The sequence below is a fragment of the Lysinibacillus sp. CTST325 genome (assembly GCF_054665055.1).
In genome coordinates this window covers 807,401-865,071 of the sequence record NZ_BAAFHO010000001.1, presented here as the reverse complement: position 1 = coordinate 865,071, position 57,671 = coordinate 807,401, and the positions used below count along the sequence as shown (strand labels likewise).

Annotated in this window: 55 protein-coding genes and 1 riboswitch (2 of these 56 running past the window's edge); of the genes, 39 read left to right on the top strand and 16 right to left on the bottom strand. The window is 38.2% G+C overall.

Annotation, left to right across the window (positions count from 1 at the left end; genetic code table 11):
- From ACYQ73_RS04310 to ACYQ73_RS04225, 18 genes are all read left to right on the top strand, one after another.
- Positions 1–430, top strand: the 3' portion of a protein-coding gene (locus tag ACYQ73_RS04310) for a protein phosphatase 2C domain-containing protein (protein ID WP_460011298.1). It extends 395 nt beyond the left edge of the window; the window shows 430 of its 825 coding nt (coding positions 396–825); its start codon lies beyond the left edge, outside the window; its stop codon occupies positions 428–430.
- A 49-nt stretch (positions 431–479) separates the two neighbouring features.
- A complete protein-coding gene (locus tag ACYQ73_RS04305; RefSeq protein WP_460011297.1) occupies positions 480–815 on the top strand; it encodes a hypothetical protein in 336 nt (111 codons plus the stop codon).
- 263 nt (positions 816–1,078) lie between these two features.
- A complete protein-coding gene (locus tag ACYQ73_RS04300; RefSeq protein WP_460011296.1) occupies positions 1,079–1,639 on the top strand; it encodes a hypothetical protein in 561 nt (186 codons plus the stop codon).
- Between the two features lie 219 nt (positions 1,640–1,858).
- On the top strand, positions 1,859–2,626 hold the full coding sequence (gene fadH / locus ACYQ73_RS04295; protein WP_460011295.1) for a 2,4-dienoyl-CoA reductase: 768 nt from the start codon (positions 1,859–1,861) through the stop codon (positions 2,624–2,626).
- A 115-nt stretch (positions 2,627–2,741) separates the two neighbouring features.
- Complete coding sequence (locus ACYQ73_RS04290) at positions 2,742–2,981, top strand: short-chain dehydrogenase (RefSeq protein ID WP_323645396.1); 240 nt, start codon at positions 2,742–2,744, stop codon at positions 2,979–2,981.
- 251 nt (positions 2,982–3,232) lie between these two features.
- Positions 3,233–3,673, top strand: a complete 441-nt coding sequence (gene cbpB / locus ACYQ73_RS04285) for a cyclic-di-AMP-binding protein CbpB (RefSeq protein WP_100543286.1) — start codon at positions 3,233–3,235, stop codon at positions 3,671–3,673.
- A gap of 68 nt (positions 3,674–3,741) precedes the next feature.
- The gene (locus ACYQ73_RS04280; protein WP_460011516.1) at positions 3,742–4,629 is read left to right on the top strand and encodes a LysR family transcriptional regulator; all 888 of its coding nucleotides are present in this window, start codon (positions 3,742–3,744) and stop codon (positions 4,627–4,629) included.
- A gap of 543 nt (positions 4,630–5,172) precedes the next feature.
- On the top strand, positions 5,173–7,569 hold the full coding sequence (locus ACYQ73_RS04275) for a DUF7408 domain-containing protein (RefSeq protein ID WP_460011294.1): 2,397 nt from the start codon (positions 5,173–5,175) through the stop codon (positions 7,567–7,569).
- A complete protein-coding gene (locus ACYQ73_RS04270; RefSeq protein ID WP_460011293.1) occupies positions 7,569–8,504 on the top strand; it encodes an ABC transporter ATP-binding protein in 936 nt (311 codons plus the stop codon). Before ACYQ73_RS04275 ends, ACYQ73_RS04270 begins: the two co-directional genes overlap by 1 nt.
- Positions 8,501–9,346 (top strand): ABC transporter permease, encoded by an 846-nt coding sequence (locus ACYQ73_RS04265; RefSeq protein WP_460011292.1) that lies wholly within the window; start codon positions 8,501–8,503, stop codon positions 9,344–9,346. Before ACYQ73_RS04270 ends, ACYQ73_RS04265 begins: the two co-directional genes overlap by 4 nt.
- A 12-nt stretch (positions 9,347–9,358) precedes the next feature.
- The gene (locus ACYQ73_RS04260) at positions 9,359–10,816 is read left to right on the top strand and encodes a hypothetical protein (protein ID WP_460011291.1); all 1,458 of its coding nucleotides are present in this window, start codon (positions 9,359–9,361) and stop codon (positions 10,814–10,816) included.
- Between the two features lie 11 nt (positions 10,817–10,827).
- Entirely contained in the window at positions 10,828–11,823 is a 996-nt protein-coding gene (locus ACYQ73_RS04255) for an AAA family ATPase (protein WP_460011290.1), read from the top strand.
- Positions 11,820–12,695 carry a DUF58 domain-containing protein gene (locus ACYQ73_RS04250; RefSeq protein WP_460011289.1) on the top strand — a complete coding sequence of 292 codons (876 nt, stop codon included), beginning with the start codon at positions 11,820–11,822 and terminating at the stop codon, positions 12,693–12,695. Before ACYQ73_RS04255 ends, ACYQ73_RS04250 begins: the two co-directional genes overlap by 4 nt.
- Positions 12,696–12,706: 11 nt before the next feature.
- Complete coding sequence (locus ACYQ73_RS04245) at positions 12,707–14,452, top strand: vWA domain-containing protein (protein WP_460011288.1); 1,746 nt, start codon at positions 12,707–12,709, stop codon at positions 14,450–14,452.
- The gene (locus tag ACYQ73_RS04240) at positions 14,436–17,033 is read left to right on the top strand and encodes a VWA domain-containing protein (protein ID WP_460011287.1); all 2,598 of its coding nucleotides are present in this window, start codon (positions 14,436–14,438) and stop codon (positions 17,031–17,033) included. The genes ACYQ73_RS04245 and ACYQ73_RS04240 overlap by 17 nt, the downstream gene beginning before the upstream one ends.
- A 374-nt stretch (positions 17,034–17,407) precedes the next feature.
- On the top strand, positions 17,408–17,830 hold the full coding sequence (locus ACYQ73_RS04235) for a MarR family winged helix-turn-helix transcriptional regulator (RefSeq protein ID WP_460011286.1): 423 nt from the start codon (positions 17,408–17,410) through the stop codon (positions 17,828–17,830).
- Positions 17,831–18,060: 230 nt separating this feature from the next.
- Positions 18,061–18,366 (top strand): hypothetical protein, encoded by a 306-nt coding sequence (locus ACYQ73_RS04230; protein WP_460011285.1) that lies wholly within the window; start codon positions 18,061–18,063, stop codon positions 18,364–18,366.
- Positions 18,367–18,382: 16 nt separating this feature from the next.
- Complete coding sequence (locus ACYQ73_RS04225) at positions 18,383–18,862, top strand: EVE domain-containing protein (protein WP_460011284.1); 480 nt, start codon at positions 18,383–18,385, stop codon at positions 18,860–18,862.
- 80 nt (positions 18,863–18,942) lie between these two features.
- On the opposite strand, the gene thiW is transcribed toward ACYQ73_RS04225, so the two are convergent.
- The 8 genes from thiW to ACYQ73_RS04185 all read right to left on the bottom strand — a co-directional run bounded on the left by thiW (position 18,943) and on the right by ACYQ73_RS04185 (position 25,680).
- Positions 18,943–19,443: an energy coupling factor transporter S component ThiW gene (gene thiW / locus ACYQ73_RS04220; RefSeq protein WP_460011283.1), complete on the bottom strand. Its 501-nt coding sequence runs from the start codon at positions 19,441–19,443 to the stop codon at positions 18,943–18,945.
- A 147-nt stretch (positions 19,444–19,590) separates the two neighbouring features.
- Positions 19,591–19,698, bottom strand: a riboswitch (TPP riboswitch).
- Positions 19,699–19,700: 2 nt separating this feature from the next.
- Entirely contained in the window at positions 19,701–19,844 is a 144-nt protein-coding gene (locus tag ACYQ73_RS04215; protein WP_460011282.1) for a hypothetical protein, read from the bottom strand.
- A gap of 152 nt (positions 19,845–19,996) precedes the next feature.
- Positions 19,997–21,193 carry an MFS transporter gene (locus ACYQ73_RS04210; protein WP_460011281.1) on the bottom strand — a complete coding sequence of 399 codons (1,197 nt, stop codon included), beginning with the start codon at positions 21,191–21,193 and terminating at the stop codon, positions 19,997–19,999.
- Positions 21,194–21,347: 154 nt separating this feature from the next.
- Positions 21,348–22,421, bottom strand: a complete 1,074-nt coding sequence (locus ACYQ73_RS04205) for an ABC transporter substrate-binding protein (protein WP_460011280.1) — start codon at positions 22,419–22,421, stop codon at positions 21,348–21,350.
- On the bottom strand, positions 22,418–23,215 hold the full coding sequence (locus tag ACYQ73_RS04200; RefSeq protein WP_460011279.1) for an ABC transporter permease: 798 nt from the start codon (positions 23,213–23,215) through the stop codon (positions 22,418–22,420). Before ACYQ73_RS04200 ends, ACYQ73_RS04205 begins: the two co-directional genes overlap by 4 nt.
- Positions 23,212–24,024 carry an ABC transporter permease gene (locus tag ACYQ73_RS04195; protein ID WP_460011278.1) on the bottom strand — a complete coding sequence of 271 codons (813 nt, stop codon included), beginning with the start codon at positions 24,022–24,024 and terminating at the stop codon, positions 23,212–23,214. Before ACYQ73_RS04195 ends, ACYQ73_RS04200 begins: the two co-directional genes overlap by 4 nt.
- Positions 24,014–25,120, bottom strand: a complete 1,107-nt coding sequence (locus ACYQ73_RS04190) for an ABC transporter ATP-binding protein (RefSeq protein WP_460011277.1) — start codon at positions 25,118–25,120, stop codon at positions 24,014–24,016. The genes ACYQ73_RS04195 and ACYQ73_RS04190 overlap by 11 nt, the downstream gene beginning before the upstream one ends.
- A 17-nt stretch (positions 25,121–25,137) precedes the next feature.
- The gene (locus ACYQ73_RS04185; RefSeq protein WP_460011276.1) at positions 25,138–25,680 is read right to left on the bottom strand and encodes a helix-turn-helix domain-containing protein; all 543 of its coding nucleotides are present in this window, start codon (positions 25,678–25,680) and stop codon (positions 25,138–25,140) included.
- Positions 25,681–26,086: 406 nt separating this feature from the next.
- Between ACYQ73_RS04185 and ACYQ73_RS04180 the strand changes: the two genes are divergently transcribed.
- The 5 genes from ACYQ73_RS04180 to ACYQ73_RS04160 all read left to right on the top strand — a co-directional run bounded on the left by ACYQ73_RS04180 (position 26,087) and on the right by ACYQ73_RS04160 (position 28,780).
- The gene (locus tag ACYQ73_RS04180; RefSeq protein WP_248718040.1) at positions 26,087–26,629 is read left to right on the top strand and encodes a peroxiredoxin; all 543 of its coding nucleotides are present in this window, start codon (positions 26,087–26,089) and stop codon (positions 26,627–26,629) included.
- 16 nt (positions 26,630–26,645) lie between these two features.
- A complete protein-coding gene (locus tag ACYQ73_RS04175; RefSeq protein WP_460011275.1) occupies positions 26,646–26,789 on the top strand; it encodes a hypothetical protein in 144 nt (47 codons plus the stop codon).
- Positions 26,790–26,918: 129 nt separating this feature from the next.
- Complete coding sequence (locus ACYQ73_RS04170) at positions 26,919–27,371, top strand: TlpA family protein disulfide reductase (protein ID WP_053483465.1); 453 nt, start codon at positions 26,919–26,921, stop codon at positions 27,369–27,371.
- A gap of 261 nt (positions 27,372–27,632) precedes the next feature.
- Positions 27,633–28,295, top strand: coding sequence for a potassium channel family protein (locus ACYQ73_RS04165; RefSeq protein ID WP_460011515.1), 663 nt, complete (start codon positions 27,633–27,635; stop codon positions 28,293–28,295).
- Positions 28,296–28,300: 5 nt separating this feature from the next.
- A complete protein-coding gene (locus ACYQ73_RS04160) occupies positions 28,301–28,780 on the top strand; it encodes a hypothetical protein (RefSeq protein WP_460011274.1) in 480 nt (159 codons plus the stop codon).
- 230 nt (positions 28,781–29,010) lie between these two features.
- Here ACYQ73_RS04160 and ACYQ73_RS04155 read toward each other — a convergent pair whose 3' ends face one another.
- Entirely contained in the window at positions 29,011–30,273 is a 1,263-nt protein-coding gene (locus ACYQ73_RS04155; RefSeq protein WP_460011273.1) for a dicarboxylate/amino acid:cation symporter, read from the bottom strand.
- A gap of 437 nt (positions 30,274–30,710) precedes the next feature.
- Between ACYQ73_RS04155 and ACYQ73_RS04150 the strand changes: the two genes are divergently transcribed.
- From ACYQ73_RS04150 to mprF, 3 genes are all read left to right on the top strand, one after another.
- Positions 30,711–32,312, top strand: a complete 1,602-nt coding sequence (locus ACYQ73_RS04150; RefSeq protein ID WP_460011272.1) for an ATP-binding protein — start codon at positions 30,711–30,713, stop codon at positions 32,310–32,312.
- Entirely contained in the window at positions 32,313–33,017 is a 705-nt protein-coding gene (locus ACYQ73_RS04145) for a response regulator (protein ID WP_460011271.1), read from the top strand.
- Positions 33,018–33,396: 379 nt separating this feature from the next.
- The gene (mprF, locus tag ACYQ73_RS04140; RefSeq protein WP_460011270.1) at positions 33,397–35,883 is read left to right on the top strand and encodes a bifunctional lysylphosphatidylglycerol flippase/synthetase MprF; all 2,487 of its coding nucleotides are present in this window, start codon (positions 33,397–33,399) and stop codon (positions 35,881–35,883) included.
- 25 nt (positions 35,884–35,908) lie between these two features.
- Here the strand turns inward: mprF and ACYQ73_RS04135 are convergent, their stop codons facing one another.
- Positions 35,909–36,319, bottom strand: a complete 411-nt coding sequence (locus tag ACYQ73_RS04135) for a hypothetical protein (protein ID WP_460011269.1) — start codon at positions 36,317–36,319, stop codon at positions 35,909–35,911.
- 241 nt (positions 36,320–36,560) lie between these two features.
- Here ACYQ73_RS04135 and ACYQ73_RS04130 point away from each other — a divergent pair, with 241 nt between their 5' ends.
- From ACYQ73_RS04130 to ACYQ73_RS04120, 3 genes are all read left to right on the top strand, one after another.
- On the top strand, positions 36,561–37,526 hold the full coding sequence (locus ACYQ73_RS04130) for a S66 family peptidase (RefSeq protein WP_460011268.1): 966 nt from the start codon (positions 36,561–36,563) through the stop codon (positions 37,524–37,526).
- 78 nt (positions 37,527–37,604) lie between these two features.
- Positions 37,605–38,102, top strand: a complete 498-nt coding sequence (locus ACYQ73_RS04125) for an N-acetyltransferase family protein (protein WP_460011267.1) — start codon at positions 37,605–37,607, stop codon at positions 38,100–38,102.
- A gap of 18 nt (positions 38,103–38,120) precedes the next feature.
- Entirely contained in the window at positions 38,121–39,116 is a 996-nt protein-coding gene (locus ACYQ73_RS04120; protein ID WP_460011266.1) for a S66 family peptidase, read from the top strand.
- 41 nt (positions 39,117–39,157) lie between these two features.
- Here the strand turns inward: ACYQ73_RS04120 and ACYQ73_RS04115 are convergent, their stop codons facing one another.
- Positions 39,158–39,718 carry a GNAT family N-acetyltransferase gene (locus ACYQ73_RS04115; protein WP_460011265.1) on the bottom strand — a complete coding sequence of 187 codons (561 nt, stop codon included), beginning with the start codon at positions 39,716–39,718 and terminating at the stop codon, positions 39,158–39,160.
- 1,036 nt (positions 39,719–40,754) lie between these two features.
- Between ACYQ73_RS04115 and ACYQ73_RS04110 the strand changes: the two genes are divergently transcribed.
- A complete protein-coding gene (locus ACYQ73_RS04110) occupies positions 40,755–40,991 on the top strand; it encodes a hypothetical protein (RefSeq protein ID WP_460011264.1) in 237 nt (78 codons plus the stop codon).
- Between the two features lie 64 nt (positions 40,992–41,055).
- On the opposite strand, the gene ACYQ73_RS04105 is transcribed toward ACYQ73_RS04110, so the two are convergent.
- Positions 41,056–44,145: an efflux RND transporter permease subunit gene (locus ACYQ73_RS04105; RefSeq protein WP_460011263.1), complete on the bottom strand. Its 3,090-nt coding sequence runs from the start codon at positions 44,143–44,145 to the stop codon at positions 41,056–41,058.
- A 99-nt stretch (positions 44,146–44,244) separates the two neighbouring features.
- Here ACYQ73_RS04105 and ACYQ73_RS04100 point away from each other — a divergent pair, with 99 nt between their 5' ends.
- Positions 44,245–45,078 (top strand): TetR/AcrR family transcriptional regulator, encoded by an 834-nt coding sequence (locus ACYQ73_RS04100; RefSeq protein ID WP_460011262.1) that lies wholly within the window; start codon positions 44,245–44,247, stop codon positions 45,076–45,078.
- 417 nt (positions 45,079–45,495) lie between these two features.
- Here ACYQ73_RS04100 and rnjA read toward each other — a convergent pair whose 3' ends face one another.
- The gene (gene rnjA / locus ACYQ73_RS04095; RefSeq protein WP_460011261.1) at positions 45,496–47,163 is read right to left on the bottom strand and encodes a ribonuclease J1; all 1,668 of its coding nucleotides are present in this window, start codon (positions 47,161–47,163) and stop codon (positions 45,496–45,498) included.
- A 5-nt stretch (positions 47,164–47,168) separates the two neighbouring features.
- Positions 47,169–47,378 (bottom strand): DNA-dependent RNA polymerase subunit epsilon, encoded by a 210-nt coding sequence (locus tag ACYQ73_RS04090; RefSeq protein WP_142507617.1) that lies wholly within the window; start codon positions 47,376–47,378, stop codon positions 47,169–47,171.
- A gap of 449 nt (positions 47,379–47,827) precedes the next feature.
- Between ACYQ73_RS04090 and ACYQ73_RS04085 the strand changes: the two genes are divergently transcribed.
- The gene (locus ACYQ73_RS04085) at positions 47,828–48,598 is read left to right on the top strand and encodes a Cof-type HAD-IIB family hydrolase (RefSeq protein ID WP_460011260.1); all 771 of its coding nucleotides are present in this window, start codon (positions 47,828–47,830) and stop codon (positions 48,596–48,598) included.
- Positions 48,599–48,661: 63 nt separating this feature from the next.
- Here the strand turns inward: ACYQ73_RS04085 and ACYQ73_RS04080 are convergent, their stop codons facing one another.
- Positions 48,662–49,438 (bottom strand): DeoR/GlpR family DNA-binding transcription regulator, encoded by a 777-nt coding sequence (locus ACYQ73_RS04080; RefSeq protein WP_460011259.1) that lies wholly within the window; start codon positions 49,436–49,438, stop codon positions 48,662–48,664.
- A gap of 146 nt (positions 49,439–49,584) precedes the next feature.
- On the opposite strand from ACYQ73_RS04080, the gene ACYQ73_RS04075 reads away from it, so the two are divergent.
- From ACYQ73_RS04075 to phnX, 5 genes are read left to right on the top strand one after another with little or no spacing between them, the layout of a single operon-like run.
- On the top strand, positions 49,585–50,337 hold the full coding sequence (locus ACYQ73_RS04075; RefSeq protein ID WP_460011258.1) for an ABC transporter ATP-binding protein: 753 nt from the start codon (positions 49,585–49,587) through the stop codon (positions 50,335–50,337).
- Positions 50,330–51,994, top strand: coding sequence for an ABC transporter permease subunit (locus ACYQ73_RS04070; RefSeq protein WP_460011257.1), 1,665 nt, complete (start codon positions 50,330–50,332; stop codon positions 51,992–51,994). Before ACYQ73_RS04075 ends, ACYQ73_RS04070 begins: the two co-directional genes overlap by 8 nt.
- Positions 51,957–52,940 carry an extracellular solute-binding protein gene (locus ACYQ73_RS04065; protein WP_460011256.1) on the top strand — a complete coding sequence of 328 codons (984 nt, stop codon included), beginning with the start codon at positions 51,957–51,959 and terminating at the stop codon, positions 52,938–52,940. Before ACYQ73_RS04070 ends, ACYQ73_RS04065 begins: the two co-directional genes overlap by 38 nt.
- A gap of 15 nt (positions 52,941–52,955) precedes the next feature.
- Positions 52,956–54,056, top strand: a complete 1,101-nt coding sequence (locus ACYQ73_RS04060; RefSeq protein ID WP_460011255.1) for a 2-aminoethylphosphonate--pyruvate transaminase — start codon at positions 52,956–52,958, stop codon at positions 54,054–54,056.
- Entirely contained in the window at positions 54,046–54,852 is an 807-nt protein-coding gene (gene phnX, locus ACYQ73_RS04055) for a phosphonoacetaldehyde hydrolase (RefSeq protein ID WP_460011254.1), read from the top strand. The genes ACYQ73_RS04060 and phnX overlap by 11 nt, the downstream gene beginning before the upstream one ends.
- A gap of 102 nt (positions 54,853–54,954) precedes the next feature.
- On the opposite strand, the gene def is transcribed toward phnX, so the two are convergent.
- Positions 54,955–55,512 carry a peptide deformylase gene (gene def, locus ACYQ73_RS04050; protein WP_460011253.1) on the bottom strand — a complete coding sequence of 186 codons (558 nt, stop codon included), beginning with the start codon at positions 55,510–55,512 and terminating at the stop codon, positions 54,955–54,957.
- 394 nt (positions 55,513–55,906) lie between these two features.
- Between def and pdhA the strand changes: the two genes are divergently transcribed.
- Together pdhA and ACYQ73_RS04040 are read left to right on the top strand one after the other, a co-directional pair.
- Entirely contained in the window at positions 55,907–57,022 is a 1,116-nt protein-coding gene (gene pdhA, locus ACYQ73_RS04045; RefSeq protein ID WP_142507608.1) for a pyruvate dehydrogenase (acetyl-transferring) E1 component subunit alpha, read from the top strand.
- Between the two features lie 3 nt (positions 57,023–57,025).
- A protein-coding gene (locus ACYQ73_RS04040; RefSeq protein WP_079559704.1) for an alpha-ketoacid dehydrogenase subunit beta crosses the window boundary here: on the top strand, positions 57,026–57,671 show its 5' portion. The gene runs 332 nt beyond the window's last position; 646 of the gene's 978 nt are visible here — the first part of the coding sequence; the start codon lies at positions 57,026–57,028; its stop codon lies beyond the right edge, outside the window.

The following is a 57,671-nucleotide window of genomic DNA, read 5'->3' as shown; positions in this document are numbered from 1 at the left end:
CGTCGTAAGAAAAGATAAATATGTATGGTGGTTTTCAGTTGGAGACTGTGTTCTTTTTTTATTTCATCAGGAATTGGCTGCATTAGGTCAGTTTCAATTAAATCAAAGGCAATTTTACGAATGGATAGGACAAGTCAATACTTTTGAACAGGACGTCCCTTGCTACAGTGTTGGAATTAAAGAATTAAGAAAAGGAGAAAATCGCCTTTTTCTAACCACAGATGGCTTACTTGAATGTCCTCATGAACCATATTCAAACCCTATTAACATTTATAATTCATTTTTTAACGCTAAGGATCAAGAGAGCATTTGGTCAATGTTAAATAATATCAAAAAAAATGGTGTCAGAGATAGCACCACTATCGTTTTTTGGAAAGTTAATATTGCAAAGGAAGCCACTAAAGCAAGTAATCAAGAAGCGAGTTCTTAATCTCCGCGCGCGAATACCCGCGGAAGAGAGGTGGATACTCGCGCGCGCCATGGAAATACCCGCGGAAGGGAAGCAAATACCCACGGAAGAGAAGCGAATCCCCCCGCGCCAGAGAAATATTCGCGGAAGAGAAGTAAATACCCACGGAAGAGAAGCGAATCCCCCCGCGCCATGGAAATACCCGCGGAAGAGAGGCAAATACCCGCGGAAGAGAGGCAAATACCCGCGGAAGAGAGGCAAATACCCGCGGAAGAGAGGCAAATACCCGCGGAAGAGAGGCAAATACCCGCGGAAGGGAGGTAAATCCCCACGGAAGGGAGGTAAATCCCTGCGGAAGGGAAGCGAATCCCCACGCGCCATGGAAATACCCGCGGAAGAGAGGTAAATACCCGCGGAAGAGAGGTAAATCCCCGCGGAAGAGAGGTAAATCCCCGCGGAAGGGAGGTAAATACCCGCGGAAGAGAGGTAAATCCCCGCGGAAGAGAGGTAAATCCCCGCGGAAGGGAAGGAAATACCCGCGGAAGAGAGGTAAATCCCCGCGGAGGAGAGGCAAATCCCCGCGGAAGGGAAGCAAATACCCACGGAAGAGAAGCGAATCCCCCCGCGCCAGAGAAATATTCGCGGAAGAGAAGTGGATACTCGCGCGCCATGGAAATCCTCGCGAAAGGGAAGCAAATACCCGCGGAAGGGAAGCGAATCCCCACGCACCATGGAAATACCCGCGGAAGAGAGGTAAATCCCCGCGGAAGAGAGGTAAATCCCCGCGAAAGAGAGGTAAATACCCGCGGAAGAGAGGTAAATCCCCGCGAAAGAGAGGTAAATCCCCGCGGAAGAGAGGTAAATCCCCGCGGAAGGGAAGCAAATCCCCGCGGAAGAGAGGCAAATCCCCGCGGAAGGGAAGGAAATACCCGCGGAAGAGAGGTAAATACCCGCGGAGGAGAGGCAAATACCCGCGGAAGGGAAGCAAATACCTGCGGAGGAGAGGCAAATACCCGCGGAAGGGAAGCAAATACCCACGGAAGAGAAGAGAATCCCCCCGCGCCAGAGAAATCCCCGCGGAAGAGAAGCGAACCCCCGCGCCCGCCAGAGAAATCCCCGCGGAAGAGAAACAAATCCCCCCCCGCGCCAGAGAAATATTCGTGGAAGAGAAGTGGATACTCGCGCGCCATGGAAATACCCGCGGAAGAGAAGCGAACCCCCGCGCGCTAGAGAAATACCCGCGGAAGAGAAGAGAATCCCCCCGCGCGCCACAGAAATCCCCACGGAAGAGAAGAGAATCCCCCCGCGCCAGTAAAATACCCCCACAACTTAAGAATCCCTGCTAACAGGACCGATCCATGTCGTTTTGCAGAATTAATATGACATATACGAGAAAATATAGTAATATTTATATGAATCACCATTCATTTTTTAAAAGGGGGAAATCGTATGTTGCAGGGGAAAACAATTATTATTACAGGTGGATCAAATGGCATGGGGCTTTATATGGCAAAGCAATTCGTTGCTGAAGGGGCAAATGTTGTCATTACAGGTCGTAATGAGGAGCGATTAGCAGAGGCGAAAGCTTTTATTTTAGAGGTTGGAAAAACGATTGAAACATTCCAAATGGATGTTCGAGTGCCTGAACATGCAGAGGCAATGCTAGCATTTGCTGTTGAAAAGTTTGGACAAGTTGATGGGCTTGTGAATAATGCGGCTGGTAATTTTATAGTGCGTGCAGAGGATTTATCATCAAATGGTTGGAAGACTGTTATTGATATTGTTTTAAATGGGACATTCTTTTGTTCTTCGGCAGTTGGTAAGTACTGGATTCAAAATAATATTAAGGGATCTATTCTTAATATGGTTGCAACTTACGCATGGAATGCAGGTGCTGGTGTTATTCATTCTGCAGCAGCTAAAGCAGGTGTATTGTCATTAACTCGAACGTTGGCTGTTGAATGGGGGAAACAATATGGCATTCGAGTAAATGCGATTGCTCCTGGTCCAATTGAGCGTACGGGTGGTGCGGAAAAGCTTTGGGAATCAGAGGCTGCAGCTGCTCGTACGCTAGACTCTGTTCCGTTAGGCCGGACAGGTACTCCTGAAGAAATTGCAGATTTAGCTACATTTATAATGTCTAATAAAGCAAGTTACATGAACGGTGAATGTGTGACACTTGATGGCGGGCAATGGCTTAATCAGTATCCATTCTAAATTTTTTCTGTGTAGCGACAGCGGCAATTAGGCTGAGGCATAATTGATAACAAAAACTTTGCATAATGGAGAGCTGGGTTGACGCATACTAAGGGGAAAGAAAGGAGTTTTGCCTATGGGTATGTGGTTAATACCGGCTCTTATTGCCATTACGATTATTTCTGCCATTTCGCTTGTGTCGACGCTGAAAATTGCTAAAATGACGTCTCAACGGAAATCAGAAAATGATACGCCGATTTCTGAAACCGTTGAAGAGTATTCGACTATGCTCAACCCAGTTGTTTGGGTATATATCATTTTTTTACTCTTTTTAGGAATAATGATTTTTTATTACTGGAGTAAGGCTGGATATTAAGTAAATAATATCTTCATTCAGTTCATATTTTATAAATGAGGCTGGATGAAGATATTTCTTCATTGCCCTCAAATAAAACTCTCGTATATATGGACTTTCAATACTTAGTTTTGTTCAAAATGCTAAAATAATTCGTTACTTTATAAAAAACTCTTCTCGGCCTTGTCGTAGTCATAAAAGGAATAGTTATGATATGATAAAAGGGAAGCATCCTGTTCTGCAAAGCGAGGACAGAAAAGGAGAAGAAGTTCATGATTTCAACTAACAGCAAAGATTTATTAGCAATGCCAATTAGTGATTTTATTATTTCATCTGAAAAGGTTGCGCATGTACAAAGTGGAAATAGTGCGGAACATGCACTCTTAGTACTTACACGTACAGGGTATTCATCGATACCTGTTTTAGATTTGAAATATCGACTTCAAGGTTTACTAAGTATGAAAATGATTACTGAATCCATTCTTGGACTAGAACATATTGAATATGAAAAGCTACCCGATATTAAAGTAGATACAATAATGGAGAAAGATATCGCTGTATTAAAGTTGACGGATACTTTTCAGCGAGCGCTCGACTTAGTTATTAATCACGCCTTTTTATGTGTTGTGGACGAAGAAGGAACATTTGCGGGAATTTTAACGAGACGTGTTATATTAAAGCAATTGAAAAAATATATTTATCAAAAAGAGTAGTAGTTTAAGAGGGAACTCAGATGAAAATCATGAGGCCCTCTTTGCTTGTATCGGAGGTTTACTGATTGATGGCAACAGAGGCTGAAATTTTAAAAGTACTAGCAGAGGAACGTAATATGCGTAAAGCAGCAGAACGTTTGTTTTTATCTCAGCCAGCACTTTCACAACGGTTGCAGACTATTGAAAAGGACTGGGGTGCGCAGTTATTTATTCGTTCGCAAAAAGGACTTACGGCGACACCTGCGGGAGAACTTATTATTGCCTATGCAACTGAAATGCTCAGCAAAAAAGAAGAGATATTTGAAACGATCCAATCATTAACGACAAAAGTAAACGGGACATTGAAAATCGCCTGTGCATCGATTGTCGGCCAAAACTGGCTTCCGATAATATTAAAGGATTTTGTATCGAAATATCCTGATGCAAAAATCTCTCTTATGACTGGCTGGAGCTCTGAAATTGTAAAAGCGCTTTATGAGGGTGAGGCTCATATAGGGATTGTGCGTGGGCAGGTTGATTGGAAAGGGGAAAAAATTCACCTATTTCGTGACACCCTTTATTTAGTAGATAAAGAGCTAAAAACTATAGAAGATGTCCTGACGACAGACCGACCTTTTATTCAATATAAAAGTGATTCCAATTACTATCAGGAAATTCAACAATGGTGGCAGCAGCATTTCGCTTCAAATCCAAGAAAGCAAATTTTAGTGGATCAGATTGAAATTTGTAAGCAAATGGCATTGAACGGCATTGGTTATGCTATTTTACCTTCAATCACTTTAAGTGACAATGATGGCATTAATAAAATAGCATTAACGAATAATGAAAAAGAATTTGGTATAACGCGTGATACTTGGTTAATTGGCTATGAATCTTCATTTGAGTTACGACAAGTAGAGGCTTTTGTAGAGGTAGTGCAAGACCATGCACGATGTTTGTTTGATTATACGAAATAAAAATAATATCAAGGCAGTCTCAAGTGATTCACTTGGGATTGCCTTTTTTTACTCTCCTTAATAGCCTGATTGGTGAAAGACAATCAAGATTCCAGCTGATTAAAGTTGCACTTAATGAGCAATTTTTAGTCTATAGACAAAAGTTAAGACTCTATTTATTAAAACATGAGCCCTGCATATAGTTAATTGGAGTGGAGACTGCGCAACTCCTTGGGGATCAGCAATTAGAGGAACGAAGGCTAAAACCATCACGTCCTGTGATAAACGCCTTCGTGACCAACCTCGTGTTGGCCCGAGACCCTGGAGCGAGCAGCGCGAGTGAAGCGGCTCATCGGACGCCCCCAGGAAGCTTTGCTCTGTGCGAAAGCGAAGCGACAGCAACAAAGCGCCCAGTAGGAACGGAAATCAACCACACATTTTGATGATTAGTTAATTCTTAAGAGTTTATGAATATTCATGAAGATGTCGTAAGAAATGGAACAAAATGCAATTTTAAACGTATAATTATGTAGCCAGCAATTTACATAAAAAGGGGTTGAGTTTTTGAAAAAAAAGAATATTACGGCATTCATACTGCTTTTCATGCTTGTTATCAGCCTTATTTTACCTATGGAGAAGGCAAGTGCAGCAGCTACATTGGATGTCCAAGCTAAGGCAGGGATTGCAGGTAAAGCAAAATATCAATCAGTTGTGCCAATTCAAATAACAGTAAAAAATAATGGTACAGATTTTTCTGGAGATATGGTCATCGATGCTTCCGGTTCCTATCAAGCTGCGTCAGCTAAAGTGCTTCCAATAGATATAGCGGCGGGAGAAGAAAAAACATTTGATATTTATCTAGAAGGTATCGATAACTATAATAACTCGAATGCAGATTCTTTCGCGTTTTTTGAAGGAGGTATAGAAAAAGGAAAAAAGGTTGCTTATAAAGGAACAAAGCAGCTACAAGGTAACCTTTTAGATCCTTCATCGGTTTTTATTTATACATTAACGGATAAAAGTGATCGTTTATCAGCATTTTTCAAGCTATCCCAATTAGCTCCTCAAAATAATGTTGAAGTTTTCAATTTAAAGCAAATCAAGGATTATAAACTGCCAGAGGATACACAAGGATTTGCAATGGCGAATGTTATCGTCATCGATGAAATTGCTATTGCTGATTTATCGCAAAAGCAACAAGAGTCCTTGCTAAATTGGGTACAGAATGGTGGAACATTATTAGTAGGAGCTGCTGATCAAGTAAATGCAACAGCAGGTATTTTCAAGGATTATTTACCATTAGCATTATCCGAGCAAATGACATCCGTTTCTGCAGATAGCCTATCAAAATTATCAGGCGGAGGAACTTTTAAACAACCTATTTCTATTTATGGGGCAACTGAAAAGCAAGGAAGTACTCCTGTATTAACAGATAACAATAAGATTTTAGCGGCTAAGAAAAAAGTAGGCAGTGGAGAAATTATTCAAACAGCCTTTTCTTTAGGAGATCAACCACTTGCATCTATGGATGGCTACCCAGCACTAGTGGCAAAATTGATAAATATTCAAAAGATGTCACAACAAGGGATGATGGTAAATGGACAGTCACCAGTGGATCAGATTTCATATGACCTGCGTAACATAAATGAACTATTCCCTTCGTTTGAAGTATCTGTTAGCTATATGCTAATAGTTATTATTTTATATATTTTAATTATCGGACCTATTTTATATTTCATTTTAAAGAAAATAGACAAACGTGAGCATGCATGGTGGATCATTCCTGCGATATCAATTGTGTTATCTATTGCTCTATTTATTTTTGGTGCAAAAGATCGAATTGGGCAACCGCAAATTCAACAATCTGCATTTTATAAAATAAATGAAGATAGTAGTGTAAATGGTTATTATGTAGAGTCCATTTTAACGAATCGTAGTGGCGATTTTGTTGTTAATGCAGATAAGAATACAAGTGCAATCGCGCTGCGAAATTCTAATGATTTCGCAGGGGTAAGGGAGGATTTACACGAAATATCCTATATTAAGGAAAATGCCAATGGTTCAACGTTAACATTACGTGATTTAAGCTATTGGTCTGTGCAATCGTTTGCAGGGAAGTCAGCGGCACAAAATATTGGGAAGATGGATATCGATATTACGTTAAATAATGAAAAGCTAACTGGGACAATTAAGAACAATTTCCCGTTTGCCATAAAGGACGTTACTCTAATCTCTGGCATTAAAGAAGTTAAACTTGGCGACATCGAAGCGAACGGTACACTTAAAGTCGACACAGAGCTAAAAGCAACGGTTCTTCAAAAACCATCTGATTTTACTAATTACAATTTTAATAATTATCCAACGAAGAAGGAAGACGTGAATCCTTCACGTATCGAGCGTATGAAATCTATGGCATTACCGCTTGTAGAAAGTGATAAAAAACCTGTCATTACAGCATGGGCAGACCAAGCAATTGCTGGGGTTGAGCTAGAAACAAGTGCTAGTATGTCACCGATTTCCTATTTTGTTCAGCCATTTGAAGGCAAAGTAGAGTTATCAGGACCATTTACGATGAAACGTAACAACTTTACGTATTCAGTAAACCAACTGTCTCCTAATTCGTATGCTGAAAAAGTAGATGAACAATTAAATAGTTGGCGCTTGTCTGATGGTTCCTACGAAGTATCCATCGCGATGCCAGATAAGTTTATGAATTCAGTTCAAACATTAAACGAATTGACAGTTTCAAATAAGGATATTGACCGCATGCAGCTATCGATTTGGAATAACGAAACGAAAAATTATGAGCCATTGGTAGATGCGAAACAGGTGTTTACAGGTAACATAAAAAAATACTTCAATAATAATGATGAATTGCTGATTGAGATTAAATTCGGACCAGATCAAACAGGTGAGGAAACAAGATTACCAGATGTAGAGCTGAAGGGAGTGGCGAAATAATGATTGAAATTCGTGATTTAACGAAAAGATACGGCTCCTTCACAGCACTAGATCATTTGAATTTATCTTTGGAGGAAGGGGTTGTCTTTGGTTTTGTAGGTGCCAATGGGGCAGGTAAATCGACTACATTCTCGATTTTAGCAACCTTGCTATCTCCAACTTCAGGTGATGCCATTATTAATGGGAAAAGCGTTATTAAGGAACCAAAGGAAGTTCGAAAACAAATTGGGTATATGCCAGATTTCTTTGGCGTTTATGATCAACTAAAAGTAGACGAATACTTAGACTTTTACGGTGCCAGCTACGGCATTGGGGCAGCTGAACGAAAAGTACTTATTCCACAGCTACTAGAGCTCGTAAATTTAACAAATAAACATCATGAATATGTTGATTTATTGTCACGTGGGATGAAGCAGCGTCTATGTTTGGCACGTGCACTTATCCACGATCCGAAAGTATTAATTTTGGATGAACCTGCTTCAGGCTTGGATCCACGTGCCCGGGTAGAAATGCGAGATATTTTACGGAATTTAAAATCTATGGGAAAAACGATTTTAATCTCCTCACATATTTTGCCTGAGCTTGCAGAAATGTGTGATGAAATCGGTGTGATTGATAATGGTAAGCTTATCGCTCATGGCAATGTGGCTTCCATTCAAGCGCAGCTGCAGGGGGAGAAGCGTATCGTAGTAAAAGTAACGGATCGTTTAAACGAGGTACGTGCGTTTTTGGAGGAGGATCCACTGATCTCTTCTATAGATGTAATGGATAATCGCTTAGAGATAGCCTTTAATTACCGAGGAACAGATGACGATCAGGTAGCACTATTGAAAAAGGCAATACTTGCGAATTTACCTATTTATGCATTAAGCGAAGAGGAAAAAGATTTAGAGGATGTCTTTATGGCTATTACGAAGGGAGCGGACAATCAATGATGGAACGATTTTATAATCCAGTATTCGTAAAAGAATTGAAGTTACGCTTCCGTTCTTTTAAAAGCTTTTCAGGGTTAATGTTTTATTTAGCGGTTATTAGTATTTTTATCGTAGGATTTTTGCTTATAACAACGGGATTCACAGGCAAGGGTTTCTTTAGACCAGACACAAGCTTTATGATGTTCGCAGTCTTAACAATATTACAAATGGCGCTTGTTCTTTTCATTACACCGAGCTTAACTGCCGGTGCAATTAGTAGTGAAAGGGAAAAGCAAACATTAAATATTTTACTAACAACGACACAAAGCTCTACTCAAATCATTATTGGAAAATTATTATCCTCGGTAGCATTTTTAGTATTAATGCTTATCGCAGGGTTACCATTGTATAGTTTAGTGTTTTTATTTGGAGGCGTATCACCGTCTCAATTAATCTCGATATTTTTATTTTATTTATTAACAGTTGTAGCCATTGGTAGTATTGGTGTTATGTTTTCAACCATTACAAAGCGAACAATTGTTGCGATGATTTCAACGTATGGTTCGATCATTTTTTTAGGTGGCATTACAGCGTTTTTCTTCTTCTTATCAATGGCCTTCCATCAAATGGGGAATGCCACAGGTACTGGTACTTCTTATATGACTTACTTCTGGGCTTCTATTAACCCAGGTGCATTAATGCTTACGCTTACTTCATCATCTATGGGCGATGCTTTAGTGCAAGTTTCAGGAGTGAAATTACCTGTATGGATTAGTTATTTAATAGCTTATTCATTGATCATTGTTGTTTGTTTAACAATTGCGATTAAAAAATTACGTGCCAATATGAAAAGTAATCGATAAGGAGGAAATCTTATGGAGCGTCGTAAGCAATTACGAAAATATATTCAACGTGCAAAGACGAGTTTAACAGTAGAAAGAAGCATTCCAATTGCACAGTACGGCTTGTTTTTGGCGTTGCTTTCGAGTGCTGCCCTCTTCCTCGTTTCAAGGCTCTTTGTTTGGCCGTATTATCGTCAAACAGCTCTTGCTATCTTTATCGTTGTCATACTAGCAACAGTCCTGTTTATGTGGTGGAAGCGTATAAAAGAAAAGGAAGCATTGCATACACTGGATGATTATTTTTCTCACAATGAGCTTGTGACAGCCTTATCGTTCAAGGACGATAAGGACCCACTCGTTCAATCTCTACTAACGAAAGCGATCGAGAACGTTGAAAAGGCATTTGCTGATTTTAAGGCTCGAAAGAAAAATTTGTTTCGTCCAAAAGCATTGATTGGCTTATTTGGAACAGCTGTCGTACTGGCCATTCTTTATATGTTCCCAGCAGCTTCACAAATTGAAGCAATTGAGGTCGAAAAAGAAAAAGCTGTCATTGAAGACGTAAAGAAGGAAGTTGCTCAATTAGAGAAAAAAGCAGAAACAAAAGAAGTGAAAGAGCAATTAAAAGAATTGCAAAATACGTTAAAAAAGACAGAAACAGCTGAAGAGGCATTACGCGAAGTTGTGAAAAAGCAAAAGGAGCTTGCTTTAAAGGAGCAACAATTAAAGGCAAAGCAAACGGCTAGTAAGGAGGGCGCTTCTGATGACAAAGGCTTATCGAAAGAAGAAGTGGAGCAATTGAAGGAGCTCGCCCAAATGCAGCAGGAGCTAACGCAAAATGCAAATGCTACTCAGACAGCTATGAGCAAGCTTGGGAAACCTGCAAGCAATACTCTACAAAATGCAATTGCAAGTGCCAATAGTGCCAATAGTGCCAATAGTGCCAATAACAATCAGCAAAACAATCCTAATACCAATCCGTCAGCGAATTCACAGCAAAGTAATCAACAAAGTCAAACAGGACAACAAGGCCAAACTAATTCTCAAAATGGATCCCAACAGGCTAGTGGTAAAGGTCAGGCACAAGGATCGAATCAGAGCAATCAACAAGGACAAGGACAAGGTCAAGGACAAGGTCAAGGTCAAGGACAAGGTCAAGGTCAAGGACAGGGTCAAGGACAAGGTCAGGGAAATGGCAATGGTCCAGGTCATGGTGCAGGCAAAGGACAGGGCGGTCGTGATTTATTAACGACCCCGAATAGAATGGGTGGCTCTAGTCAGACTTCAGTTGATGGTGGAGCATTAGGAGATGGATCACATGTATCAGAGCAACAAGGAAATGGTCCGATTACTAAAGGTTCTATCCGCCCATATGAGGAAGTTATAGGTTCCTATAAAGGTAGCTATTTAGAAAGCTCAGAGCGTTTACAATTACCGAAAGATTTACAAAATGTCGTGCAATCTTATTTCACGTCAATTGAGTCTAAGTAGGAGGAAAAGGAATGGCATTTACAGAGCAACAATATGTTGAAATGAGTACGAAATTACAACAAGTGAAGGAAGAAATTCATCGCTTTATCGTTGGCCAAGAGGAAGCCATTGATTATACATTATACGCAGTCCTTGCCGATGGACATGCATTATTAGAGGGCCTACCGGGTTTAGGGAAAACGATGTTAATCCGTACAATTTCTGAAGTACTAGATTTATCATTTTCACGAATTCAATTTACACCAGATTTAATGCCAGCGGATATTACAGGGACAAGCATGATTGAGCGCACAGCTGATGGCAAGCAACAGTTTACATTCCAGCCGGGTCCGATTTTTAGCCAAATGGTATTAGCGGATGAGATTAACCGCGCAACACCAAAAACACAAAGTGCATTGCTTGAAGCAATGGGTGAAAAAACTGTAACAATTTTGGGAGATACAAAGAAGATGGCAAGACCATTCTTCGTGTTAGCAACACAAAACCCGATTGAGATGGAGGGAACATACCCGTTACCAGAAGCACAAATGGACCGTTTTCTATGTAAAATTCTTGTGCCGTATCCTGAGAAAAGTGAACTAATGGAAATTATGAAGCGTACAACAGGCGCTAAGGAAATTGGTTTACAAAAGATCATGGATACAGAAACACTGATTGAAGCGCAGCAAATGGTCAAAGAAGTACTCGTTGCTGATGAAATGCTCGAATTTGCGACAGACCTTGTTGTGGCTACACATCCTGAGAGAGTAGATGCCATTGATGAGGTCAAGCAATATGCCATGTATGGTAGCGGCCCTCGAGGTTTACAAAGTTTAATCAAATTAGCGAAGGCAAGGGCGCTTATGAATGGACGTTTCCACGTTTCTGTAGCAGATATTAAATCTGTAGCTAAGCCAGTGTTACGCCATCGTATGCTGTTGAATTATGAAGGGGAGGCTTCAGGCAAAACAGCAGACGATGTAATTGATGTCATTTTAGAAAAAGTACAGCAAGGTGTTAGCAGGTGACACAAAAATTATTATTGCCCGAGGATTGGTTAGCGAAAATCAATCGCTTCCAAGTGGCAACGGCCTCCAAATTACGTGGGCAGCACAAGGGCTCGCACCGTTCGCAACGCTTCGGGGCATCGCTCGATTTTTCGGATTTTCGTGAATATCATTTAGGTGATGATGTACGTCAGGTGGATTGGAACGTCTTTGCGAGAACTGATAAATACTTCATTAAACGTTTTTTAGATGAACAAGAAATGCGCGTACACATTTTGCTAGATACAACTAAATCTATGGGTGATCAAGCAAAATGGACTTTTGCCCGGCAAATTGTTGCCTCGCTTGGTCTAATGGTGCTCGGCCGCGATGATCGCTTATCATTTTCTTTTTTACAGGATGATGTGAAGCCACCGTTTCGTCGTAAAGGTGCTATGTATCGTCGCGCCTTTTTACAGGTAGTCACCGAGATTGAGCAAGCAACTTATACAAATAGTTTCGCACAAGGAGCTTTCAAAGCGTTGCCTAAAGATAGTACCGTACTATTTATTGTCACAGACGGACTTGAGCCAATCGAGGAATGGGAGCAACTTTTAAAAAGGTTACCACGCTTTGCAGGAGATGTCCGTATTTTGCAAATAGTTACGCAAGAAGAAATAGCACCCGAATATACGGGTGATGTGCGCTTACTTGATTGTGAAACGGGCAGAGATGTAAATGTTACGATGTCTTCTAAAGTTCTGGACACATATAGGGCAAGACGTTTATTACATGAAGAGGAATTTGAAGCAATTTGTCGGCGCTTCGGTGTTCGACAATTACAGCTTAAAGTAGAGGATGGATTACAGCATGCCATCTTCCAACAATTATTAAAAGCACATTGGATTAGGTGAGGTGAGCCGTATTGGGCTTTAGTCAAATACTTTTTAGCTGGACGGCCATCATCCCGGTCATTGTCCTTCTATATTATTTTTTTCGAAAAAAATATACCGATCAAACCGTATCCTCCACACTTTTCTGGTCGGAAATTATGCAAGAAACACGTGTGTCACCATACTTAAAACATTTACAAAAAAATGCTCTGCTCTATTTACAACTGCTAGCACTTCTTTTACTCGTACTGGCATTAATGAATCCATATGTTAAAAAGTCAACGATTGTTGGTGCGCAGACGATTTTCATAGTAGACACGTCTGCAACGATGTTAGCAGGGAAAGAGCAGTCAACATTTGATACACAAAAAAAAGAAATGCTGTCATTGGTCAATGAGCTTGATGGAAGACCTGTGACAATCATTACAACAGGCAATACGCCAAAAGCTATATTACAGCAGGAAACAAATACTAAAGATATTGAAAAAGCTATTCAACAGTTACAAGTAACATATGAGACAGCTCAAATGAATAAAGCTTTAGATGTGGCACAGGCTTTTGTCGGTAATACACCAACATCTATTTATGTCTTTACAGATTCGCTCGATAAAAAGCAATTACCGATGGAAAAAGATACGGTAAAGTGGATCGTAAAAGGATCCGCAAAGGATTTAACAAATATCGCGATAACACGTTTTGCTGCTACTACAGATGGACAATCTGCTATGGCGCTTGTTCAGTTACAAAATGATACGGACCAAGAGCAAAATGTAACACTTTCGATAGAAAATGTTAAAGGTAAAGAGATCGTTACAGAAAGTATTGCATTACCTCCAAATGAAGCCGTAACAAAAACTTTCAAAGACTTACCGTTAGAAGATACTATGACTGCCAAGATAGATGCTAAGGATGATTACGCTGTTGATAATTCACAAACTGTATTGCTACAAACAGCTACTTCAAAAGTAGTTGTCGATCAAAGTATGCATCAACTCATTCAAAAAGGTTTGCAAACGATTAATAGTAGCGTGAAGATTGTTCCATCTTCACAACTGGCTGACAATTTGGATGCCACTGTTGTAACCAATCAGACGGCGCTTCTCGAAAAGATGGACAAGCCGATTGTATTATTTGGACGGGATGACGTTGAGAAGGTTGAAGCTACTGGAGAAATCAGTATAACAAGTGATGCATTGTTTGCATTTAGTGAGCTAAAAGATATTTACGTCAGTGCGTTATATCCTGGATTCGATGACTATAAAACGATTGCATCAGTGGGTGACCAGCCATTTATTCAGCGTTCACCAGAAGGGGATATTGTTGTATTAGCTGATATTGCAGATACAGATTGGCCGTTACATCCTTCATTCCCATTATTTTTATGGAGTGCTGAACAGGAGCTTTCAGCATCAATTGGTTCACTTGGTATTTTCACACCAAATGAGCAACGTGCAGTTGCTTTAACACAGGGTGATTGGAGTATATATTCGCAGGAAGATGAGTTTTTATCGTCCATTACGAATGGTCTATTAGCAGCACCAATGAAGCCAGGAATTTATACAGCTCGCTCGAATGATGAAGACAAGCGCTTCATCGTACAGCTTCAAGCGCAAGAGCGTGTGATTGAAAAAGGGACAAGCTATACACTTGGAGAGCTTCCGGATAATGGTAAGGAGGAAATATCGAAAACTTCGTTCGTACCTTGGCTTATCCTTATGATCTTAGTATTACTTGTTTTAGAGTGGGAGGTGCAACGACGTCGTGGATTTACGAATTGATATGCCATTAGCATTGTTGCTGTTACTTCCATTGCTTATGTATTTTGGATGGACCTATTGGTGTGAGCGTCAGCGCCTAAAAAAAAGCCATATCGTCGTACTGGGTATTCGTATTGTGGCGATATGCTGTTCGGTTTTTGCACTTGCAGGGCCCTATATTTTATTGCCCGTAAAGGAAGAACAAGTATTATTCTTAGTTGACCGTTCCGCTTCAATGAATGGTACAGATGATGAGATGGCCAATTTTATAGCGGAAAGTTTACCGTCGAAAAAAGATGAACAGCTTGCAGGGATATATTCTTTTTCATCGACATTACAAACGGAAGCCATTTTATCGAAATCTTTAAAGGAAGTACCGAAGTTTACAACCATAAAAGCAACAGATCAAACAAATATTGAACAGAGTCTACAGCTCGCTTCAGGTATTGTAGACCCGAAAAAAGCAACACGACTTGTGCTCTTAACGGATGGCAATGAAACAAGAGGAGATGCCTTAGAATTTGCATCGAAGTTTAAAGGGTCAAATATAAGTGTTGATGTAATGCCATTTAACCAACCTGTTGCTAAGGATGTATCCATGAAAAGCTTTGTCACACCACAAGTTGCTTATGTAGGTGAGCAACAGCAGCTAGTTGCCGAAATAAATGCAACTGTAGAAGAACAAGGTGAGCTATTACTATACGAAAACGATAAGCTTATTCACCGTGAAGCAGTGGAACTTACAGAAGGTTCAAATGTATTTACGTTTAAACATTCAGCAACGGCAGAAGGGCTTGTAAAATATGAGGCATACGTGCAGGTTGAACAGGATGCCATTTTTGAAAATAATAAATTAACAAGCGTCACGATGGTGCAAAGCGAACCACATTTACTAATTGTTAATGGCTATGATACGGCATCACCAATTGCAGCAGCACTCGGCAAACAATCAATTGCCTATGATGTTGTAGATGCTAAAAGTCTACCAAATGAACTTTCTAGTTATTTACAATACAATGCCATCATTTTTGATAATGTGCCAGGGCATTTAGTAGGCGAGGCAAAAATGAATGTCATTGAGCAAGCAGTGAAAAATTTCGGTGTCGGTTTTACAATGGTCGGTGGCGAAAATAGCTTTGGCTTAGGTGGCTATTTTAAAACACCAATCGAAACTTTACTACCTGTAGAAATGGAGATTAAAGGTAAAGAACAATTGCCATCATTAGGGCTCGCTATTGTACTTGACCGCTCTGGAAGTATGTCTGGAGCAAAGCTAGAGCTTGCAAAAGAGGCTGCGGCACGTTCTGTTGAAATGCTACGAGATGAGGATACGCTCGGGTTTATAGCCTTTGATGATCGACCTTGGGAAATTATTGAGACAGGACCACTTGGCAATAAGGAAGAAGCGGTGGATACGATTTTATCTGTAACGCCAGGGGGTGGTACCGAAATATATGGATCTCTTGCTAAAGCTTATGAAAATCTAGCTGATTTAAAGTTACAGCGTAAGCATATTATTTTATTAACTGATGGCCAGTCACAACCGGGTAACTATGAAGACTTATCTGCACAAGGAAAAGAGAATGGCATTACTCTTTCAACGGTTGCAATTGGTCAAGATGCAGATGGCAACTTACTTGAAGCACTCAGTGAGATGGGCAGTGGGCGTTTCTATGATGTTGTTGATGAGCAGACGATCCCCTCTATTTTATCTCGTGAAACTGCCATGATTTCACGCACATATATTGAGGATAACCCATTTTATCCAACTATATTTAATGCAGCTGGCTGGAATACGTTATTTGCAAATGGTGTACCTAAAATGAACGCTTATATAGGTACAACAGCAAAGCAGGGAGCTACTGTTATTGCAGAAAGTGAGAAGGAAGATCCAGTGCTCGCAGAATGGCAATATGGCCTTGGCAAAACATTCGCCTTTACTTCTGATTCGACAGGAAAATGGACGGGAGACTGGGCAAGATGGCAAAATTGGGGCACGTTTTGGCAAACGCTTATTTCAAAAATGTTACCGAGCTATAACGATGTTGCCTATGATGTACGTCTAGAATCAGACGGTTCATTTGTCATCACTGACCCAACTAATGAAGCGGCGTTCTTAGATATTGTCGCTGTCAATGAAGCAGGCGAAGAACTTGAGGCACAGCTTGAAACAATTTCAGCATCACAAGTTCGAGCAGTCGTACAAGCAGAACCTGGACTCATCTTCTTCCGCATTGCCGATGAAGAAAATGCCATTTACCAGGCAGGCTTAAGTGTACCTTATAGTGCAGAGTATGAATTACGTCCAGTGAATGATAAGCTAGTCGAAGAACTAACAAAGCAAACAGACGGCTCCGTTTTAAAAGAACCGAGCGAAGTGTTCCGTGAATTCACTAAAAAAGGTGCGGAACGCCAAAATATTGCAACATGGCTCTTATTAGCGGGTATGCTACTATTCTTCATAGATATTACAATTCGACGCTTTGGCTGGAGCTTCCTAACAAGACCGAAGAAAAAAGAACAGCTTGTCGAGGAAAAACCAATACAGGCAGAGGATACAAATGTTGCCCAATTATTAAAGGGCATGAAAAAACGACCCTAATAATTAAAAACGATGGTTCATTGCTTAATAGTAATGAGCCATCGTTTTTTTGCATTCTATTTTAGGGCTATTACCAAAAGATCGGAATGATATTGTTAGAAAACATCCGATTCGCTGCAGGGTCTCAGGCCAACAGATGTTTTTTGCGCGAAAGCGAAGCGGCAGCAGCAACGAAGCGGCTCATAGGACACCCCCAGGAAAGCGCCCAATCGGCATGGAAATCAACCACAGGTTATGATGATGAGCTAATTTTGATCTTCAAATATGGATTTTTTAAGTAATGCTTGAAAAACAATGGACATTAATGCAATAATTAATGATAGTAATAAAATATTACTATCATTTTTACATACTATATATTTGGAGGATCAAACATGGCCAATATAATGAATTCTTTTGGTTTTCTAAGTTTTAAATTAGCAGAGGATTTGGAGGGAAATCTCGAAAAATATATTAGCGAAAAATTTCAAATGAAATCTAGAGAAGTCGGGATCATGATTGCTGTAAAAGAAAAAAAGCTTAGTCAAATTCAAATAGGGCAGATATTAAAGTTGGATAAAAATAGTGTCCGCTTTTTTATCGATGGTCTAGAAGAAAGAAAGTATGTTTATAGGGAGAAAAATCCAGAAAATAGAAGAGAGAATTTAATATGCCTTACGGAACAGGGTGAAAATTTGGCAGAAGAATTGTTGAAGACCCTTTCGATTTCTGAGAATGAAGTTTTAAATGTACTTTCATTGGAAGAAAAAGAGCAATTGAAAAGCATTTTGACAAAAGTATATGAAAATCGTGAATAGGGTTTAACTTCTTTCGGCAACCTGCTGAAATAGAGGAACTCAGTCTAAGAACGCCACGTCCTGTGGCAACGACTGAGTGACCAACTTCGTGCTGTCGCTTCGCTTTCGCACAAAAAACATTTGCAGGCCTAAGCACAAAGCCTAATCCGGAAGTTAATTATGCCGAGGCATAATTGATAATCTTATTAATAAAAAAGAAAGAGTGATGAGAAATGAAAGCTGTAGAGGTTATGAAGGAGTATTTAAGAAGAGCGCAAGAAGAGGGCCAAGATTTATCTGATATGTATGCAGATCATGGAGAATTAAAAAATTTTAAAGGTGAAATTTTTAAAGGAAGAAAAGAAATACAAAACTTTTACACGTCACCTATGCCAAAAGGCTTTAAATTAACTATCCAAAATATTGAAGGTGATGATACAGAATGTATTGCTACAGTTTCAACTACTTGGGATGGTTTGCCAAACCCAGTGATTTTGGAAGAAAGGTTGATTCTTGAAAAGGAAAAAATAAAATCGTTGGCGATGATTCCAAAATAAAAGGGGACGGAAGCTTATGTCATTATATCCTAATAATAATCCACTTCCTGTGGCTGAAAGGGAGACGAAATATTGGATTGGCGTGGTATCTCTTAATCATGTGCAAAAAGGGGTTGAGGGAGGATTCGGCCAGTTATGCCATGGTAAAGAAAGACCTTTGAAACGAATGACAAAAGGAGATTGGATCATTTATTATTCTCCTAAAAAAAGTCTAGAAGACAATGAGCCTGTTAGAGCATTTACCGCAATTGGAAGAGTAAAGGACGAACGAGTATACGAGTTCCAAATGGCGGAAAATTTTATTCCTTTTAGAAGAGATATAGACTTTTATAAAGAAGCAAAAGCTGTGCCAATAAAAAGAATCTTAGATTATTTAGAATTTGTAGAGGATAAATCGAAATATGGCTATAAATTCAGATTCGGTCATTTTGAAATAAGCAAAAAAGACTTTTTATTAATTGCTCATGAAATGGGATTACCATTGAAGTATGGGTGAATTTGTTTGGAACAAAAAACGTTACTTTCTTGATTAATTGTCATTAAGGAAGTAACGTTTTTAAATTGCTGTAAATCAAGTTATTTAAGCTGAGTGTTAAGGTTAGTTACAAATACTGTCTTACGTAAATTGCTAGCAACGACGATGCCTAACATTGCACCAATAGTACTTGATGTTAAAAAAGCTGGCATGAAAAATAAAGCAGCAACGGATGTCCCCATTAATAAATGTGCGTAAGGTACTGCAATAAATGACGCAATAATACCTGTGCCAAACATTTCACCGACACCTGCTAGCCATTGCTTGCCACTGTATTTATAGGCAAGAGCTGCACACAGAGCGCCAATAACACTGCCAGGTATAGCTAATAATGAGCCTGTGCCTGTTAAAATACGAATAATGGCTGTGACAAAGGCGACCATAACAGTAGGCACTGGTCCAAGAATGATAGCACCGATAACATTAATGGCATGCTGGACAGGGTAGGCACGCGCAATTCCCGTTGGTATTGAAACGAAGGTAGAGCCTGCTACGGCAATTGCTACTAATAAGGCCATGATTGTTAATTTTCGAATTGACATAATTTCCACTCCTTTGAAATGTGAATTTTATAGTTATCGCCGCTAAACTGGAGAGTTCCGCCGGTAAACAAGGGAGTACCGCCGCTAAAACGTGAAAAAGCCGCTTCCTAAAAACAATAGGAAGCGGCCCTGCATTTACATAACAAAAAGCAAGTGTCGCCACTTCCCTCCGCTAGTGTGAACTAGATCAGGTTCAAAGGGTCCGTATATGATCATATACGTCTCAGCCTTTTAAAGACTCCCCTAGTGGTAAGAATTTAACTTCTTTCAGCAGGTGTCCAAACATCTGTACCTGTCGCTATGCTTTCGGTACAAAAGACATCCGCTGAAATAGAGGAACTCAGTCTAAGATCGCCACGTCCTGTGGCAACGACTGAGTGACCAACATCACGTTGGCCCAAAGCCTCCGGCGGATGTCACGGATTTTGAAAGGAATGAATTGTGCTCGCACAATTCAAAATCCGGACGCAATTACGCCAAGGCGAAATTGATTTGTTAGTTTTTCTCATAAATAATGTAGCATACTACTAAAAATAGTCAATAACTTTTCAGACTATTTTGTATCAGGATGCATAAGGTGTGGTGCTTTTTTCATTGTCCAAATTAGGGCAAGGAAGAAACAAGCCATTAAAATAATAGACCCGAATATATAAGGACTGTTCATATTCCAATCGAATAATATACCTGCTAGAGCTGGACCAATCATATTACCAAGACTCATATATGCATTGTTCAGACCTGCTGCAAAGCCTTGTTCATTTTCAGCAAGCTTTGAAATCAGTGTGTTGACAGCTGGACGAATCAATGTCGTAGCTGTAGAGAAGATGGTCGCTACAATTAAAATAAGGGCAAAGCCAGATGCGAATAATATTAAGAAAATCGAAATGGCTGCAATAAATAAATTGACTAACACTACTTTCATTTCGCCGAAGCGATTAAACAGCGGTGTAATAACAAACATCTGCACAACAACACCAAAAGCGCCACCCACAACTAATATGATGGCGATATCAGTAGGTGTGTAATTAAACTTATCTGTAACAAATAATGATAATGTTGTTTGGAAGTTAGCAATCCCGAAAGAGAATACAAGCATGATAACTAGCATGACAAAATAAGGCATTCGGACTGAACGGGCCATCTGCTTTGCAAGATTATCCTGCTTCTGCGCTTTTTTCGCTGTGTTCGGTTTTGTAGCAGGTAATAAAAAGAACGATAAAATAGCTGCTAAGATAGCTGCACATCCAGCAGTATAAAATGGGAAATGCAAACTAACTTTTGAGAGGAATCCACCGATACCTGGTCCAATCATAAAACCAAAGGACATTGCTGCCCCTATCATCCCCATGCCTTTTCCTCGTTCCTCGTACGTTGTGACGTCAGCCACAAATGCCATTATAGGAGGTGCCACAAATGCAGATCCAAGGCCACCTAAAAAGCGTGCCAAGAAGAGCATCCACACATCTGTAGAAAGTCCGAATCCAATTTGTGCAAGTCCTGTTACGATAAGGCCGAAAATAATGAGATTTTTACGACCGTATTGATCGGAAAGATTCCCAGCAATTGGAGAAAATACGAATTGTGCTAAGGCGAACGTTGCAATCAACATGCCAAGTATTTGTCCTGCAGCACCAAATAGTTTTAAATACTCAGGCATGACAGGAATAATAATTCCGATACTCCCCATTGCGATAAACATATTAAACATTAAAATATACAAAGCCGCCTTATTAGACTTCTGCTGGGTCATCGAATACCCCCTTCTTTAATCAAATATACTACAGTCTACCACAAGGCTTGTACGTTTGCTATTGACTATAAGTCTGAAATAGACCCCGAAGCTTATTTCCAGCTATACAACCAAAAAGCTGTTCTCAATTAACTCGAGAACAGCTTCAAATGGTTTATCGAATACTCATTTTAAATTCTAAAAACAGCTCATTGTATTTACCTAAATAATCAGGGCCTAAGTTTTTATAAACTTCTAATGTTTTACGCTGTTCTTCAGAAGGATAGAAGCGCTTATCAGATACAACTTCTTTATCCATTAATTTCATCGCTGCAATATTAGGGGTAGAATAGCCTACATAATCAGCGTTTTGAGCACCTGATTCAGCTTTCAACATAAAATTAATGAAGGCATGTGCACCATCAATATTTTTTGATGTTTTTGGGATAACCATATTGTCAAACCATAAGTTTGAGCCTTCTTTTGGTACAGCGAAGTCTAAATCTTCATTTTCAGACAGCATGTCTGCTGCTTGACCAGACCAAGTGAGTGCCACAGCAGCTTCATTATTAACCATCAGCGGTGTAATTTCATCCCCGATAATGGCTTTAACATTTGGCGCCAATGTAATTAGTTTATCAGTAGCTTTACGCAACTCCTGGTCATTTAAAGAGTTGAGAGAGTAGCCAAGGTTGTTTAAGCCCATACCAATTACCTCACGTGCACCGTCTACTAAAAAGACTTTACGTTTTAACGAAGGATCCCATAAGTCCTTCCAAGATGAGAAGTCTAGCTTTCCAACGAGCTTTGGATTATAGACAATGCCGACTGTCCCCCAGAAATATGGAACAGAATATTTATTGTTGTCATCAAATGGTAAATCTAAAAAATAAGGATCGATATTTTTAAAATTAGGGATTTTCGTTTTATCTAAAGGAATAAGTAAGTTTTCTTCCTTCATTTTTTCAATCATATATTCAGAAGGTACTGCGATATCGTAAGCTGTACCACCTTGTTGAATTTTTGTCATCATTGCTTCATTTGAGTCGAACGTTTCATAGATGACGTGAATGCCTGTTTCTTTTTCAAATTGCTTTAGCAAATCCGGGTCTATATATTCTCCCCAGTTAAAGATTGTTAACGTATCTTTCCCACTTTTCCCACCGCTAGCACTTAGTGCGTCAGCAGCATAGAACAAAAGGGCGGAAACGACAAGGATTGCGACTGTTGCTTGAATTAATTGCTTCATTGAGTTCCCCCCGTTCTTTTACTAGCGCGGCTTGTAATGAAGTAATAGCCAACTACGACGATAACCGTTACAAAGAATACTAAACCAGAAATAGCGTTAACCGTTAAGGAAATACCGGCACGTGCCATCGAGTAAATTTCAACAGATAATGTACTAAAGCCGTTACCTGTCACGAAAAACGTTACCGCAAAATCATCTAGAGAATACGTTAAGGCAAGGAAGAACCCTGCAAAAATACCAGGTCGAATATACGGTAAAATAACACGCATCATAACATCTTTTTTCGTTGCACCTAAATCTAATGCAGCATCGATTAAAGATTTATTCATTTCTAATAGTTTCGGTAAGACCATTAGTACAACAATTGGGACACTGAACGCTACATGTGCTAATAACACAGAAGTAAAGCCTAATTTAATGCCGACCATTGTGAATAAAATTAAAAAGCTTGCACCAATAATGACATCTGGGCTCACAATTAACACATTGTTTAAAGAAAGTAGGGTATTGCGCATTTTGGAATCTTTCACAGTGACAATGCCAATTGCTCCTAGTGTCCCGATGATTGTAGAAATCAATGCAGAGAGTAATGCCACAATGACTGTGTTAATGAGAATGACGAGTAGACGTGAATCCTCAAAGACAGCTTTATAATGCTCTAATGTAAAGGACTCAAAATTATTCATCGATCCGCCACTATTGAACGAATAGAAGATTAAATAGAAGATAGGTGCATACAAAACGATAAAAACAATCGCTAAATACACTCTTGCTGTAGCAGATAGTTTTTTCATCGTACGCGACCTCCTTTATCCTTTTTTTGTCCTGTAATTAACATAACGATGACCATAAATAAAATTAAGAACACAGCAATTGTTGAACCCATTCCCCAGTTTTGAGTTACAAGGAATTGTTGTTCAATAGCTGTACCAAGTGTAATAACACGGTTTCCTGCAATTAAACGAGTAATCATGAAAAGTGATAATGCAGGAATAAATACAACTTGAATACCTGATTTAACACCGTCCATTGTTAAAGGCAATATAACGCGACGGAATGTAGTAAAGGCAGATGCCCCTAAATCACGTGCTGCATAAATAAGAGCCGGATTTAAACGATCCAATGAGTTGAAAATCGGTAAAATCATAAATGGAATAAAAATATAAACGGATACGAACACAAAGCTAAGGTCAGTGAATAGCATTTGCTTCGGATCAAAACCAAATACTTCGATAAATGCATTTAATGGGCCGTACAAGCCGAAAATCCCGATAAAGGCATATGTTTTTAACAAAAGATTAATCCAAGAAGGAATAATAATTAGTAAAAGCCAAAGCTGCTTATATTTCGTTTTTGTTAAAAAATAGGCTGTTGGATACGAAACAAGTAACGTAAAGAACGTAATTAAAAACGCATACCAAAATGAGCTTAATGTCATTTTTAAATAGACAGAAGTAAAGAATGCTTTATAGTTATCGAGCGTGAAATTGCCATGTATGTCTAGTAGGGAGTAGTAAACAACAAGGGCAATCGGTGCGATAACGAAAAGTGCAATCCATAAAACATAAGGAAATAAAGCTGATTTCGAAGTCTTAGTTTGCATCTTCGTCGTCTCCATACGCCTCTAAACGTTTATCGAATTCTTCTTCGGTTTCATTTAAGCGCATTACATGAATTGCTTCTGGATCAAAGTCTAAGCCAATTTCTGTCCCTACTTCAGCTTTTTTCAATGAATGCACAAGCCATTCATTGCCATCTTTATCATAAGTAGATAATTCATAATGCACCCCGCGGAACAATTGAGTATCAACTTTAACGACAAGCTTGCCTTTATCGATTGTTGTCATTTCTAAATCCTCAGGTCGAATGACAATATCAATTTTTTCGTTTGGCCTCATACCTTGGTCAACACATTCAAAAACTTTACCAGCAAATTCTACTTTGAAATCTTCAATCATTACGCCAGGAACAATATTTGATTCACCAATAAAATCAGCAACGAAGCGGTTAATTGGCTCATCATAAATATCCACTGGTGTACCAGATTGTTGAATTTCACCTTCACTTAAAACAAATATTTCATCACTCATCGCAAGTGCTTCTTCTTGATCGTGTGTAACAAAGACAAATGTTTTCCCAAGTCGTTGTTGTAACTCTCGTAGCTCATACTGCATTTCTGTACGTAGCTTTAAATCTAAAGCAGAAAGAGGCTCATCAAGTAAAATTACTTCAGGATCGTTCACAATTGCACGAGCAATCGCAACACGTTGACGTTGACCGCCTGACATCTCAGAAATTTCACGATTGCTATAGCCTGCTAAGTTAACGAATTTTAATGCTTCAGCAACACGGATTTTAATTTCACTTTCAGGAAGCTTTTTAATGCGAAGTCCAAATGCGACGTTTTCAAAAACGTTTAAATGAGGGAACAACGCATAATCCTGAAAAACAGTATTTACTTGGCGTTCATTTGCTGGCACTGAGTTGATTTTTTTATCATGAAAATAGATATTTCCTGTAGTTGGTTCTGTGAATCCAGCAATCATACGTAAAATAGTTGTTTTACCACAACCAGAAGGACCTAGCAGTGTATAGAATTTTCCCTTTTCTAGCTCCAAGTTAATGTTTTTTAAGACGACAGTGCCGTCATTATAGGACTTTGAAACATTTTCAAAGCGGATAATCGAATTCGTTGTCATAGATGCGCCTCCTTAAGCTATAAATATGAATCCGTTGCGACAAGTAAAATTTTTGTTTCATCAGCATGTGCATTAAAAATTTGATGATGATCTGTCGCGTCAAAATAGAGAGCATTGCCTTTACTCGCTATGTACTGTTCATCTCCTAAAACGAGACGAATACGCCCTTCAACAACAAAAATAAATGTTTCTGAGAGTGAGGGCTCAAACTGTTTGAATTCCCCCTCAGCAGCAAGTGTCAAGAAAATAGGCTCCATCTCTTTTTCATTTGAAGTAGGAATGAGCCACTGAATTTCATATTTTTTTTCTTCGTCTGTATAAGTGGATTGATCTTCTTCTGTATATACAACCTTTTGTTCAGGTGATTCATCATCGAAAAATTCCTTAGGTGTTGACCCTAATACTTCTAATAATGAAAAAAGAGTTTCAATGGAAGGTGAATTTAGATCACGTTCTAATTGAGAGATATACCCTTTACTTAAATCTGTACGTTCTCCAAGTTCCTCTTGGGTAAGACCTTTTTTTAAACGAAGCGCTTTGATTTTTGCTCCAATTTGCATCTTTTCCCTCCTAGAAGAAGTTTAGCAATCATAAACTTTTGAAATACGAAGTTTACTTTAACGAAACTTTTAGTTTACTAAAACCATTACAATTATACATAATAATAAAGAATTTGCAATCGTTTTTTATCAAAAAAAAGTAGATGAAATTTTTTGAAATTATACATAAATGTAGCGTAGAAAAATTTCGTTTAAACTAGAATAAAAATGTTAAAAATAGCTAATAAATAGGCTGTAGCAGCTATTCCATTTGGGGATTTGACGGAAATTTGTCAGACAATTTAATATGTGCACTTTTGTGAAGTTTACTTGTTTGAAAAACTACGATTACTCTGTTATCGTAGAAGACGAGTTCGCTGGTGCGAATGGAATATATACACTACATATTTAATCGGAGGGATTTATAATGGCAGAACGCATGGTAGGTAAACAAGCACCTGACTTTACAATGGAAGCAGTACTTCCAGACAAATCATTTGGTAAAGTATCATTAGAAGACATTAAAGCACAAGACAAATGGACAGTCCTTTTCTTCTATCCAATGGACTTCACTTTCGTTTGTCCAACAGAAATCACTGCAATGAGCGATCGTTACGATGAGTTCGAAGACTTAGATGCAGAAGTAATCGGTGTTTCTACTGATACAATCCACACTCACTTAGCTTGGATTAACACTGACCGCACTAAAAATGGTCTTGGTGAGTTAAAATACCCATTAGCAGCAGATACAAATCACCAAATTTCACAAGAATATGGTGTATTAATTGAAGAAGAAGGTATCGCACTACGCGGCTTATTCATCATCAACCCAGAAGGCGAATTAAAATACCAAACAGTATTCGATAACAACATCGGCCGTGATGTAGACGAAACTTTACGTGTACTGCAAGCTTTACAAACTGGTGGTCTTTGCCCAGCAAACTGGCGCCCAGGTCAAGCAACTCTATAATTGAAGTAGGGTTTCTATGTCGGGCTTTGAACTGAATTCAAGGTCTGTTGAAATTGATCATTTAACAAATAAAGAGTCCCCACAGCAAGTTTGTGGGGATTTTTTTAAACTTGATATAGAAAAAGGTTCATCACCAAAAATTGTGGATGACTTTTGTTAAAACGTCTACTATGTAAATAAGTTGATTGGAGTGGAGGCTGGGCGACTCCAGGAAAGCGCCCAGCCGGAACGGAAATCAACTACACGTTTTGATAATGGTCCTAGAAAAAGGAAAAAAGGAGAATGTTTTATGAAACTTCGTGAACAAATGCCAGAACTTGTAGGCGCAACGACTTGGTTAAATGGTGAAGTAACAAAAGCGGATTTAGTAGGCGAAAAACCAACATTAATCCATTTCTGGTCAGTTAGTTGCCATTTATGTAAAGAAGCAATGCCGGATGTCAACAATTTCCGTGATCAATACAAAGATGAGTTAAACGTTATTGCCGTGCATATGCCACGTTCTGAGGAAGATACAAATTTAGAAACAATCAAATCGGTAGCAGCAGAGCATGACATTGTTCAACCGATCTTTGTAGATAGCGAATTAAAGCTAACGGATGCATTTGAAAATCAATACGTACCAGCGTATTTTGTGTTCGATAAAGATGGTCAACTTCGTCACATGCAAGCTGGTGGTAGCGGTATGAAAATGTTGGAAAAACGTGTAAATCGCGTTTTAGATGAAATGCGCAACGCATAAAATAGCAGATTACGAGGCGAGGATATTTTCCCTCGTCTTTTTTATGGAAAACGGGATCCTGATCACTTCATGGGGTCAACCGAGCAGTTTGGGTGCAAACCTGATCACTTCCTCGGTCAACCAGAGCAAAAAACCCACTAAGCAGAACGCTCCTGTCTAAGGATTGTCTTTTATTGACGAATAGTCACTTGTTTTGACGATACATATAGCAGAGAATACGTTACAATAAGGGTATAGTAGTTTTCGGAGGGATTTTTAATGATGAAAAAAGAGTTTGCTGTCATTGGACTTGGACGTTTTGGAGGAAGCATTGTTCGCGAACTAATGAGTCAAGGCGCACAAGTTATGGCGATAGATCATTCCTCAGAGCGGGTGGACGAGTTTGCTTCCATTGCCACACAGGCCGTTATCGCAGATTCGACGGATGAATCGGTATTAATTTCATTAGGTATTCGTAATTTTGAGCATGTTATCGTAGCGATTGGTGAAGATATTCAGGCTAGTATTTTGTCGACTATTATTTTAAAAGAAATAGGTGTTCAGCAGATTACTGTAAAGGCTCAGAATGATTACCATGAAAAAGTTCTGCGTAAAATTGGCGCAGATTTTGTCGTGCACCCTGAGCGTGATATGGGGATACGGATTGCCAATAATATGTTGTCAAATACAGTGCTTGATTATTTAGAGCTTTCGGATGAACATTCAATTATGGAGCTTAAGGCCAATGATGCGATTGCAGGTTACTCTATTATGGATCTAGATATTCGTGCAAAGTACGGGATTAATATTGTAGGTCTTAAGCGAGGTGCAGATATCATCGTATCTCCGCAGGCAAGTGATAAAATTTTGCTAGGAGATATTATGCTTGTCATTGGGGCGGATGTAGATATTAACCGCTTTGTCAAAAAGGCATTGAATGGGTAATGAAAATGAATAAACGAAGATGGAAACTAGTTATATTTGCTGCAATTATTCTTATTGTCGCCTTTACATTACAATCTCGCGACAAAAATGAGGAAGAGGCTATTTCTCGCATTTTAGATCACACAGCAGAAATTGATGCAATCGAGCTATTTAAAGGAGAGCAATCTTTATTTCGAGCAACAGGTCAAGATGCAACAGCTAATATTGAAAACTATCCGCTAAGCCATGTTAAGAAACTAAGCAAAAAAGAACGAGCTATATTTGAAGAAAAACCACTTTATCATATTGTCTACGAAATTAAAGGAGAGCCTTTATATGAGGTAGATATTTTAAAGGTCGCGATTAGCTCTGAGCTTAGTGAAGAATTACAGCAGATGGTTTTTAATGTTGGGGATCAGCCATATTTAATCTATTGGGCAAAAGAGAAAAAAGCACTTGAACAATCAACAAATACGCAACGTTTGCTTGAACAATATGTTAAATAAAAAAGAGTAGTGAAAACAGCAACTTGCTGTGATCACTACTCTTTCTTGTAGGTAAGGAAAATATAGATTTTTTGCCTATGAATCACCTAGAACATAGTAGACGTCTTGGCTAAAGCGCTACATCCTTGAGGTCGCTTCGATCCCTCGGGCAAAAGTGGTGGAGCGTTTACTGCTGCTTCGGGCTCTCCATTGCTTGTCGGATGTAAACGAGCGCTTTAGCGCATTTGTTCTTAGGACACAATAGTATTTTTTCCTTGAAGTGCACGTTCTTGCATTTCTACATCAAACTCTTTTTCTGATTTCGATACGACTACACAAGCTACACCGTTACCAATTAAATTTGTTACGGCACGTGCCTCAGACATGAAGCGGTCAACACCAATTAATAGCGCAATCCCTTCGACTGGAATCATTGGGAAAGCAGCAAGTGTTGCTGCTAATGTGATAAAACCAGAACCTGTTACACCAGCGGCTCCTTTAGATGTAATCATTAAAATACCAAGAAGTGTAATGATCTGAATCCACGTCAAATCCATTCCGTATGCTTGTGCAATAAATAACGCAGCCATTGATAAGTAGATGGACGTTCCATCAAGATTGAAGGAATAACCAGTTGGTACTACTAATCCAACAACTTGTTTAGAGCAACCAAAGTTTTCTAATTTACGCATCATAGATGGCAAGGCAGATTCAGATGATGAGGTACCAATTACTAAGAAAATCTCTTCTTTTATATAAGCGATAAATTTAAAAATGTTGAAGCCAAAGAATTTTGCGATCGTTCCTAAAACAAAGACTACGAATAAGAACATTGTAATGTATACTGCAGCCATTAATAGACCTAAGTTGCCTAACGATTTCAAACCAAAATTACCAATCGTAAAGGCCATTGCACCAAAAGCACCTATTGGAGATATTTTCATCACCATACTTACGATTTTGAAGAAAATTTCTGCCACTTGTTCAAAAAATGTGATGACAGGTTTTGCAGGTGCGCCAATAGAAGCAGCAGCTAAGCCAAACAAGATTGCAGAGAATAACACGGGAAGTAATTGTCCTGTTGCAAGTGCACCTACAACGTTTTCAGGAATAATGCTAGAGATGAAAGCACCTAAACCTTGCTCAGACTCTGCTGCAGCAGTTGTATATTTTGAGATATCGGCTTCGGAAGCACCTGATGTATCTAAACCTGTACCAGGGCTAACGATTAATGCAACAGCTATACCGATTGCTAAGGCAATGGTAGAGACAATTTCGAAATACAGTAACGCCTTTCCTCCAATTTTTCCAACCTTTTTCATATCTCCCATACTACCGATTCCGATAACAACTGTTAAGAAGATAATAGGGGCGATTAACATTTTAATTAGCTTAATGAATAAGTCGGCCAGGATTTTAAGGCTTGCACCAAACTCAGGGAAGATAGCCCCAACAATCACCCCTAGAATGATTGCAGCTATAACCTGAACGGTCAGATTTTTCAGTAATTTCACTTTATGCTACCTCTTTTCTAAATTTTCTCTTTGATATCGTTTTCACTAGAATTATCATAGCGAATCCTTTTAGAAAAAAGAGATTTAGAAAATAAGAAACATATCGTTCATTAAGTACATTCATCGATATTTTAAATAAAAGGTAGTGTTTTCAATAACTCGAGCTGTTATGATACTCTGTGATAAAATCACTATTGTTATAATACAAAAATAATTAATGGAAGAAAATTTTGTTTTGCGACAATTTTTCGTAATATTGTTCATTAAGTTCATGACTTTCTCCTATTTATGTCAACTAAAAGTGTTGTCAAAAGATTTTTTTGAAGATAATCTTAAAAGCATATCATTGATAGAAGTGACATTCTGAGCATGAGTAAAATCCGCCCATTAAGCTTCTCTAATAGTGAAATGCAGATTTGGAAAGGAAGGAACTTTAAATGATAAAAATGCCTGTAAACGGCAAAATCCTGTTAGTGACATTTTTAATCATTGCATTCTCCTTTTTACTTGGTGGCATTTTTGTACTTGGAAACCTCTTAACTGAGCAAGAAAAGGAATTTGGTCAGCGTGCTATGCTCGTTGCGCGAACTGTATCAAATGTGCCAGAAATCAGTATGCATTTGAAAAATGACAATATTAAAGAAGCGGCGAAAAATGTCAATAAAATTGTAGATGGAATTCGTGTTGTTAATAAAGCAGAGTATATTGTTGTAATGAATATGGATCGTATTAAACTATCTCACCCAGTCAGTAAAGAAATAGGGAAGCGTAGTGAATCACATGATTTAAATGCTTCATTTAGTGAGCATTATTATATATCGAAGGCGCAAGGGGAAGCGGGTGTAATGATTCGAGCTTTCGTCCCTATTATTGATGACAAAAAAGAACAAGTAGGCATAGTCGTGGTAGGGTATTCACTACCAACTTTTATAGAAATGTTGCAAAACTATGAGCACGAAATTTTTATTACTATTCTTATATCGCTTGTTTTTAGCATTTGGGGAGCATATACACTTGGCCGACATATTAAAAAGCAAATGTTTGGGCTTGAGCCTCATGAGATTGCCAAGATGTATGTGGAACGAACAGAAACGTTCAATGCTATGCATGAAGGCATTATAGCGGTCGATAAAGGAATGAATATTACAATTTTTAATGAAAAAGCAGCTGATATATTAGGAGTTACTAGAAAGATAGAGGATTGTATCGGAAAAAAGATTTATGATGTTTTGCCTGACACACGATTGCCTGAAATTGTAGAAACAGCAACGCCGGTATACGATCAAGAGCTCTACATCAATCATCATAGTATTTTGAGTAATCGTGTCCCGATTATTGTGAATGGTGAGTTAGTTGGAGCAGTTGCTATGTTTAAAGATTTAACAGCAGTGAAAAAGCTTGCGGAAGAGGTAACAGGTGTTAAAGCTTTTGTTCAAGCACTGCGTGTACAAACACATGAGCATAAAAATAAGCTTCATACTATTGCAGGACTTCTACAATTGGGACATACAAAGCAAGCACTTGAATACGTTACAGCTACTACAGAAAATGAAGCTTCTTTAACGAAGTTTTTGAATGAACGCTTTCATAATGAAAATATTTCAGGATTATTGCTAAGTAAAGTTAGTTATGGCAAGGAATTAGGCATACAAGTAGAAATCGATCGAAAAAGTCATTTTAAAAGCTTTCCCCCATTATTAGATCACCACGATTTTGTCGTCTTGTTAGGAAATTTAATTGAAAATGCCTTTGAAGCGCTAAATGTTCTTTCGAAGGGTGATAAATATGTAGCGATTTCTGTAGATGAGCATGACGGTGTGCTAGCAATTGCTGTTTCCGATAATGGAATTGGGATGTCTGAAGAGGTCCAAGCTCGTATGTTTGAAAATGGATTTTCTACAAAGGCAAGTGAGAATCGCGGTATCGGCTTGCATTTAATACATGAAATCGTAAGAAAAGGTAATGGCGATATTGAAGTAGTGAGTGAATTTAAGAAAGGGACAAGTTTCTTAATCTTATTTGAGTTAGGGGAAGAGTAGATGGATGTAATAAATGTGTTATTAATTGAAGATGATCCAATGGTACGAGAAGTGAACAGGCAATTTATTGAGCAAATCAAAGGATTTTCATTGATAGGCTATGCTGGTAATGGGATAGAAGGGATAGAGAAGATTAAACAATTAAACCCTGAGCTTGTCTTTATGGATATTTTTATGCCAGAGCAGAATGGTATTATTACGCTAGGGAAAATTCGTGAAGAACATATTCCAGTTGATGTTATTGCCGTAACTGCTGCGAATGATATGTCTACTGTGCAGAGAATATTACACCTAGGTGTCTATGATTATATTATGAAACCTTTTACGTTTGAACGAATTGAACAAACTTTAAAGAATTATCAAGCTTATAGAAAGAAAATAAGTGGTATGCAAGATTTAACACAGCATGATGTAGATCATCTAATGCAGCAACGTATTTCTGAACAAATAGTTGTTCCACCGATCACTGAGACGATAATAATTGACGAGCTACCAAAGGGTTTTAATCGAGCAACATTAGACAAGGTGCTTGCCTATATTCAAGAGAGTGACGGAGCCGTATCAGCGGAAGAAGTGTCAACGTATATTGGAGCGGCTCGTGTAACAGCTCGACGTTACTTGGATTTTTTAGAAAAACAAAATTTATTAAAGGTGGATATACAATATGGAAGTGTGGGACGTCCTATCCATCGATATTATATTTAATCCGAATGAGTGTCTTATAGAACTGTTTAATACATCTTTAATAGGGCAACCATAGAAACTAAGGGAATATTGGAAGCATCATTTGCTTTCTCATCAATATGGATTAGATTTTTGGAAGAAGAAGGGTTATCGAGAAATTTGTTTATTGATGAATACTTAAAATATGCTTTATCCCGAGAGTCAAACTTGCTTTGATGATACATATAGCAGAGAATACGTTACAATAATGGGATGTTATTCTTTAAAGGATTTTTTTATGAAAAAAGAATCTGCTGTCATTGAACTTAGACGTTTAAACATAAAATTGATTTTAGAAAGCTAATGGGGAGTAGGTTTAACACACATGTTCAACGTTCGAAAAGAGTCGCTATTTAAATTTTTGAAAATTCTATTTCCAATAGCGCTTTTAGCAATAGCAATTTATGAAATTCTACAAACGATAAGTGGGATAGATGTTCATTTACTGCGGAAAGAAGTGAATGAACTGCAAATATGGGAGCTCTTATTTATTCTTTTTATCACCTTCTGTGCCATTACACCGATGATTTTTTATGATGTTATTTTAGTGAAAATATTAGGAATCAAAATAAACAACCGTCTTTTGCTGAATCATTCATTTATTGTGAATACCTTCTCCAATCTTATTGGCTTTGGTGGTTTAGTGGGTGTTTTTCTGCGTAATTATTTCTATTCGAAATATAAAGAGGATAAGGAAGACTTGTTAAAAAACATAGCCTCCGTAACACTCTTTTATTTAACGGGGATTTCACTGTTAGCTTGGATTATGTATATATTCTTTTGGGACTTCCCATTGCTAAAAGAAGTACGATGGTTAAAGATAGCGGTTATTCTTGTCAGCTTATATGTTCCGATTTTTATTGCTATGCTCATCATTCGCAATAAAAAAGCAGGTTCTATAAAGCCAAAGATCTCTCTTCAATTGATGGGTACTTCTGTCACTGAATGGGTTGCAGTCTTTTTAGTAATCTGGATATTAACTTTTATTTTGAACATCCCAATAGAATTATCCAATTTAATTCCCATATTTTTAATTGCTTCCTGTGCGGGGATTGTCAGTATGATCCCTGGTGGAGTGGGTTCATTTGACCTTGTTTTTTTATGGGGGACTCAAAGTTTAGGAATCGCTGATGAAAAAGTGCTTTTTCTATTAATTTTGTATCGGGTTGGCTATTTTGTGCTTCCATTTTTAGTTTCTTCTCTTTTATTCGTAAAAGAATATTGGGAACGTTGGAATCAATCGTGGGATGACTTGCCAAATGTCGTTTTTCAGAAACTTAGTCACATGCTATTAACGATATTGGTATTTCTCTCTGGCATTGTATTATTGTTATCAGCTTCAGCGCCAGGTATTTTAAGTCGACTAAAAATAGCTCAGGAATTTTTATCTTCGCCGATTATGCATGTCTCTCATCAAATGACTGTTGCAGCTGGCTTTATTCTCTTAGGTTTATGTAGAGGGATTAAATATAAAGTAAAAAGGGCATATCAGCTTTGCCTCATTGTGCTAAGTAGTTCTGCACTATTTTCGATTTTTAAAGGCTTGGACTATGAAGAAGCAATTTTTTTACTGATTGTCGCAGGGCTGTTAATTGCCTCAAAAAAACAATTTTACCGTGAAAGTAACGTTTTGACATGGGGCGTCGTTTTGATTGACCTTGCTGCAGTGACAATCATTACAGCGATGTACGTATTGATTGGTTATGTGAACTTACCTTCTTCCAAAATTCATATTCCTGCCGCTCTACAGGAATACATCATTACGGATTACCGAGACCTATTTTATAGTGCAGTAATGGGTATCCTAATAGCAATTGTCATTTTTTATATAGGTTATTTTATTCGTGCACCTAAGAAAATGGAAAAGCTTTTTTCAAGTGAGCAAGAAGAGAGAATCAAAGATCATTTGATGACCTATAAAGGGACGGAGTATTCACATTTAATTTTTTTACATGATAAATTTGTCCATTGGAATAAACAAGGTACAGTTTTATTTTCTTATCAAATATATGCCGATAAAATCGTTGTACTGGGAGATCCAGTAGGAGATGAATCTGATTTTTTATCCGCTATTCAGGAGTTTTTAGAATTGGCGGATAAGCATGGTTATACACCAGTCTTTTATGAAATTAATAATAAAATTTTTCCTTCTTTACATGAGCATGGGTATAGTTTTTTTAAGCTTGGCGAAGAAGCTTTTGTAGATTTAGATAAGTTTACCCTTGCTGGTAAGGGAATGAAGGGTCGCCGAGCGGTAAAAAATAAATTTGAACGAGAAAATTTCACAGTTGAAATAGTAAGCCCTCCTTACTCACAGGAATTGATGAATGAATTACAAGAAGTATCAACGAAATGGTTGCAGGGAAGGTCAGAAAAAGGCTTTTCTCTTGGTTTTTTTAATGAACACTATTTAAACACTTCAAACATTGCCGTTTTACGTGATACAGAAGGAGTAATTGGCTTTGCGAGTATCATGCCAATGTACGATAAAGGCGAAAGACTCTCAGTAGATCTCATGCGTTTTAAGCCGGGAGCACCATCTGGAACGATGGATTTCATATTCCTATCGCTCTTTGAATGGGCAAAAGCAGAAGGCTACCGTGTTTTTAACATGGGGATGTCACCATTGTCAAATGTCGGAAAGTCTAGGTATTCCTTCTTGAGTGAAAAAATTGCAGCACAAATATTTTTACATGGGCAGCACTTCTATCATTTTAAAGGATTAAAAAACTTTAAATTAAAATATGCAGATTTTTGGGAGCCAAAGTATATAGCGTATCGAAAGAAATCCTCATTGCCATTTACAATGGCACAAGTCACTTTATTAATTGGTAAAAAGAGAAAATAGATAGCCGAGTTCTTACGCTGCTTGCTTAAAGAAAAAATTTTAAGAAGTCTGTGCTGCTGGCATAATTAAACGCATTGGTCGCACAGCCAATACAAAGAAGATGCATTGCAAAATTACTTTGCGATGCATCTTTTTTATGGATTTTTATAGTCAGAAGAATGATAAAGGCCGGAACGCCGGACATCGCTGATAAAAAAGCCATAATCACTGGTAAAATATCGAACAACGCTGATAAAAGAGCCATAATCGCTGATAAACCATCAACCATCGCTGATAGAAGAGCCATAATCGCTGATAAACCATCAAACAACGCTGATAAAAGAGCCGGAATCGCTGATAAACCATCAAACAACGCTGTTAGAAGAGCCGGAATCGCTGATAAACTATCAAACAACGCTGATAGAAGAGCCGGAATCGCTGGTAAAACATCAAACAAAGCTGGTAGAAGAAAGAAATCAACGTTTCTAAAATTTACTCTCGCGTTTTAAGGTTCAGATCAATTTTGTTCCAGCCTCGGTTAAATAGTACATTGGGCTTCATTTCACGATGCAATAAAATATATGAAAAAATTGTAATTTTATATTTGATTTTCCATCAGTGCTTTGTAATAATAGAGAAAATTTTAGTTCTAGATGAAAGATTAATAGAAAAATTACACTAATAAGGGAGAGAGCAGTTTGCGTATTCCAAATAAATTAACGGTAGGTGATGAGATACGGGTTATCGCACCTAGTCGTAGTGCAGCAATCATAACAGCAGAAGGCACTGAACAAACAAAGAAAAGGCTTGAAGAATTAGGCTTTAATGTTTCCTTTGGTCGACATATTTTTGAATGTGATCTTCAGCATTCATCTTCTGTTGAGCATCGAGTTGCTGACATTCATGATGCTTTTCGTGATGAGAATGTAAAGGCTGTATTAACAGTCATTGGCGGTTATAACTGTAATGAGGTATTACCCTATTTGGATTATGACATGATAGCAAATAACCCAAAAATATTTTGTGGTTTCAGTGATATCACAGCTTTAGCAACAGCTATTACTAAAAAGTGTGGATTTATTACGTATTCGGGTCCTCATTTTTCTAGCTTTGGCATGGAGCAGGCACAAGACTATCAACGATCCTATTTTCAAAAATGTTTGATGAACAATACACCATATACGATTAAAGCATCAAACGTTTGGAGTGATGATGCATGGTATTTAGATCAACATAATCGTCATTTTGAAGTCGCTAGTTGGAAGGTATATTCCGAAGGACAAGCAAGTGGGCGATTATTTGGTGGAAATTTATGTACGTTAAATCTACTTCAAGGTACACCGTATATGCCTGAGTTATCGAATAGTATTTTATTTGTAGAAGATGATGAACTAGTTAATCCAGAAATATTTGCTCGGGACTTCACCTCCTTATTACAAGCTACTAGCAATATAAAAGGTATTGCAATAGGGCGTTTTCAAAGAGCTTCAAATATGACGGAGGAGCAATTACATTTTATTTTAGATAAGCATCCGAATTTAAGAAAAATACCAGTACTATATGATGTTGATTTTGGACATACACAACCAATCTTTACGTTTCCTATCGGTGGTGAAATTCAAATGAACACGAAAGATTTGATGATACAGATCACTAAATTTTAACTTATTTCAGCGGGTGTCCAAACATCCGCTGAAATAGAATGCCAAGGTATAACTGATAAAGAAAGGAGTTTGATAAAAATGTTAATAAGAGAGGCAAAACGTGAAGATGCTGAACAAATCATAGCTGTCATAAAAAATGCGGAAGAGTCTAATTTTATGTTATTCGGGCCAGGTGAACGAAAGTTAGAGACTGAACAATTTACTAAATTTATCGAGAATATTAATAATAACAGCCATTCAGCTTTATTTATAGCTGAAATAGAAAAGAAAGTAGTTGGTTATTTAATTGTTCAGGGTAATAATATGCCATCTAGAGTTTCACATCGAGCCTATATTGTCGTAGGTATCCATAGTGATAATAGAGGACAGAAAATTGGTACGGCATTATTCAGTTTCCTAGACGATTGGGCAAAAGAAAAGGGCATGCATCGCTTGGAACTTACAGTAATGTCGAACAACACTGCAGGGGTAGCATTATATGAAAAAATGGGATTTGAAATTGAGGGGACTAAAAGACATTCCTTATATGTAGATGGTGAGTACATTGATGAACATTATATGTCAAAATTATTGTAAAACAAAAGGAGTGACTGTATGAATCCAATAAGAAACAGTAGTAGTATAAATATTGGTATTTTTTCACCATCATCGCCAGCATCCGTCAGTGCCCTTTCTCGATATAAGCGTGCAAAAGCTTTTCTTGAACAAAGAAATATAAACTTAATTGAAGGAAGTCTAACTGGTAAATCTGATATTTATCGCTCTGGCACTCCAAAAGAGCGTGCTGAAGAATTCAATGAATTACTACGAAATCCAAACGTACACATCATTATGTCGACAATAGGTGGTACAAATTCAAATAGTATGCTGCCGTATATTGATTATGAGGCGTTTCGAAGCAATCCAAAAATCGTCGTTGGTTATTCTGATGCAACGGCAATTTTACTGGCACTTTACGCAAAAACAGGAATTACAACTTATTACGGTCCGGCATTAGTTCCTTCCTTTGGTGAATTTGAGCCATTAGTCAATGATACATATCAATTCTTCGAGAACTACTTCTTTAAGTCACAATCATTACCTTACGAAATTCCAATGCCTACATATTGGTCAGATGAACCCGTCAATTGGCTAGAAAAAACGGTAGAAAAAAATTTATATAAGAATGAATGGTTGACGGTTCAAGAAGGGGTTGCTGAAGGTAGATTAATTGGTGGCAATGTAAATGCTATGTATGGATTTATTGGTACATCTTATTTCCCGAAAAATCATGATGGAGATATCTTATTAATAGAAGATTCCGCTAAAAACACAGCTATCGTTGAGAAAAATTTTGCGATGCTGAAATTACACGGAGTATTTGAAAAAATAAGTGGCATTATTCTAGGCAAGCATGAATGTTATGATGATTTAGGTACTGGGCGTAAACCATATGAAATACTGCTTGAACAGTTAGACGGTATTGATATCCCAATCTTAGCAGAATTTGATATATGTCATACTCACCCGATGCATCCAATTGCTATAGGAAAACAAGTAAGATTAGATGCAACGGCCAAAAAAGTCTATTGTATTGAGAAATGGTTGTAAGTTAAATAAGCCCTGCTGATTTTTTGCAGGGCTTAGTCCGATTATGAATTAACATAGTCATTATCTGTAATAGCATACATTTTAACATTTTGATGAATTCCCTTAACAAACATACTTTTTCGTAAAATCCCCTCAAAAAGCATCCCTGATTTCTCCATTACTTTTTGAGATCCAATATTCTCTTCAAAGCATCGCGCTTGAATTCGTACTAATCCTAATTCCGTAAAGCCAAAATCGATTAGTTTTTTTGCCGCTTCAGTCGTTATCCCTTTACTCCAATAAGCTTCAGAAAGAACATAACCAACCTCTGCAAATTTATGTGTCGTATTAATCGACACGAAGTCAATGGTGCCAATCAATTTTTGCTCATATTCAATACCCCAAAAAAAGTGCTGACCTTGTTGGTAACCAGATAAAATCAATGCAATAAAATCCTTTGTTTCATCTAAACTTTTATGTGCGTCCCATGTCACATAACGAGCTACATGTTCACTGGAAGCATAAAGAAACATGGCTTCTACATCATTCGGTGTAATTGGTCTTAATGTTAATCTTTCTGTCTTTAAAACAGGTACTGCTTGTTTGAAAATGTTGTCGCTCATAAAACGCCCCCCCTTAAAATCGTTTGAGTGTATTTAATTATAACAAGATATGTAAATTTTCGTTAAGTTGTTTATTTGAGATTGGAGCGGGGATGAACTCGTTTAGTAGTCTGTAATCTATATGGAACAGCGTTTTACTTATATAATTAAATGATTTTATCGCTGTTGAGTAAAGTATGGGGATGCTTGAAAAAATGCGAAAATTTAATGTGAAGCACTATTAGGGGATTTACATTGTAAAATAGGTTTACTCAAATGACAGGTAATATATTCAGATGTTTGGGATGACATTTTGTTACAAACGTATATCATGTGGATAAGTTGATTGAAGTGGAGACTGGGACTCCTTGGGGATCAGCGTCACAGATGAGATTCTACAGCGTAGCTAAGCGGGTAGTGGAACGAAAGCTAAAAGCATCACGTCCTGTGATAACGCCTTGTGACCAACATTCTGTAGCTGACGCTTAGCTTTCGCACAAAAAACGGGCAAATACTCACGCGAAGGTAGAGAATACCCGCGGAAGAGAGGGGAATACCCGCGGAAGGAGAGCGACTACCCGCGCGGAGGCAGAGCGACTACCCGCGGAAGGAGTGCAAATACCCGCGGAAGGAGGGTAAATACCCGCGGAAGGGGGACAAATACCCGCGGAAGGAGAGCGAATACCCTCGCGGAGGCAGAGCGACTACCCGCGGAGGCAGAGCGACTACCCGCGGAAGGAGGGTAAATACCCGCGGAAGGGGGGCAAATACCCGCGGAAGGAGGGTAAATACCCGCGGAAGGGGGGGGAATACCCGCGGAAGAGAGGGGAATACCCGCGCGAAGGCAGAGCGACTACCCGCGGAAGGAGTGCAAATACCCGCGGAAGGGGGGCAAATACCCGCGGAAGGAGTGCAAATACCCGCGGAAGGGGGACAAATACCCGCGGAAGAGAGGGGAATACCCGCGAAAGGAGGGTAAATACCTGTGGAAGGGGGACAAATACCCGCGGAAGGAGGGTAAATACCCGCGGAAGGGGGGCAAATACCCGCGGAAGGAGTGCAAATACCCGCGGAAGGAGAGCGACTACCCGCGCGGAGGCAGAGCGACTACCCGCGGAGGCAGAGCGACTACCCGCGGAAGGAGGGTAAATACCCGCGGAAGGAGGGCAAATACCCGACTGTAGCTGACGCTTCACTTTCGCGCAAAAAACACCTGTTGCACCGACGCCCCAGGAAAGCGCCCAACCGTAACGGAAATCAACCTCACGTTATGCTAATGAGTTATAGACAATAGTGTTTCTTCAAAACATAGAAAAAAGGGCCTCCTTCAAAGGAGAGCCCTTTTTTACATGTATTTATTAATTATCTTTAACGTCTTTTCGGTTTTTCTTTAACATTTTAGATAGCATTTCATAAACGATTGGTACAACTACTAATGTTAATAATGTTGAAGATAGTAGACCACCGATTACGGTAATTGCTAGGTCTTTTGAAATTAGACCACTGCCACCATTACCAATTGCCATTGGAATCATTGCACCGATTGTTGCTATGGCAGTCATAAGGATTGGACGTAAACGAGTTGCACCAGCCTCTAAAATGGCCTCGCGCATAACAAGTCCGTCACGTTCCATGTGGATAATGCGGTCTACTAATACGATGGCGTTTGTTACAACGATACCGATCAGCATTAATAGTCCCATCATAACAGAAACAGAAATTGTTTGACCTGTGACGAACAAGCCGACAAATGCACCGATTACTGCGAATGGTAGGGAGAACAGAATAGCAAATGGTGCTGAACCTTCACCGAATGTTACTACTAGGATGAAGTAAACGATTGCGATCGCAGCTAACATAGCAATTCCGAGCTGTGTGAACGTTTCTTGCATGTCTGCAGCAACGCCTCCAACGCCAGTCGTTACGCCTTTAGGTAAATCTAATTTATCGATTTTTTTATCAGCAGCCGAAGTTGCTTTTGAAATATCGTCACCGATAATCGTACCAGAAACTTTTGCGAAGTATTCACCTTTTGAGCGAGATAATGAGTTTAATGTAGTGCCTTCTTCTACTTTTACTAACTCACCGATTGTCATTGTTGTGCCTAAAGCTGTTTGGATTTTAGTAGCTAATACATCGTCAAGAGATTTGGCCGCAGCTTTTTCTTCATGTTGTACAATAACATCAATATCTTCACCATCATACTGAACTTTAGTTAGAACTTCTGATGATGTATTTTGATTTAAAGCCATTACAATTTGAGCAGTAGTTAAACCGTATTGTAGAACATTTTTTTGATCTACTTTTAAGGTATTCTCAACAAATGGATCTTCATTATCAGACTTAATTTCTTCTAAACCATCAACTTCTATTAATGCGCCTTCCACTTGTTTCACTGCTTTGCGAAGCTTATCTAGATCTTCACTATATAATGTGTAACTTACTTCATTTGAAGACGCCGACATGGATGAGAAGTTTTGAGATTTCCATTCTCCTGATTGCCCGATGTTAGTTACATAGTCTTCAACTTCTTTACGTGCTTCAGGGAAGTCTTTCATATCTGGGTCGAAGATGAGGTACATTAAGGCACCACCAGCACCTCCACCCATCATCATTGCCGAAGGATCAACATGTTTAGGGTCATTGATCGAAACTTGTAAAATATTAACGTCTTTGCGTTTCATTAATTCTTTTTCTACTTTTGCAACATTTGCTTCTGTATCTTTCATTAGCTCGCCTGTACCAGGAGTGTACGTTAAGTACATAACCTTATCTTCTTGTGAGCCCATGAAACTGAAGCCAATAAGTGGTGTTAAAGCAAGAGAACCAACAAGCAATACAATCGCGATAACTGATGTAATGATTTTATGATTTAATGCTTTTGCTAGTACACCCTTATACCAAATAGCTAGTTTACCAACTTCTTTATGTTGACTTTCTTTTTTCTCACCGTATATTTTTTTACGGAATAGGAAGTGAGATAAAGCTGGAACTATTGTAATCGCCACTATTAATGAAGCGCCTAGCGCAAATGACATTGTTAGCGCAAACGGCATGAATAATTCACCAACCATACCGCCTACAAAAATTAGTGGAGCGAATACTGCTATAGTTACTAATGTAGAAGAAAGGATTGGTTTGAACATTTCAATTGTCGCTTCACGAATAAGAGCACGACCTGTTAGCTTTTCATCTTTTAAATGGATACGTCGATAAATATTTTCAACAACTACAATTGAGTCATCGATTACACGACCAATCGCCACGGTTATCGCGCCGAGAGTCATAATATTTAATGTGATATCCATCCAGTTTAACAGTAGTAATGCCATGAATACTGAAACTGGGATAGAAATGATCGAAATAATTGTTGATTTGAAATCACGTAAAAATAGTAAAATAATTAATACGGCAATGGCACCACCGAATACTGCTTTTTCAATCATTGTGAAGACTGAATCTTCGATCGGTTTACCTTGGTCAAGTGAGATATCCACTTTTAGGCCGTCTAATGATTTCTCTTCGTCTTTCATTAAATCTTTCACTGCATTTACGACTGTTACCGTATTTGCATCTTGAGCTTTAACGATTTGAATCGCAATCGCATCTTTGCCGTTTGTACGTGATACGGATTGTACTTTACCTTCGACTTCAATCGTTGCGATATCGCCTAAGCGAACGAATGGTGAAGGATTTGTAGCTGAAGGTGTAACTGGGATCAATAAATCTTTTAACTCATCGATAGATTTAACTTTACCGTCTACTGAAACAGCCTGTTCACCAACAGTAAATTGATATAAACCAAGTGAAAGTGACATATCACTTGCTTGAATCATTTGCTTGACAGAATCTTCTGTTAAGCCAAGAGCAGCCATTTTTGCTTTATCATATTTAAATGATATTTCATTAATGTGCTGACCATTGATAGTTGCTGAAGCAACGCCATCAATTTTTTCGATTTTAGGAAGTAGAATGTTTTCTACTGTTGACGTTAATCCAACAATATCTTCCTTAGAGCTACTAACCGATAAAGCGACAACAGGCATCATATTCATGCTAATTGCCATAACTGTCGGTTTTTGAGCACCTTCAGGTAATTTTATACCTTCTAAAGCGGACTCTAATTGTCGCTTTTTCTCATCCATATCAATTCCGTAGTCATATTCAACTTGAACTTGTGCTACGTTTGAAGAGGATGATGAGTAAACTGCTTTTACATCTTCTAAGCTTTCAATTGACTTTTCAAATGGTATGGAAAGCTCATTCATAACCTGTTCAGGTGTTGCACCAGGATAAACACCCATTACAATTAAATATGGTATAGAAATGTCAGGTATGGATTCCATTTTCATTTTTGTACCTGAATAAATACCAGAGACAGTGATGATAATTGTTAATAACCATACTGCCAATTTGTTTTTCAATACGAAATTTACTAAACCTTTCACCTTCACACCTACCCTTTATTGACTAACTAGATTTCGTTATTTATACTAATGACTAATCGGTCATTTGTCAATGAAATACATTAGGAGAGAATTAAAAGTATGTTAAAAAAGCAACTTATTATGGAGAAAGCGTTGGAGCTATTCTCGGAACAAGGCTTCGAAGCTACATCTGTACAGCAAATTACAGAACGATGTGGAATTTCAAAAGGTGCATTTTATTTATCTTTCAAAACAAAAGACGAGCTTCTAATTTCTATGGTAGAGTATTATCTACAACAGTTTGTCACTGACGTTGACCAAGTAGTCAGGAGTTCGCTTAGTAAAGATATCATTTTGGTTGAATTTTACAAAAGTATTTTTCAAGCTTTTAAAAATCATGCTGCATCTGCCCGTGTGTTTTTTAATGAGAAAGTACTTCTTACAAAAAAAGAATTGTTTCAGAAAATAATTGCCTACGATGTTGAGATGTCTAAGTCGATTATCTATATGCTGGAGCAACTATATCAGGATGAACTTCACGAGACAAAATACGATGTTATGTATTGCATTAAAGGATTTATGAAAAGTTATTCGGAACTTTTTATTTTTTCCGATATACCACTTGATTTAGATCAATTGGCAAAATCTCTAGCTGAAAAGACGGAAATTATTGCACGGCATACGACGATACCATTTATAACTGAGGAACTCGTTCGATTAACGGAAAAACCTTGTCATGAAGAAGTTTCACAGGAATCTTTGCTAGAATTAATCGAACAACATCTAGATGGTTTAGAAGGCACTATAGAACGAGAGTCTCTAGAATTATTAAAAGGCCAAGTCGAAAATCCAACCTATAGTAAACCGATTTTAAAAGGTTTAATTGAAAACATACGCTTGCAGCCAGATTATCGTTGGGTTGCTTATGTAATAGCTAAATACTTTAATATGTAGATATAAGGATAGGATGCACACTCTAACGGGTGAGTGATCCTATTTTTATCTTTAATCAAGCAAAATATTTTCTGTGTGAAAGCGAAGCAACAGCAACAAATGTTTTCTGTGCGAAAGCGAAGCGACAGCAACAATTACGCCAATATAAAATAGATTTTTGTACGAAAAGTTGAAGTGTGAGTAGTGATTATGTAGTCTAGATGACTAGAAGTGATGGCAGAGTTTCTAATAGTGCTACAATAGGAACATAATTCCATTTAAGTAGCCGTTATTTGTGTTACTCTAATTCATTTTGAATCTTATTGTCGTTGAAATGATTTTGGAGTCGTCATACTATATACGAAAAAAAGAGCATAGAGGTTCCAAAAAATTGAAATAAAAAAACTACGCAATTTTGCGTAGTTTTTTTAAATGAGGTTAAACCTCCATAATGATCGGTAAAATCATAGGGCGACGTTTTGTTTTTTCGAATAAATATGGTCCTAAAACGTCAGTAATTTCATTCTTTAGCTCAGTCCATTGAGGAGTTTTGCTTTGAATTGATTCATTCAGGTGTCGGTTTAGCATTTTTTGTGCTTCATTAATCATCGTACCTGACTCACGCATGTAAACAAAGCCTCGTGAAATAATGTCTGGACCAGAAACGATTTTTTGGTTTTCCATATCCACACTTACAACAACGATGACTAAACCTTCTTCAGAAAGAATGCGTCGATCGCGTAATACGATATTGCCGATATCTCCAATACCATTGCCGTCAATATAAACGTCTCCTGAAGGAATACGACCTGCTACATGTGCTTCATTGGCACTTAATGCTAGCACGTCACCATTTTCCATAATGAATGTATTTTCAAGCGGAACATCACAATCTTCTGCTAGATGAGTATGCATTTTCAACATACGGAATTCACCGTGAATTGGCATAAAGAATTTAGGCTTCATTAAGCGCAACATCAATTTTTGTTCTTCCTGAGAACCGTGACCAGAAGTATGGATATTATTTAGTGCACCATGTATAACTTCTGCCCCTGCACGGAAAAGCAAGTTGATGATCTTGTTTACACTTACCGTGTTTCCTGGTACTGGTGAAGAAGAGAAGATAACTGTGTCACCAGGCTGGATTTGGATTTGACGATGCGTACCGTTGGCAATACGAGAAAGGGCCGCCATTGGTTCACCTTGAGAGCCTGTACATAATATCATTACTTCATTGGCAGGAAGACGATTAATGCTTTGGGCATCAATAAATGTATCCTTTGGTGCATTGATATAGCCTAGTTCACGACCAATTGTAATGGCATTATCCATTGAACGTCCGAAGACAGCAATTTTTCTTCCGTATTTTATTGCAGCATCTGTTGCTTGTTGTAAACGGTGAATGTTAGATGCGAAAGTTGCGAAAATAATACGACTATCCACCTTACGGAAAATTTCATCGATACTTTTACCAACTGTACGCTCTGACATTGTGAAGTTCGGCTTTTCTGCATTCGTACTATCAGAAAGTAGACATAGTACGCCATCACGGCCGATTTCAGCCATTTTTGTTAAGTTGGCTGGCTCGCCTACAGGAGTAAAGTCAAATTTAAAGTCTCCTGTATGCACGATGTTACCAGGTGGTGTTTTTACAACGATTCCGTAAGCATCTGGAATACTATGTGTTGTTCTAAAGAAGCTTACAGATGTTTTTCTGAACTTAATAACATCCTCTTCTTTAATTTCGATAAGCTTTGTTGTACGTAGTAAGCCATGCTCGTCTAACTTATTGCGTAATAAACCTAATGCAAGCTTACCGCCGTAGACAGGGACATTTACTTGACGTAATAAGTAGGGAATACCACCAATATGGTCTTCATGTCCATGTGTAATAAATAATCCTTTAATTTTGTCGACGTTGCGTACTAAATACGTATAATCCGGAATAACGTAGTCAATGCCTAGTAAGTCGTCTTCTGGGAATTTAATGCCGGCATCAATTAAAATGATTTCATCTTGAAATTGAACGCCGTAAGTGTTTTTGCCGATTTCGCCCAGTCCGCCGAGCGCGAAAACAGCTGCTTGGTCATTTTTAACAAACTTCATGTTTGTTAAATTTCCTCCAAGATGAAGTTCGGACTTGCTTGTTCGTAGACTAAATAGTTACCTTCAAGCAGTTGAACGAACTCGATGTTGTAGTTTCGGTCTTTTAGCTTTTCACGTACTTCGCGTTCTGAAGCAGCTTCTAGGTATAGACTTTTAGTGTTTTCGCGAACTGGAATTTCATTTGCTTTTTCTTGATAATAAACTTTGTAAATCATAGTTTGCTCTCCTTTTATTGCGTACAATTTTCTTGCACCTTTGACTAATACCACACACGTACTACAAGAAAAAAACAGCAAATTTCTAGTAAACAAAGGCAGAAATTAGGCGTTTGAAGTTCTTGTATCTCAGTGTTAAAATCCAGACGTAATTACAACAAGGTGTAATTAAATTAAGCAATGAGACAGTGGTTGCACATAACCAAATAAATGCATTTCCTTTATATTATCACGCAGTTACTCTAAAATAAAGAAAAGCCCTTCAAATAATGAAGGGCAAATGTTAGGCAATTGATTTTTTTCCGAGTATGCCGCGAAGTTGCTTCAACAATTTACGTTTGAGTTTCTTCAGCATGGCACATCACTCCTTAGGATCATTATAATAAAAATTATTGCCTCTGTAAAGTCATTAACCTTGCAGAATAATATATAATGAAGGGGACTATAAGATGAAGAAAATATTATTTTTTGATGTAGATGGTACACTTTATAATAGTGAGAAAATATTACCTGCTTCTGCGAAAGAGGCGCTTTTTGAAGCTCGTCGTAATGGATATGAGATAGCGATTGCGACTGGACGTGCGCCTTTCATGATTCAATCCTTACTAGAAGAGCTAGATATTAATACGTATGTGACGTTTAACGGACAATATGTTGTTGATCGTGGTGAGGTTATCTATACAAATGGTGTTGGAAAAGATGAGCTAGCCAAAATCATTGCCTTTGGTGAAGCGCGAAATGAACCTGTAGTATTTTTAGACGATGAGCGTATGGTTGCATCTGTGGGAAATAACGATATGGTAGTAGAAAGCCTAAATACATTAAAATATGAGTATCCAACTATAAACTCAACTTATTATATGCACAACGATGTCTATCAAACACTTATTTTTATGGAAGAAAAAGATGAACATTTATATCGTGAAGCATTCCCAAACGTGCAGTTTGTACGCTGGCACCGCTATTCTTGTGATATTTTACCAAAGGGAGGTTCGAAGGCTGCGGGTATTGAAAAGGTCCTTGAGAAAATGGGGCTGACATTAAATGATGCCATTGCTTTTGGGGATGGACTTAACGATATTGAAATGCTGCAGGCTGTTGGGACAGGCGTGGCGATGGGGAATGGACATGAGAGCGTAAAGGCTGTTGCTACTCATATTGCAGAGCATGTGGACGAGGATGGTCTCGCTAAAATCATGCGCCAATTAAAGATTATCTAAAGAGACTAAAAAGCAACTGGTTGTAAGAATTGATTACAGCTAGTTGCTTTTGTATTTAGTAAATTATTCAGTGTCTTCGATGTTTGTTTTTACTATTTTCAGTTGTACCCCTTTATCCGCGAAATGATTGATCGTGTTTTTAGAGAGTCCATTATCTGTAATAATCATACCTACCTCATCTACTGGACAAACTTGAATGGCGACATCTTTGTCAAATTTTGAAGAGTCTGCTGCTACATATACAGTTTGGGAAATGTTAATAATTTGTTTTCGGGTAATCGCCTCTTCTAAATTGAAATCTGATATTCCTTTTTCAATCGACACCCCACTAGCACAAATAAAAGCTTTATTAATATTAAGGTGATCGAAGCGGAAGAGGAAATCATTAGACGTTACGGACTTTTCGGAATGACGAACTTTACCACCGATAATAATCACTTCGATATTGGAGCCAATTAACTCAAAGGCTACGGGAAGTGAGTTTGTAATAACGGTTAATTTTTCTTTCTCTAATAAAAATGGTGTCATTTGATATGTGGTCGTTCCACTATCTAAAAAAATACATTCCCCATCTTGTACTAAAGAAGCGCATGCTTTTGCGATCGCGATTTTTTCTGGTAGCTGTTCATGAAGTCGGTTATCCATCAACCCCTCAACAGGTTCAATATATTTAACACCGCCATAAAACTTCTCTATTTTCTTTTCTTGCACAAGCTGTTGAATATCACGACGGATTGTTTCCATTGATACGTTGAACTCATTTGTTAGTGTTACTAATTTTACTACTTTGTGTTTTCGTACTAATTGCAAAATATGCTGTTGCCTTTCTATTGTATACATTTCATCACCTCTCCTTATTATTTACTCAAAACACTCATAACTTTGTCAACACTTGGTCAGAATTTACTCAACATTTACACAAATATGTAATTTCCTTTACAAATTGTTCCTATACTAAAGTTAAGAACTAAAGAGAGGTGAAGGATTTGTTAGAACTAAAAAATATCTCAAAAAACTATAAAAATAAAAAAGTTATAGAGAATATAAATTTAAGCATTCAATCAGGTGAAATAGTTTCTTTACTAGGACCGAGTGGCTGTGGAAAAACAACTTTACTTAATATTATTTTAGGACTTACGCAACAAACGGATGGTTTGCTTTTTTTCAATGGACAAGATATATCGAAACAATCCATGCAAGATCGAGGGTTTAATATTGTTTTTCAAGACTTTGCATTGTTTCCGCATTTAAATGCATATGACAACATCGTGTATGGCTTGAAAAATAAAAAAGAAGGAATGTCAAAAATGGAGGTTCAGGAATATATAGATTTTTTGGAACTGACCCCACATTTACATAAAAAGATTCATGAGTTATCAGGTGGACAAAAACAACGTGTCTCTATAGCTAGAACACTTGTCATGCAGCCTAAAATTTTATTGTTAGATGAACCGTTAAGTGCGCTTGATGGAGTAATAAAAGAATCGATAAAAGAACGTATTCAATCCATTGCTCGCCAATTTAATTTAACGACTATTATTGTGACCCATGATCCAGAGGAGGCTCTCACGCTATCAGATAAAGTGCTCATTATTAATGAGGGAACTGTTTCGCAATTTGGAACTCCACAAGAAATAGTAAATACGCCAGAAAACAAATTTGTGGAAGATTTTATATTAAGGCAGCTTCATATAAAACGTCATAACATTTATCAGCTGTTTGGAGAATCTTATGCTTAAAACAAATAAAATGATGAAATTGATTTTTCTACCAATTCTTTTCTTTTTTATCTTCTTTTTAGTTGTTCCGTTACTTTATATGTTTTGGCGGTCTTTAAAAAAGGGGAATGCCATCACCGTTCGAAACTATGTGGAAGCATTGCAAAATGTAGAGGTTCGTGATGCGTTTTTAAATAGTTTTCATGTTTCTTTAGTAGCGGCTTTGATAACGACCATTTTAGCTTTCTTATTGGCGTATGCTGTTCATTTTACAACGATGCATCGCTCTATGAAAAAGCTTGTGCAAGTTGGTATTACATTACCGATGCTATTGCCGACCATTACATATGGCTTTGTACTGATTTATACATTTGGCAATCAAGGAATTATTACGAAGATATTTGGTCAGCCCTTGTTTACGGTATATGGATTTAATGGTTTGTTAATTGGTTATGTACTTTATACATTACCTGTTGCCTTTATCTTAATGCAAAATTCTATGCAATACATTGATAAACGTTTTCTGCTAGTTTCCATGCTGATGCATGATCGTCCATTGCGGAGATTTTATCATACAGTATTTCGACCGATGCTAGGGACGATTGGTGGAGCATTCATACTATCATTTGTTTTAAGCTTTACCGATTTCGGGATACCTGCGTCAGTCGGTGGTGCCTACAAAGTTATTGCAACTGAGCTATATCAAGCAATGCTTGGCTCCATTGTACATTTTGAGAGAGGTGCAGTGATTTCGATTTTAATGTTAGTACCTGCCGTACTCGGGGTTGTAATGTTAACGATTTTAGAACGGTTCAATTTTCAGTATAAGCAAGTTAGTACAAGTGATCTCATTGTTCATCGGTTCCGTGACTTGATGTTTACTGTTTTCTCGTTTGTCTGTGTAGGTACAGTGTTCATCATGTTTTTGACAATATTTATAGTACCTTTTACGAAGGGCTATCCATATGATTTCAGCTTTACATTAGAGCATGTGAAAAACGTACTAGCTGAACAGGGCTTGAAGACCGTCTATATGAATTCGTTAATTGTTGCTGTTTTGACTGCTGTTTTAGGTGTAGGTGTAGCATTTGTGTCGGCTCTATTAAATGTAAGAACACCGCTTAAAGGGAGAAAAAGCTTAGATTTTACTTCGATGATTACGAATACTGTGCCGGGCATGGTACTTGGTCTTTCTTATTTGTTTTTCTTTAACGGGAGTACCTTGAAAGGGACTTTCCTGATCATTATTGCGTGTAATATTGTTCACTTCTTTACAACTCCGTATTTAATGGCGAAAAATTCATTGCAAAAAATGGATCCGACATGGGAAGTAACGGCAGAGCTATTAAAAGATTCATGGTTAAGAACTGTTATTCGCGTTATTTTACCGAATATCAGACCTACAATTTATCAAATGTTTAGCTATTATTTCTTAAATGCGATGGTGACTGTAAGTGCAGTAATCTTCCTTGTCAGTACGAAAACGATGCTTGTATCGACACGTATAAAAGAACTTCAACATTTCGCAAAGTATACAGATATTTTTGTCCTATCGATTTTTATTCTATGTACAAACCTCATTGTGAAATTAGGTTGTGACTATATAGCAACACCTAAAGTAAAAACAAAGGAGCATAAAGATGAAAAAATCAACAGTAATGATGTTAGGTACAGTTAGTTCAGCAATTGTTTTGGCTGCTTGTGGAGGAGCGGAAGCGGGTTCAAAAGATCAAGTAATTATTTATTCGAATGCAGATGATGAAGCAATTGATGTAATGGAAGCAACGTTAGATAAAAAGGGTTACGAAGGGAAGTATTTAATCCAATCATTCGGAACTTCTGAACTTGGTGGGAAAATGATGGCTGAAGGGAAAGACATTGAGGCGGATGTCGTTACTATGGCTTCCTATTTTATTGAAAGTGCGCAAAAATCTCAGTCAATGTTTGTGGACTTATCTTCTGATTTAAAGCCTCTAGATGGTGGTACTACATTTGCATTGCCGATTTTAGGAAATATCGGTTCGATTTTTATTAATACGGATTTATTACAACAAAAAGGTTTGCCAATCCCAACATCCATAAATGATTTGACAGACCCTGTTTATAAAGATTTATTGTCATTTCCAAATATTCTAGACTCATCAACAGGTTGGTTATTAGTGCAGGCGATTATTAGTGAGTATGGAGAAAAAGAAGGCCAAAAAATAGTGGCTAGTTTAATTAAAAATGCTGGCCCACATATCGAAAGTTCAGGCTCTGGGCCTATTAAAAAAGTGAAAACGGGCGAAGTGGCTGTAGGGTTTGGTCTACGTATTCAGGCTATCGATGCTAAAAATGAAGGGCTACCGATTGATTACATCGATCCGGTAGAAGGTAACTTTACATTAACAGAATCTGTGGCTGTGGTAGATAAGGAGGGGGATGAAGCATTAGCACGTGAAATAGCAAAAGTAATAGCGACAGAGGCTCGTCCTGATTTGTTGAAGCAATATCCCGTTGCTCTTTATGAAGGTGAACAAGTAAAAGAAGAGTTTGTTCCTAAATATTTAAAGAAATGGGACACAACATTAACGGTAGATTTATTAGAAAAACATCAAGCATTCTTTAAAGAAGCGCAACGATAAGGAGCTATTAATTTTATGAACAACTATAAATTGTTAACACCAGGGCCATTAACGACAACAGAAACAGTAAAACAAGAGATGTTAAAGGATCGTTGCACATGGGATGACGATTATAAAAATGTCACGCAAACAATACGTAAGCAGCTTTTAGAGTTAGCGCAAGTGAAAGAAGTGGATTACACAGCTGTTCTTATGCAGGGGAGTGGCAGCTTTGTTGTAGAAGCTGTATTAACAACTGTGGTTGGTGAGAGAGATAAAATCCTTATTATCACAAACGGTGCCTACGGTGAACGCATTGTCGATATGGCTAAAGTGCTTAAGCTACAGCATACAGTCTATAGTGTTCCTTATAATGAACAACCGTCTCCACTCGAAGTTAAAGAGCTGTTGGAAAATGATTCAACAATAACACATGTTGCCATTGTACATTGTGAAACGACAACTGGAATTTTAAATCCTATTGCTGAAATAGGAAGCGTCGTGGAAGAGTTGAACAAAACGTTTATCGTTGATGCGATGAGTAGCTTTGGTGGCGTACCAATGGATGTATCAGCATTAGGGATTGATTATTTAATTAGCAGTGCCAATAAATGTATCCAAGGAGTACCGGGGTTTGGCTTTGTTATTGCGAAGATTGAGGAGTTAGAAAAGTGTAAAGGGCAAGCGAGAAGCGTTGCGTTAGATTTATATAGTCAGTGGGAAGTAATGAAACTAGATGGAAAATGGCGTTTTACATCACCTACACATGTAGTGGCAGCTTTTGCGAAGGCATTAGAGGAGCTCGCGGAAGAAGGGGGAATACATGCCCGCTACGAACGATATGCGAATAATAATCATATACTTCGCTCTCGTTTAAAAGCCCTTGGGTTTAATGCCTATATTTCAGAGGAGCTTCAATCACCTATTATTACAACGTTTTTATTCCCTTATGAAGGGTTCTCCTTCGAGCATCTCTATGATGCGATAAAAAAAGCAGGCTTTGTCATTTATCCAGGGAAATTAACGGATGTGGATACATTCCGAATTGGCAACATTGGAGATATTCACGAAGATGATATGACTACATTATGTAAGGTTATCGAAAATTATATGGCGGTGATGAACAATGAAGGTTAAAGGTGTTATTTTTGATTGGGCAGGTACAACTGTTGATTTTGGTTGCTTTGCTCCAGTAAATGTTTTCCTGACAGTTTTTGAAGATGCGGGAATCAAGGTAACGCTAGAGGAAGCACGTAAGCCGATGGGAATGCTGAAAATCGATCATATCCGTACAATGCTCGAAATGCCTAGAATTCGTGGGGCATGGAACCGAAAATATGGCCGGGATTTTACGGAACAGGATGTTCTAGCTCTATATATGCAGTTTGAATCAAAGCTAATGGAATCGTTAGCTACTTACACAGATCCGATTCAGTATGTGAAAGAAGTGGTGCATCGATTAAGGGAAGAGGGTATTCGTATTGGCTCCACGACGGGGTATACCGACTCTATGATGGAGGTAGTGACTCAACATGCAGCGGCAAAAGGATATGAACCTGATTTTTTAGTAACGCCTACTCAAGTAGGAGATAAAGGACGTCCATACCCGTATATGATTTTTAAAAATATGGAGGCATTAGGTATTGGGGTAACGAAACAAGTTGTGAAGATTGGTGATACAACCTCGGATATTAAAGAGGCTTTAAATGCAGGTGTCTGGGCTGTTGGTGTTATTGTTGGGAGTTCCGAGATGGGGTTATCTGAAGAAGAGTTTATGGCTTTATCTGAAGAAGAGCAGCAAATAGCTATTGATAAAACAGCTCAAATATTTAAAGAAACAGGTGCACATTATACGATTCGTACGATGGAAGAGCTGCCTGCGCTGTTGGAAAAAATTAATGAACGTTTAGAACAAGGAAGAGAAATAGCATAAAAATAATGGGGATATTTTTGGTGGAAGATCACAACGAGCCTGAAAAGAAAGTAGACCCCGCAGTTTATAATAACTGCAGGGGTTTGCTTTCGTTCTGAGCCCCTAATCGCGCTCGTATGGTGTAGAATCTGGAATTTCCGCAAATGGATTTTTTTCATTGATGCGATCGTAAAACATAATGCCGTTAAGGTGGTCTAATTCGTGTTGGAAGGCTATAGCAGGCATGCCTTTAAGTCGCATTTTTTTCTCTTCGCCGTCAATAGTTTTAAATTTAACTGTAACACGAGCATGACGTGGTACATAGCCGGGAACATTACGATCTACAGAAAGGCAGCCCTCACCCGCTGCAAGGTATGTGTTTTCTACAGAGTGGCTAACGATTTTTGGGTTGATAGCTACAAAACTTAATTGTTCGCCGTTGTCATCTGTTAAATGAAGAGCAAACATTCGATGTAGGCTATTTATTTGATTGGCAGCTAATCCAATACCGCCACGTAAATTATATTTATCTGCCATTTCAGGATCTTGGCTGTTTATTAAATATTGAAGCATGTCTTCAGCAAGCTGTCTTACTTCATCGGTTAAAGGGAATTTGACCTCCTCAGCTTTTGTGCGTAAAGTCGGATGACCTTCGCGAATAATATCATCCATTAAAATCATATATGAATCTTCCTTTCAACTTTGTAGTGCTTACTTATAATTATACATCACGTCTTAAAACAATCACATGAAAAAAGACCTTATTTGAATATACTTAAAAAATTTTTCTAATGCTATTAGATTGTCTACAACTGGGGCATTCTACTATTGGTAATCATGTTGGGAAACTGAATAATTGTGTGCGTTCGACAAGTTGTTATAATACAGTTTTTCTTTATTGGTGGTACAGTGTAGGACAGGTTTATTTATTTGTTATGTTAGAAAAAATCTTTGTTTACACGCGTATTATATGATTGACCGACGGTATTTTATTCAGTATACTGAGTGCAAAGAATAAGTTGTACTAGTTGAAATGGTGATTTATTTTAATACAGCTGAAAGGGAGATGTGACAAATGGGCAAGAAAAACAATAATATTTTTGACGCTAAACAAACGCTAACTGAAATAGAAGATAAATTTGAAATGTTTCAAATTTTGAATGAAGAAGGCGAAATTATAAATGACGAGGCAGACCCAAAGTTATCTGATGAGGAGCTAGTTGAGTTAATGACGCGTATGGTTTATACACGTATTTTAGACCAACGTTCCATTTCTCTTAACCGTCAAGGTCGATTAGGCTTCTATGCACCAACGGCTGGGCAAGAAGCTTCACAACTTGCTTCACACTTTGCATTAGAAAAAGAAGACTGGATTTTACCAGGTTACCGTGATGTACCACAAATCGTATGGCATGGTTTACCTTTAGATAAAGCGTTTTTATTCTCACGTGGTCATTTTATGGGGAATCAAGTTCCTGAAGGGGTAAACGTATTAGCACCTCAAATCATTATCGGTGCACAATATATTCAAGCTGCAGGTGTAGCTCTTGGTATTCAAAAACGTGGTAAAAAGGCTGTGGCTGTCACTTATACAGGTGATGGTGGTTCATCGCAAGGGGATTTCTATGAAGGCATTAACTTTGCAGGTGCGTTTAAATCACCAGCAATCTTCATTGTACAAAATAACCAATATGCAATTTCAACACCTCGTGAATTACAAACAGCTGCGAAAACAATTGCTCAAAAAGGTGTAGCAGCAGGCTTACCAAGTATTTTAGTTGATGGAATGGATGCGCTAGCAGTTTACGTAGCAACACGTGATGCACGTGAGCGCGCAGTTAATGGCGAAGGTCCAACTTTAATTGAAACACTGTGCTATCGCTATGGTCCTCATACAATGGCAGGAGATGATCCAACGCGTTACCGTACATCGGATACAGATACTGAATGGGCGCAAAAAGACCCTCTTGTACGCTTCCGTAAATATCTAGAAGCGAAAGGTTTATGGGATGAGCAAAAAGAAGAGGCTGTTATTGAGCGTGCAAAAGAAGAAATTAAAGAGGCAATCAAGAAAGCCGATGCTGCTCCAAAACAAAAAGTAACACAGTTAATGGAAAACATGTATAAAGGCGAAATGCCATCAAATTTAAAAGAACAATATGAAATCTATAAAGAGAAGGAGTCGAAATAACCTATGGCACAAATGACAATGATTCAAGCAATTACAGATGCACTTCGCACAGAATTAAAGAACGATGAAAACGTTCTTGTATTCGGGGAAGATGTAGGTGTCAATGGTGGGGTATTCCGCGCAACTGAAGGCCTACAAAAAGAATTCGGTGTTGACCGCGTTTTCGATACTCCATTAGCAGAGTCAGGTATTGGTGGCTTAGCAGTCGGACTTTCTCTTCAAGGTTTCCGTCCAGTTCCTGAAATTCAGTTCTTCGGCTTTGTTTATGAAGTAATGGATTCAATTAGTGGTCAATTAGCGCGTATGAGCTATCGTAGCGGTGGTGTCTATAATGCACCAGTAACAATCCGTTCTCCATTTGGTGGTGGTGTACATACACCAGAAATGCACTCAGATAGCTTAGAGAGTTTAATGACTGCACAGCCAGGGTTAACGGTTGTTGTACCATCTACACCATACGATGCTAAAGGCTTATTAATTTCATCTATTCGAAATGATAACCCAGTCATTTTCTTAGAACATTTAAAATTATATCGTTCATTCCGTGAAGAGGTACCAGAGGAAGCATACGAAATTCCACTAGGTAAAGCGGATGTAAAACGTGAAGGTAAAGATCTGACAATCATTGCCTATGGTTTAATGGTTCACG

Excerpts from the sequence above, each read along its gene's own strand:
- ACYQ73_RS04305 (WP_460011297.1), top strand. The coding sequence starts at position 480 with ATGGAAATACCCGCGGAAGGGAAGCAAATACCCACGGAAGAGAAGCGA.
- ACYQ73_RS04300 (WP_460011296.1), top strand. The coding sequence starts at position 1,079 with ATGGAAATCCTCGCGAAAGGGAAGCAAATACCCGCGGAAGGGAAGCGA.
- fadH (WP_460011295.1), top strand. The coding sequence starts at position 1,859 with ATGTTGCAGGGGAAAACAATTATTATTACAGGTGGATCAAATGGCATG.
- ACYQ73_RS04290 (WP_323645396.1), top strand. The coding sequence starts at position 2,742 with ATGGGTATGTGGTTAATACCGGCTCTTATTGCCATTACGATTATTTCT.
- cbpB (WP_100543286.1), top strand. The coding sequence starts at position 3,233 with ATGATTTCAACTAACAGCAAAGATTTATTAGCAATGCCAATTAGTGAT.
- ACYQ73_RS04280 (WP_460011516.1), top strand. The coding sequence starts at position 3,742 with ATGGCAACAGAGGCTGAAATTTTAAAAGTACTAGCAGAGGAACGTAAT.
- ACYQ73_RS04270 (WP_460011293.1), top strand. The coding sequence starts at position 7,569 with ATGATTGAAATTCGTGATTTAACGAAAAGATACGGCTCCTTCACAGCA.
- ACYQ73_RS04265 (WP_460011292.1), top strand. The coding sequence starts at position 8,501 with ATGATGGAACGATTTTATAATCCAGTATTCGTAAAAGAATTGAAGTTA.
- ACYQ73_RS04260 (WP_460011291.1), top strand. The coding sequence starts at position 9,359 with ATGGAGCGTCGTAAGCAATTACGAAAATATATTCAACGTGCAAAGACG.
- ACYQ73_RS04255 (WP_460011290.1), top strand. The coding sequence starts at position 10,828 with ATGGCATTTACAGAGCAACAATATGTTGAAATGAGTACGAAATTACAA.
- ACYQ73_RS04235 (WP_460011286.1), top strand. The coding sequence starts at position 17,408 with ATGGCCAATATAATGAATTCTTTTGGTTTTCTAAGTTTTAAATTAGCA.
- ACYQ73_RS04230 (WP_460011285.1), top strand. The coding sequence starts at position 18,061 with ATGAAGGAGTATTTAAGAAGAGCGCAAGAAGAGGGCCAAGATTTATCT.
- ACYQ73_RS04225 (WP_460011284.1), top strand. The coding sequence starts at position 18,383 with ATGTCATTATATCCTAATAATAATCCACTTCCTGTGGCTGAAAGGGAG.
- thiW (WP_460011283.1), bottom strand. The coding sequence starts at position 19,443 with ATGTCAATTCGAAAATTAACAATCATGGCCTTATTAGTAGCAATTGCC.
- ACYQ73_RS04210 (WP_460011281.1), bottom strand. The coding sequence starts at position 21,193 with ATGACCCAGCAGAAGTCTAATAAGGCGGCTTTGTATATTTTAATGTTT.
- ACYQ73_RS04205 (WP_460011280.1), bottom strand. The coding sequence starts at position 22,421 with ATGAAGCAATTAATTCAAGCAACAGTCGCAATCCTTGTCGTTTCCGCC.
- ACYQ73_RS04200 (WP_460011279.1), bottom strand. The coding sequence starts at position 23,215 with ATGAAAAAACTATCTGCTACAGCAAGAGTGTATTTAGCGATTGTTTTT.
- ACYQ73_RS04195 (WP_460011278.1), bottom strand. The coding sequence starts at position 24,024 with ATGCAAACTAAGACTTCGAAATCAGCTTTATTTCCTTATGTTTTATGG.
- ACYQ73_RS04190 (WP_460011277.1), bottom strand. The coding sequence starts at position 25,120 with ATGACAACGAATTCGATTATCCGCTTTGAAAATGTTTCAAAGTCCTAT.
- ACYQ73_RS04185 (WP_460011276.1), bottom strand. The coding sequence starts at position 25,680 with ATGCAAATTGGAGCAAAAATCAAAGCGCTTCGTTTAAAAAAAGGTCTT.
- ACYQ73_RS04180 (WP_248718040.1), top strand. The coding sequence starts at position 26,087 with ATGGCAGAACGCATGGTAGGTAAACAAGCACCTGACTTTACAATGGAA.
- ACYQ73_RS04175 (WP_460011275.1), top strand. The coding sequence starts at position 26,646 with ATGTCGGGCTTTGAACTGAATTCAAGGTCTGTTGAAATTGATCATTTA.
- ACYQ73_RS04170 (WP_053483465.1), top strand. The coding sequence starts at position 26,919 with ATGAAACTTCGTGAACAAATGCCAGAACTTGTAGGCGCAACGACTTGG.
- ACYQ73_RS04165 (WP_460011515.1), top strand. The coding sequence starts at position 27,633 with ATGAAAAAAGAGTTTGCTGTCATTGGACTTGGACGTTTTGGAGGAAGC.
- ACYQ73_RS04160 (WP_460011274.1), top strand. The coding sequence starts at position 28,301 with ATGAATAAACGAAGATGGAAACTAGTTATATTTGCTGCAATTATTCTT.
- ACYQ73_RS04150 (WP_460011272.1), top strand. The coding sequence starts at position 30,711 with ATGATAAAAATGCCTGTAAACGGCAAAATCCTGTTAGTGACATTTTTA.
- ACYQ73_RS04145 (WP_460011271.1), top strand. The coding sequence starts at position 32,313 with ATGGATGTAATAAATGTGTTATTAATTGAAGATGATCCAATGGTACGA.
- ACYQ73_RS04125 (WP_460011267.1), top strand. The coding sequence starts at position 37,605 with ATGTTAATAAGAGAGGCAAAACGTGAAGATGCTGAACAAATCATAGCT.
- ACYQ73_RS04120 (WP_460011266.1), top strand. The coding sequence starts at position 38,121 with ATGAATCCAATAAGAAACAGTAGTAGTATAAATATTGGTATTTTTTCA.
- ACYQ73_RS04115 (WP_460011265.1), bottom strand. The coding sequence starts at position 39,718 with ATGAGCGACAACATTTTCAAACAAGCAGTACCTGTTTTAAAGACAGAA.
- ACYQ73_RS04100 (WP_460011262.1), top strand. The coding sequence starts at position 44,245 with ATGTTAAAAAAGCAACTTATTATGGAGAAAGCGTTGGAGCTATTCTCG.
- rnjA (WP_460011261.1), bottom strand. The coding sequence starts at position 47,163 with ATGAAGTTTGTTAAAAATGACCAAGCAGCTGTTTTCGCGCTCGGCGGA.
- ACYQ73_RS04090 (WP_142507617.1), bottom strand. The coding sequence starts at position 47,378 with ATGATTTACAAAGTTTATTATCAAGAAAAAGCAAATGAAATTCCAGTT.
- ACYQ73_RS04085 (WP_460011260.1), top strand. The coding sequence starts at position 47,828 with ATGAAGAAAATATTATTTTTTGATGTAGATGGTACACTTTATAATAGT.
- ACYQ73_RS04080 (WP_460011259.1), bottom strand. The coding sequence starts at position 49,438 with ATGTATACAATAGAAAGGCAACAGCATATTTTGCAATTAGTACGAAAA.
- ACYQ73_RS04070 (WP_460011257.1), top strand. The coding sequence starts at position 50,330 with ATGCTTAAAACAAATAAAATGATGAAATTGATTTTTCTACCAATTCTT.
- ACYQ73_RS04065 (WP_460011256.1), top strand. The coding sequence starts at position 51,957 with ATGAAAAAATCAACAGTAATGATGTTAGGTACAGTTAGTTCAGCAATT.
- ACYQ73_RS04060 (WP_460011255.1), top strand. The coding sequence starts at position 52,956 with ATGAACAACTATAAATTGTTAACACCAGGGCCATTAACGACAACAGAA.
- phnX (WP_460011254.1), top strand. The coding sequence starts at position 54,046 with ATGAAGGTTAAAGGTGTTATTTTTGATTGGGCAGGTACAACTGTTGAT.
- def (WP_460011253.1), bottom strand. The coding sequence starts at position 55,512 with ATGATTTTAATGGATGATATTATTCGCGAAGGTCATCCGACTTTACGC.
- pdhA (WP_142507608.1), top strand. The coding sequence starts at position 55,907 with ATGGGCAAGAAAAACAATAATATTTTTGACGCTAAACAAACGCTAACT.